This is a genomic window from Paenibacillus sp. FSL K6-1566, assembly GCF_038050475.1.
Classification (GTDB): Bacteria; Bacillota; Bacilli; order Paenibacillales; family Paenibacillaceae; genus Paenibacillus_AQ; species Paenibacillus_AQ lactis.
Genome location: NZ_JBBOSR010000001.1, coordinates 1,037,576 through 1,095,246, shown reverse-complemented (window position 1 = coordinate 1,095,246; position 57,671 = coordinate 1,037,576). Strand labels below are relative to the sequence as shown.

The following is a 57,671-nucleotide window of genomic DNA, read 5'->3' as shown; positions in this document are numbered from 1 at the left end:
TCGTTTACTGCTACTGATGGATTATCTAAAGAAGATAACCGATAAGTAAAATTGCAGATATTACGGGAACTTCTTCTATTTTCGTTTAAAACGATTGAGTTTTCTTTCCAAAGAGCATACTTTTCTATAAATAATTCCGGTTTGGCATCATTCCATTCATATATTGCCTGATCCGGATCTCCAATCATCAAAATGTGCTCAAGCCCGTGATTCAGGAGACAGTCGATGATTTTCATTTGAACATCCGATGTATCCTGTGCTTCGTCAATCATAAGTTCGGGGAATCTCTGCACAATTGATTTGGCCACTGCAGGATAACTCTCCAATATTTTAGTTGAAATGTAGTTGGCATCTGATTGTGTGGCAAATCCTTGTTTCCAGAAAGCATACTTCATGTGTTTCAGGTGCTTGACATGACCACTTTCGGAGCCATCTTTATTAAACCATTTGAAATGATATTGTGTCGGGCTCTTGGTACGTATCGCAATATCCTCAGCGTTGAAACTTACTGCATCAAAGTATCGGTTATAATCTCTCTCATATTTTCCACCCGTCCAAGTACCATGTGGTTCACCAACAAGGATGGGACGCCTACTGCACCCCATAATGAGATGACCATAAGGCAAAAAAATGAATTTATTAACGAAGCTGTCGATTGTGCCTAAAAAGTGAGGATATTGCACGGGTATTCTAATCTCAAACTTTTCATTAAGTTGTTTTTCAATCTCCTTCCATGCAACATTTGTAAAGGAAATAGCAGCAATACCTTGGCATTTTCGATCCCAATTACTTATTCTATAGGCTAATCTCGCGGCAAGCGAGTATGTTTTCCCGCTGCCGGGACATGCTCTGACGACAGATCTTCCGGTTTTTTCAAAAACAATCTCGCGTTGTCCTGAGGACAGAGAACTAAACATCGGCATCATCCTGAACAACCCATTTGATTGCTTGTGCGATGTACTCAGGGACTTTAAAGTTAATTTTTGTTGCCCCTTGATTTGCATCGTTTGGGTGTGCTTTATTAGCCAATTCCTTTTCGGATTGACGATAGTCAAACAGTTCGGCTTCAAGTTTCACTGCCAGCCGATAAGCCAGTTCCGACTTATCCTTGTTAGTCCCAAGCTTATTCATAAACTCGCGAGCATGCTGAATATCGGAACTACCTTTCTCAATAATAGTACGCTGATGCATCTCCTGATAGATATTCAGCAACAAATCCCTGTTCGCTTTGTCCTCTAGAAACAAATCATGTTCAAATGTGACTTTTGCTAACTGCACTTTTAAAAGCCCTTGCTGCATAGCCACAGCTTTTACAGCCCTCTCTGAAATTTCTCCAGTTGATTTAGGATCACTATCCGTTATAATAGCTGCTCTTGCATGCAGTCTCTTTTCTTCATCCGTAGAGTTAAACAACTTTCCAAAATGCTCAAAGGCCACGCCGTTCACATTCACAATTTCAATCCCGTTTTTATCCAGATCATACTTCCCGTCTTTATCCATTAATTTTGCAAAAACAGGCAAAAGCAATGCCTCGGAAATACCCTCGACAAAGATGACTCCATTAGCGAAAAATAATTGCGACTTTGTTACATCCAGAAACTTGGCTAAAAACGCTTTGTTCTCATCCTTTAAGTCAGAATTTTTAATTGACAACGCCGAAATATTGTTCTTTTGATTTTGCACAACGATAAGCGCATTTAAATCGGCTTTGGCAGTAATAGTCGGAGAATGCGATGTAACAAAAAGCTGGAATCCGATCTTGTCTAATTCATTCAGATATTTGAAGAATAAGTTTTGCAACTGTGGGTGCAGATGAGCTTCCGGTTCTTCGATTAACAGGGCAATATAGGTCTCAGGTTCGACTTGCTGTCTGTTCTTTAAATCGCCGAGAACAGTTGCAGTATATATCAGGTTATTATACCCTAGTCCATTCTGATAGAGTTCAAAATACTCTTGCTTTGAAGAATCGGTTTGCAGATTTTCTTGGTTGAAAACAGGAATTTGCATGCGAAGATTATCGACTATGCCTTTAAACTCGTAAGGAAGAAAGTCGATCTCTACTTCTTGTCCTTTTCCATGAAAGGTTGTTTGCTTTAAATGTTCGTTAACTTTTTCTTTTCCGGTGGTAATTAAATCTGTCCATTCTTGATTGTTTTTCAAAGCATCCGTTACTTTTCTGGCCAGTTCCTTACGCTTATCTTCATCAATTCGATTTTTATTGCTGTCCTCGTTCAGATTCATGTAGAGCTGTCCGATACGATTTCCTCTGGAGGGTCTCAAATACTGTTCGGCATCTCTTAATGCCCCGAGATATACAAACAACAGTAGATCCCATACATCGGGTTCAATTTGCTGGCCTTCATTATGCCCGCCCCAAACCCTGTACTTTATTTTTTCTATATATTTTTGTCGATCTATGTAATATCGAAAATGTATTTGCAACTCACTCTGACCATTATCGTTGAGTGCATGCAAATCGTTAAACCAGCCCGTCTCTTCATCTTTCTCTACTTCAAAATTCAAATGAAACTCGATGTCAGGAAGCAGGAGATCAGGGTTCGACCTATCGATGTAAAAGTCACTTCTCCGAACGTAAATGTCACGGGCTTGTTTTCCGTAACTTAAACATATTCTCAAAGCATCGATGATCGCGGATTTGCCGGCGTTATTCTCCCCGACAAGAATATTTAACCCCTTATTAAATTCAAGCTTTAGCTCTTTTATAGCTCTAAAGTTCTTGATATGGAGATATTTTAAATACATAGGACCATCTCCTCTGCGTTTATGTTAATACCAAAACTTAGAAGTCCGTAAGCCCAAAGTAATAAATACGACAATACCGGACAACATTCCTGCTTTATCATCTTTTGTTGATGTCGGTTGTAGCTGGGGAAGAAGAGCTTGTGACGGTTTCTAAAATCATCATCGTATCGTTCTGAGGAAGATTACCTCACCGGTTAATACCACTCGCCAGATACGGCCTGCCAAACAACACTTGTTTGTCCGAATCGAACAGATTGCGATACACCACCTGCCCCCGACTTGAGGAAGCGTCCACTACTTTGCCGTCTCCCGCATAAATCCCAACATGGGTAATATCCATAAATCTACCGTTCCGTTCGTAACTCCAAAACACGAGATCGCCCGGAACCAAATCCGCCGCGCTTACGGTCAGGCCATTCTCCACGCAAAATCTGGCCTGCTCCGCGGCGGTTCGCGGCAAGCTAATGCCTAACTGACGATACACCCATTGGACGAGATAGCTGCAATCCGTATAGTTGTCCTGACCGGCCTTCGGTTGGCTGTACGGATCGCCTAGACGAGTCAGCGCCAATTTGACGGCTTCACTGCCCAGTTCACCATCGGGCAAATGCTGTTGAACCAAATCAAGTTGCTCCGGCGTCAAACCAATATCCGCATCTTTTCCAAGTATTGCATACATGAGCGGGCGAAACTCCTCGGACAGCATTTCCTTCATTAATTCCATCTGTTCATTTGTAAAGCGGTATATATCTGCCTGTTGCTCCGCAGTTTGGCTAATGACCGTAATATGCAAAATGCGCTCATATCGGGTAACCGTCTCTTCGCTGGTGCTCCCGTCCTCCTGTTCGACCGTAACCGTTTCCTTATGTTCTATCGTTTCAACACGAGATTCCAGCGAATTCATATCCCAAAATACCGATCGAATGATACCGATTCTTGTTGCATCAAGCGTGGCCACATCCATTCCGTTTTCAGCATCCGTGACGGTCTTCACGGCAAAGACGGCGATAATGTCCATCCAGTTATCGATTCGTGTATTGTCCGCGCTGCCGGGATAATGATATTCCACCCGGTCTACATTGCCAGCGGATTGCTGTATATCTACCAGTCGGGCGGCAAATTCATCCTCTATTTCCTGAACGATTCGGGTAAGCGGCTTTACATCGGCATCCGTATTTTCACCAGACACAAAGATACCGAAAGGAGAGGAAATGACAGCGGCTATCGCCATGACAATGCACAACAATACAATCACCGAACCGCTGATCCCCAAAAGCCCCGTCAATCCCTTGACAAGCAGGGCGGTAGCTCTTACAACCATTTTAATGATAAGGCGATTCAATCTCGCGATAGCTCGCGCGGTTTGAATGGACCGGCGGGCAGACATCGCCATCTGCGCATCCCGTTGTGCTTCCTTGACGGCATTCATTTTCCCTTCAGTTTGAGCATCCGAATGATTGTTAGCGTGCTCTAGCCGATGCCCATTTTTTATAAATGGCGATAACGTCTTGAAATTTCGTACTTTCCGTTTGATCGTATGACCTGATTGTTTCATTATAGTAGACGGGACTCGGTTTAAAGGTTGCACGTATCCATTTGCTGAACGAGATACCGCGGCGGAGAATGTTTCCTTCTTCCCGACCGGTTTTGGATGTCCGATATCCCGTTTCTGCATCCGGTCAGGATAGCTGCCTGTTCGTGAACGATGCAGAAGCCGGGCATTGACACGGCTTCGTATAAAACGTTGTTTCCCTGAATGCGAGCCAGATGACAAAACGTATTTTCCATTAACCGGCTTACGGAGACGTATGCTACGGGCAAGTCGCGGTGTACGCGTAATCGAAGACTCCGTATTAACATCAATCGGGTTCTGACTTGTGACAGAATCACCATCTGGCAACGACCGCCTTTTTAGAATGTGCCGAATCAATCTCTTGTTGATACGCAGACTCATCCCCATTTGGGCACGTATCGTTTTTTTCGTAGCCGCTGCGGAATGGCGCTGCGCATATTCAACTGGAGACGAGGAAGTCGTCTTGTCATTCTCAACTTGCCGCTTGGCACGATCGCTTGAACGATTTACACGATCCAACACGTTTGGGAATCTGTCCAAACGTTTGATGTCTTTCACAACATTCCTCGTTTTAATTTCCTTCATCGTCCCATTCCACTCCCGTCGCTGGCAGCCATTCAGCGAATTTGTTCGGCCAGCCGTTTGATCGTTCTCTCGTGACTTCGGCAATAATCGGGATAACGAAGACGAATCGCTTCAAAAAAGTAGGGGGCATAGCTGCAATCGAATATTTCGTGGGGAGTGGAGTAACGTTCGCCTCCTGCTTCGGTCCAGCCGTTCCATAAATTAAAGGCGAGCCGACACACTCGAATGGTACTGCCGGTTTGCCAAGGGGCCGAAAGACCTTCGGGCTTAATGCCGCCATTAGACAAATCATACAAATCGCGGATATGACTCCTGGTTTCTCGGGAAATGCCCAATGTATAGAATAGCGCCCGGTGGTAGCCATCGCTGCATTTCCCTTCAACCAGCATCTGAACGTAAAACCTCTCGTGTTCCTCATCTCGAAATCGAATCGGATGCATCGTCACATACCCCTTTCATGGAGAATGCAGCGGCTGGTTGCAACCAGCCGCTGTCTGAACATGGTCCTCTATATAACCGTTCATTTTGGCAGGAAAATCGGACCCTCCAACGAAACGATTACATGTTTTTGAGCAAGTATTCCATTTGTTTCAAGCCTCTTTGGATAGATTTACGAACCGCCCGCTCATCGACATGCTCGGCTCTGGCAATAGCGACTTTGCCCATACCCAAGAAATAATGGGCGTAAATCCGTCTGGCGGATTTCACCGGCAACTGGCACATAGCTTCATAAAGTTGCTGCCGTGAAAGTTTGCGCTCGTAATACTCCTCCGGTGAAATCGAAAGAAATAAAACATGCTGCTCAATCCCATCGTTGCGATCGAGCGAATAATAGGCCCGATGGCGATACGTTCGCAGCCTGTAGGCGCTTTCTTCCAAGTCGAAGCGGCGGATTTCATGGACAACTTCTTCATCTACATCAACCCATACATCCGTCTTAAAAAAAGGATACATATCCCGCAAATTCATCTTTTTCATTCATGTCCCTCCATTTTGGTTTGTTGGCAAACCAAAACAGAGGGGGGGGGGAGAACGACAGCCAGCGCTACCTTTTATGCATACGTGCAATAGCTGAAAAAAACAAAAAAGACCTTGCCGCAGAGCATGCCAACTCTCCATTGCGGCAAAGTCCGAATGTGTTCGTATTAAAAGCCGTAGAACAAATTCATAAAATGATTGCGGCCTAACAATATAGGCAAATGGGGATACATAAATATCAGCTCCATCCTCACATGGCAACACCGCTGCGAGAAGAAAGCCAATCTGTTATTATGATGGTGCTGTCATACAAAAGTAATGAAGAATATTTATTAAGATGAAAAAGGGCCATCCCTTCGAAAGCGATGACCACATTCGTTGGAACAGTCTCATAAATGGATTGCTCTGCGACTTCAAAAGAAAGGGCAGACCCAACCGAGTAAAATCATGTTAGGTCTGCCCTTGATGTTTATTGATTTATTCTTGCTCCCGAACTTCCAGCATTCTGAGTAGCATGACTACCGCTTCCGACCGCGCATTTCGCCCAGTTCGGAATGTCTTCGTCATCGGCAAAGCCGGTTTGTGCATTCGCGTCAAAAGGCACCTTCAGCGCATTGGCAATCATCGACGCCATCTCCGCGCGGGTGATCTGCGCATCAGGCCGGAAGCTGCCGTCCTCGCACTCGCTGACGATCCCCGTTTGCACGGCGAGAGCAACCGCTCGTTTCGCCCAAGCCCCGATCTTGGCCTGATCCGTAAAATCAAGCGCCACGCCTGTGCCGTCCAGTTTAAGCGCCCCAACCAGCATAGCCGTAAATTCGGCACGTGTGACCGAGTTGTTTGGCCTGAACGTTCCATCCGGGTAGCCGCTCACCAACTTTTGCGTCGCTGCGCGAATGATTGAGCACTCGCCCCAATGACCGGCGATGCCGGTGAACGATGGAATTAGGTAACATATTCATATTCCGAACGTTTATTGATAAATGAACCCGATTCCAACTTAAATCAGACCAGATTTTTGTAATAGTCTCTGAATAATTGTTGCAACCTCAGCCCTGGTCATGTAATCCTTCGGGTCAAGCGCAGTACCGCTTCTTCCAGATACTATGCCAGCCTGAACACTGTCCGCAACGCTGCTTTGCGCCCATGCGGATACTTCAGCTGCATCACCAAACGTATGAAGTGTTACGTCTGCGGTTTGGACAGGAAGTCTGGCTTTCAAGTTCGTAATCGTCATCGCTTTGGAAAGGATGACCATCGCTTGTTCGCGAGTGATCATGTCATTCGGCCGGAAGGTGCCGTCTTCAAACCCGCCCACCAAATGATACGCATAAGCGGTGCGAACCGCACTGCTGTACCAATCCGATTCTTTCACGTCCGAGAAGAAGCTCGTTCCGCTCTGCAGCTTGAGTCCCAAAGCACGGACGATGATCGCTGCAAATTCCGCGCGGGTAATGTCCCGGCCGGGATCGAACAGGCCGTTTCCGATGCCTTCGATGACCATGCGCGATCCCATGTCGTTGACCGCATCTTTCGCCCAATGGTTTGCCACATCGTCAAATTCGAGCGGATGCCATACGACCGAGTACGTGCTATTCGTCAGGCTGTTGATTTTGGCGTAATATTTGCCGTCGATCTGAATCACCTTGGTCGGTACGTGCCGCGTCGAACCATCCGGTTCGATGACCACACCCGTAGTAATTCGCTGTGGATCGATACCTTCCGGAATCGCAATCGTGCGCTCAACATAGGCGCTGAATCTCGCCACTTCTTCCGTTTGATCGCCATAGACGGCGGTCACTTTGAAGTCCAGCGGCGGCACGACAAGCGCAAATCCTTCACGATTGGCCGCATTCTCGACGATGCGAACGATATCTGTGTCAGGCTGCGCAATTTCAATCTTCACCTTGATGTCTTGCAGAGCGAGATTTTGGCCGAATCGCTCGGCAATCGCATCGATATTGATTCGCTCCGCAGGCAATGTATAAGTCGCTTTCTCGGTGCGAAGCTCCACTACCGCTTGCAGGTTCTCCATATTTTTAATCATTCGGCCGTTTAATTCGCCCACGACAACATCGCTGTCCAACGTAACGGGAATCGTGACTACAGCTCCTGCTCCTTCGGCCGCAAGGCGTTGTTGCAGTTTTTCTTCATCGACTGCAACGGTTGTCACACGTTGGCCATTCACTTCAGCGGTCGCTAAAGTCCCCGTGTTCTCGGTCTTTCCGTTCACAAGTACATCTACTCCCACATTCGCAGGTTGCGGTACTGGCGATGCCGGTTGAGACGGCGATCCAGTCTCCTCATCGTCATCATGATGATTGTTCGATGGTGCTCGCGGTGTGACTGCGTTTGAAGGTGTCGATGGATCACTGGAGCCTGTTGCATTTTTGGCTTTCACCGTGAATGTGTACGTGGTGCCGTTGGTTAATCCGGTAATCGTAATCGAAGTTGCGTCCGCACTTCCTGTCGCGACTTTGTTTCCATTAGAATCGAACACTTCATATCCGGTGATCGCGCTTCCGCCGTTGTCATCTGGAGCGGTAAAGGTAACCGTTGCACTGCCGTTTCCCGCTGTAGCCACAACATTTGTAGGAGCCGCAGGTACGGTGGCCGGCGTTGCATGGACTTCGTTGGATTCCGCACTCAACCCTCCCGGGTTGCCTGCTTTTACCACAAAATAATACGTCATGCCATTCGTCAGATTTTGCACCTGGTAGGTCGCCCCGGTTACGGTCGCAAGCGCAGTTTCGCCGTATGCATTTGGTTTTTCAGACATATACACGTTATAGTAAGTTGCGCCCGTCACTGTATTCCAGTTCAAGTTAACCAAACGATTGCCCGCAGTCGCAGTCAGATTCTGCGGGTTGGCAGGCCGATCCTGCAGATTCACGTTCTGCGTCACGACGGCATCCGCATAACCGGTTGCCACGACCGTGACGGTGTGGAAACCCGCGCTGAGTACGCCCGCGTTAATGGTGATCTTGCCTGCTGTTATGCTATAGTCCGTTGTATTCAGAGTCTTGCTGCCGTCTTTCACTGCCGTGATCGCGCTTCGCCATGCCGCATCGTCGATGAAAGTGATCTCGATGGCAAACGTCGTGTAATTGTTGGTGCTGTCTGCTGTTAAGGTCGGTGGCGAAGCAGGATTTGCTTCCACCACCGCCGTCGTCTGGCCAAACTTCACGACCTTGCCGCTGCCGTCCACTTCCGCCACGGCAATCTTGTCGTCGTTCGCCGCCGCGATGATGCCGTCCGCAGGCAGATCGGTATAACCGCTCAAGGTGTCGCCGACGTTCGGTACGCTCACTGCCGCTCCTTCAAAGTTTTTATAGACGAATTTATGGCCTGTTCCCACCGTCTCCGCGACGCTGATTTTCGTCTCGCCGTCTGTTCCCTCTCCCGTCACGTCGCTGGACGTGACCGTCAGCCCACTGGCGGGCACCGGCTCGGCCACCACCACCGCCGTCGTCTGGCCAAACTTCACGACCTTGCCGCTGCCGTCCACTTCCGCCACGGCAATCTTGTCGTCGTTCGCCGCCGCGATGATGCCGTCCGCAGGCAGATCGGTATAACCGCTCAAGGTGTCGCCGACGTTCGGTACGCTCACTGCCGCTCCTTCAAAGTTTTTATAGACGAATTTATGGCCTGTTCCCACCGTCTCCGCGACGCTGATTTTCGTCTTGCCGTCCGTTCCGGCTCCCGTCACGTCGCTGGACGTGACCGTCAGCCCACTGGCGGGCACCGGCTCGGCCACCACCACCGCCGTCGTCTGGCCAAACTTCACGACCTTGCCGCTGCCGTCCACTTCCGCCACGGCAATCTTGTCGTCGTTCGCCGCCGCGATGATGCCGTCCGCAGGCAGATCGGTATAACCGCTCAAGGTGTCGCCGACGTTCGGTACGCTCACTGCCGCTCCTTCAAAGTTTTTATAGACGAATTTATGGCCTGTTCCCACCGTCTCCGCGACGCTGATTTTCGTCTCGCCGTCTGTTCCCTCTCCCGTCACGTCGCTGGCCGTGACCGTCAGTCCGCTGGCAGGCACCGGTTCGGCAGCGACTTTCCGAACCCGGTTGTTGTTGGTATCCGCGATATAGAGAATTCCGCCGCTGTCCACCGCCACTCCAAACGGGAAATTTAACTGAGCCAACGCCGCCGCTCCTCCGTCTCCGGAAGAGCCAGCCGTTCCGTTCCCCGCCACCGTGCTGATGTTCCCGGACGCATCCACTTTCCGAACCCGTTGGTTATAAGTATCCGCGATATAGAGATTTCCGCCGCTATCCACCGCCACTCCATACGGGAGATATAACTGAGCCAACGCCGCCGCTCCTCCGTCTCCGGAAGAGCCAGCCGTTCCGTTCCCTGCCACCGTGCTGATTTTCCCGGACGCATCCACTTTCCGAACCCGGCTGCTACCATCATCCGCGACATAAAAAAGATTCCCGCCGCTGTCCACCGCCACTCCATACGGATACTTTATATTAGCCGATGTTGCGAACTCGCCTTCTCCGGGATTGCCTGCCGTTCCGGTCCCTGCCACCGTGCTGATGTTCCCGGACGCATCCACTTTCCGAATCCGATGGTTAAAGGTATCCGCGATATAGAGGTTTCCGCCGCTGTCCACCGCCACTCCATACGGTTTATTTAGCTGAGCCGATGCCGCCGCTCCTCCGTCTCCGGAAGAGCCAGCCGTTCCGTTCCCCGCCACCGTGCTGATGTTCCCGGACGTATCCACTTTCCGAACCCGGTGGTTCAAAGTATCCGCGATATAGAGATTTCCGCCGCTGTCCACCGCCACTCCAAACGGTTTATTTAACTGAGCCGATGCCGCCGCTCCTCCGTCTCCGGAAGAGCCAGCCGTTCCGTTCCCCGCCACCGTGTTGATGTTCCCGGACGCATCCACTTTCCGAACCCGGTGGTTCAAAGTATCCGCGATATAGAGATTTCCGCCGCTGTCCACCGCCACTCCATACGGATAATTTAACTGAGCCATCCACGCCGCTCCTCCGTCTCCGGAAGAGCCAGCCGTTCCGTTCCCCGCCACCGTGCTGATCGTACCGCCGCTTGTTGCAATCACCTCACCAGGAACCAAAAGCGTCATCAAATACGCTATCATCATGAACAGGCAAAATCTCTTGCCAAAAATCTTATTCTCTTTCATATGTAACACCTCCCATTAATTTAAAAGTGGCTATATTCTCGCTGACCGTTACGTCCGTCATGGATAAATTGTCGCCCAGACTGAATATCCCGCCACCGCCGAAAGAAGCTGCCGTATTTCCGCTGATCGTCACATTTGCCAGGGTTAATCCGGACTGCTGACTCGCGATTCCGCCACCCATATAGAGAAAAGCGGTATTTTCTTTGATGATCACATTATCTAAATTCATGCTGCTTCCGGTGGCATTACAATCCCGCCGCCGGTAGCGGATCGATTCCCTTTAATCGTCACATGCGTCAGCATCGGGCTGCCGCCCTTGTTATAGATCCCGCCGCCGACAGAAAGATTATCTGTTGAGGAGTTATTTTGAACGACTACATCCGTCAGTATCGGACTTCCGCCTTCGTCGCCTTCGTTATAAATCCCACCCCCAAAGATTAATGCCGTATTTCCGCCGATCGTTACATGGGTCAGTGTCAGGCTGGCATTCTTGTTGTACATCCCGCCGCCGGAATCAGTATCATTGGGGATTGAACCATTCGCATTCCCGCCCGTGATCGTGACACCATCCAATACCGCGGTAGAGTCGAGCACCGAATGATAGAACACATGATACGCGTTGTCCGCATCCGAATCCGGGTCCCCCAAGTTTCCGCTAAGTATCGTCGCATTCTCTTCGTTGGTCAAATCGCGCTGCGCGAGGCTGTCCTCCGTCCCCGCAAAACCGCCGTACACGGCGATGCCGTTCCGCAAATGGAACGTCTTCGTTCGGGGGTCGCTTGGATTTTCTTCATAATCAATGTCTTCCGTAGAATAATACGTCCCTTTTGCGACCCATATTTGCGAATTATCCGGTACATTGTTGATCACAGGTTGCAGCATCGTACCCGGATACGCCGTTTCCCAGCTTAGCCCGTCCTGCGAGTAAACGCCGCCGGTTACCGACACATAGAAGACAACCGGATCTGACGAAGCCTGCACCCGCATCGTCTGCAGCACCGGGAACATTCCGCTGATCGCAATCAATGTCGCCAGGGATAGACGCACCCATGCCGACAATACTATTCGCTGTACAAAGTTTTTGCTCATTTCGTTTCGCACCTCCAAAATTCGACAGAGACTGTGTCATTTTGGATTATACGAAACGACACCTTAAAAAAACCTTAAAAACATCCGTTCACGCCGACTCCGCCGGAATCCGCACCGTCACTTTCGTTCCCCGGCCCGGCTCGCTTTCCATCTGCAGCCCCGTGCCGTATTCGTATTTCAACCGCTTGTTGATATTCAGCAGACCGACGCCCTGACGCCTGTCCGAACCGGAAACCGGCAGTTGACTGAGCAACCCGTTCTCGATGCCGACGCCGTTATCTTCAATCACAAACCGGTATTCGCCCTCCGCCTCATAAGCCGTTAATTTTACCGTTCCGCCTTCGATCCGATGGCCGATCCCGTGCCGAATCGCGTTTTCGACGAGCGGTTGAAGCAGCAGGGGAGGGAGGCTCACCCGGAACATCCCTTCCGCAATGTCATATTCGAATTGCAAGCGATCCTTAAAGCGCGCTTTTTCAATTTCGACGTAAGTCCGGATCAGGCTGAACTCTTCTTCGAAGGTGATCCGATGCTCCGCATTGCTGAAGCGGAAGCTGCCGCGTAAATAATCGGCCAGATCCGTCGTCAATTTTCGCGAACGTTCCGCATCCGTATAACTGGAAGCGACAATACTGTTCAAGACGTTGTACAAAAAATGCGGCTTGATCTGCGATTGCAGAAACGCCACCTCCAGATCGACCGCCTTGGCGAGCGACTCCTTCATCGCCAGCAAGCTGCCGATTCTCGCCTTCAGCTCTGCCAGATCGAACGGCTTCGGCAAGAAGTCGTTCGCACCCGCCTCGAACGCCGCCACCTTGTCCTGAGGCCCAATGGCCGCCGTCACCATCAGCACGGGAAGCTCCGGCAGCGTCCAGCTTTTGCGGATCTCCTGGCACACTTCGTACCCCGACAGGCCCGGCATCATCAGGTCGAGAACGACGAGATCGATCTTGTTCGGTTTGCCGATTTGCTCGAGCGCCTCGTAGCCGTTTTTGACGGCAATGACGTTATAGCCAAGGGGCTCCAGCGCATCCATCAATACTTTCAGATTCAGGAATTGGTCATCCACGATCAGAACCGTGTGCTTCCCTTTTTGATTCAAATAATAAGGCGTCGCGAGCGCGTACTCCGGCGCTTTGACCGGATGTCCGCTTGCCCGGGAAGCCGTTTCCGGTTTCCCGCCGCTGCCTGCGATCGGCAGGGTGAACGTGAACGTCGTGCCGGCGCCTTTCGTCGAAGATACCGATATCGTTCCGTGTTGCAGTTCAACCAGTTGTTTGACGATGGACAGCCCGAGCCCGAAGCCGCGGCGCTCCATCGGCGCGTCAAACGATTGGAACGCTTCGAACAGGTGCGGAATGTTCTGCGCTTCGATGCCTTCCCCTGTATCCTGGACCGAAACTTCAATCATGCCGCGATTCTCCGCCGCTGTGACGACGATGCTTCCGTTCTCCGTATGCTTGACCGCGTTGTCGAGCAGATTGCCGACGATCTGGCTGAACCGGCTTTCATCGGCAAGCGCATAGGGCAAATGTTCGGGGACGCGGTTCTCGAGCCGATTGTTGCGGTCCGCGCACAGAAACGAATAGATGCGCACCTGCATCTCGACGGCCGAACGGACATCGATCGGCGTCGGATCAACGGACAATTCGCCTTGCTTCAGCTTGGAAAAATCCAGAATATCGTACACCAGCTGCGAAAGCCTGCCGGCGATGCTCGCAATCAATTGCAGCTTCTCGCGCTGCTCCGCCGTCGGCGGATGACGGGAATCGTCGAGCATCGACCTGGAGATATGCATGACGCCGTGCAGCGGCGACTTGAACTCATGCGACGTTCTCGCCAGAAACTCGTCTTTCAGCTTGTCCGCTTTCAACAATTGAACGGACAGCTCTTCGATTTTCCGGAACGCGTTGGAGAACCGAAGCGACATGAGCAAAGCCAGCATCAGCAGGAACACGAACGGTTCGAACGGCGGCACCGAATCAACCGGTACGGCGAAATAAACGTTCAGATTTTGCACCAGCGCATAGACGTTCAGGGCGATCGCGGCGACGGCCAGGTACAGGCTTCCCTCCACTTTGCGGAAAGCCGCCAGGACGAATACATAAATCGCATACAGCAGCGGGAAAGTGGCGTAGATCGTGACCAGTCGCCGGAACAGATCCGTCGCGAACCGGGGAATGAAGCCGATCGCCCAGACCGCCAGAACCATCCCGACGACCACCCCGATCCGGATCAACCATCGGGAGCAAAACGGACGGAACGCCGTATACACGTACAGGAGAAATCCCATGCCTGCGCCAAGCGCCGAAACCATCTGAATGCGAAGATACAGCCAGAACGGAACGGAGCCGAACAGGCTGAACAACACTCTTTCGCCGCGCGTGCTGGTGAACAGGGCGAAAAACACGCACACCATCCCGAATACGATCAGGGAATAATCGTTTTTCCGTTGGGAGTACAAGCCGACAAAATACAATCCCATCATCAGAAAGGCTGTAAACGTAATCCAGTCGTGCGTGAGCGCCTTGTCGCGAAGCCCGGAAATTTGCGCGGCATATCCCAGATCGATCGATTCGTTGATGCCGCTGCTGGCGGGAAAATCATAGTTGGCCGCCTGCACGATGATTTCGTTCCATCCGGGCTTTAACGTAAAATAGCCGGCATAAGGCCGGTTCACCGCTTCATAGTTCCGCCTTTCCGCCGGATTCCCGCTTTGGCCCGCGACCTGGCCATTGACGATGATGCGGTTGGACATTTGGATCGACGATGTTTTCAGCCCGTAAACGGACGCAGAATCGCCGACTTTGACCTGCAAACGGTACGTCGCCACGCCGAGCGTCTGCATTCGATTCGACCACGATCCCGGCACTTCGATCCGCTCCGGCGAAAGGCCGCTTTCATTCGTTGGGGAGGATGCGAAATCTTTATGAGAGAGGAGCTTGTCCGGGTAAAACTCCCATTCGCCGTCCAATGGAACGACGCCATCGTCCGCGAACCGCCACGCGGTCAAATCGAGAAATCCGTTTTCCGCTCTTGGCGTCTGCTTCCCGCCCAGCGAGAAATAAACGAGAAACATGCCGTATGTTGCGGCCAATATGGCCAGCGTTACGATCGCCGCTGCAATCTTTTTTCTCATCGTCCGCTCACCCAGACCATCCCATTTGCCCATGCAACCTTACCGTCTCCTCTTCCAGCGCGACCCCGAGCTGATCGCGAATGACCTGCTCCAGCTGCCGATAGACGCGCAGCGCCTCATTCCGGTTTCCCGCTTCCAGATGCAGCCGGATGAGCTCACGTCCGTCCGCCTCGGCATCCGGCGCAATCGCAAGCACGCGCTGCAAACTGTCCGCCGCGAGCGCCGCGCGGCCCCGCTTGCGAAAAAGACGGTGCATGCAGCGCAGCGAACGGATATACTTCGCTTTGATTGCCTCCTGCCTGGATACAGCCCAGCTATAATCGCAGCCCTCCATATATTCGCCTTTGTACAACCCGTTGATCTTGTCGTACAACCGTTCATCCGGTTCCTCCGCCGACAAAATGTCGTCCAGCATCCCCTCGAAAGCCGTCACATCGGCAGCCGCCCCGTCCAGCCGGATGGCGAACCCGTTTCCGGCTTTTTCTACGCTTATGGGCACGTCATGCTCCTGCAAGCTTCTCCGCAAGTAGGACAGGCAAGTATACAAATAGGTTTTCGCCTTTTTCACATCGTACCCCGGCCAAATCGACTCAATGATGAGCGCGGTATCCGCGGGCGTCCCTTCGTGATGGATCAAAAAAGCGCAGACCTCTTTTTCCTTGTTCGTTTTCCAGGGGAGCAGCCGATTATCGGCATGAGGAAGCCCAATGGAAAAGCCCCCCATGCATCGGATCAAAGGACGGACGCTGGCGTCCGGGCGGGCCCGAAACGCGGATACAGCTTGCTTGATGCGCGACACCGCATGTTGCAGCCTGTTCATCGCAATCGGCTTCAGCAGATAGTCGGTCGATTGAATTTCAAACGCTTCCACCGCATACTCCGCGTACGCCGTCGTAAACACAATCGGCATTTGAGGCTGGATGTCCCTCATTTTCCTCGCCGCCTCCATGCCCGTCATGCCCGGCATCTGATTATCCAGGAAAACGGCGTCCACAGGCGTCGTGTCCAAAGCTTCGATCGCCCGAACCGGATTCACAAACCTTCCGACGACCTTGACATCCCCGATTTGTCCGAGCAAAATCTCCAACAGATTGAGCGCATCTTCTTCATCATCCACGAGCAACACACGAATCATTGGGCTTGCCTCCTTCGCACGCCTATTGAAAGACACCCGTAACATGCAGTAAAAAAATCGTCCATTCATTTGCAATTTTCGCCAATCATGGCCACACATTACGGACATATTCGACAGAAATGGTCCAATTCCTTGCCTTTCGTCGGATTCGCCTTCGTTCACTTCATTCATTACTCCCCGGGCTTCGTCGTCAGCCTGCGTTGCTAATCGGCTGAATCAAGAGGCTCTAGTCCTATCCAGGCACGTTGTTTTAGCAAGGGGAAATTTGGAAAGCATAAGAAGAGGTTCATTCGGAAAGTGGTGATGGATATCGCACCGGTCAATCATAAAATATCGTTGCTCCAGGGATACATGTTGATCCTGATGGCTATCGGCATTCTGAATCACGTGATTATTATCCCTCTTCTGCTGACTGCTTCCAAAAGAGATGCCTGGGTATCCGTGTTAACCGTTTTGGCAGCATCGCCAGTCTGGATCGTATGTTTATCCTATATTCTCAAAAACATGAACGGGACGCCGATTAAAATCTGGTTGTATCGTCATTTTGGAAAACTGCCGGCAAACGGTATGCTCGTTTTTTTCACTTTCTTTATGTTCGTTATGGGCACCATTTCGCTAAGAGACACTATAACATGGACGATTGCTTCCTATTTGCCGCAGACGCCGGCTTGGGCGTTGGTGCTTGCGGGAGTCGCTTGCAATCTTTTGGCAGCGTATGCCGGGTTGCGAGTAATTGCAATCGTCACCGGCATTTTGCTCCCGGTTGTAATCGTGCTCGGCGATTTTGTGATGACAGCCAACTACAAGTACAAGGATTACAGCCTGCTGTTTCCAGTCATCGAATTTGGGTGGGAGCCTGTATGGAAAGGCGTTATATATGCCGCGGGAGGGCTACTGGAGTTAATCTGCATTCTCTTTTATCAGGAGCATTTAACCAAACGACCTCGATTCGGCACTCTCATGTTCGTGAATGTGCTGCTGGCCGGTTTGATTCTGGGACCGCTGATGGGTTCCATCGCCGTGTTTGGACCTGCTGAGGCGGCAAATCAGCGTTACCCTGCTTATGAGCAATGGCGTTTGGTTCAACTCGGGCAATATATCTCGCACCTTGATTTCTTCTCCATCTACCAGTGGCTTTCCGGCACGTTTGTTCGCGTCTCGCTGGCCCTGTTTATTATGGTTGACATTTGGAAACCGGGCAAGCGATTGCCGTGGTTCATCCTATACGGCGCGCTGATGATCGTTGTCGTTGTGCTGCCCTTGAGTGATGCACTGTTCCTCGATTTTCTTGGAAGCGTGTTTTTCCCGGCGTCCGTTTACGCTGCTTTGGGCTTGATGGCATTGCTTGTAACGAAAATCTGGATTTCCAACAAAATGAGAAGGTGAGTTCCTATGTTAAAAAGGTGGTTGAAGAAGTTTATTTTTAGACCATCGTCCGGGTCGGTTGACAGCTCTTTTCAACCATACACTTCAACTTCCGAACGTCCATCCGTTGAACTGGCCGATGCTTCCGCTATTTTAAATTTGTTCAGCCGTTGCGCCGATGTCAAGCATCATACATACACCTTGAACGCACTGGAGGAACGTTCAAGCGTACTGTTCGTCTTCTGCGAAGGGATGAGCGACAGCCAGCATATGATTCATGAGGTGGTACTCCCTCGGTTGCAACGTTTTTATGAAACATACGGGTTTACGGACGCGGGCATGCTTCAAACGGCGAGTCAGCTTCAACTGGAACGTCTGCCGGATGATGATTGGCAACGGAAAGCGACGCAACATGTTTTTGAAGGCAAATTGCTTATGTATATTCCCGCGCTTCGGGTCATCTGTTCCGTTGATATTGCCAAGCTGCCGGCGAGAAAACCGGAAGAATCCAATGTCGAAGTCTCCGTCCGGGGAGCCAAGGATTGTTTTGTGGAAGAGTTGGCCACCAATGCCGCGCTCATCCGCAAACGACTTAAATCGCCTTCGTTAGCCTATGAGCAAATGGTGCTTGGCGAACGTACGCAAACCCGGATCGGATTGATGTATATGTACGATATAGCTGATCCAAAGGTCATACAGGAGGTGAAACAACGCCTTCAAAAAATAACCATTGACGGGGTATTCAGCGCTACGGAACTTGAAGAAATGATCGAACCGACATGGGCGCTATTTCCGCTTATGGCGTATACCGGAAGACCGGACTTTACCGTCAACTGTTTGATGAACGGGCGATTTGTTTTATTGGTGGACGGAACGCCGGCGGCATTAATTGGCCCCGCCAACTTACTGCTCCTGATCAAAACGCCGGAAGACATCCACTTTACAGCGTTGTCATCAACGTTCGGGCAAATGTTGCGGTTGTTAGGTTTATTCGTGTCGCTCATGCTTCCCGCATTTTGGCTCTGCCTGCTTTCTTATCATCAAGACCAGCTTCCATTTTACTTGCTGGCGACGCTGACCGTGAATCGTCTCGGGATCCCCTTATCCACCGGCCTGGAGATGTTTCTTGCGCTCATTTTTCTTGAAATGTTGCGCGAGGCCGGCGTTCACCTTCCTTCCTCTATCGGTTCGACACTTACCGTTGTAGGAGGCTTAATCTTGGGCGATGCAGCCATTCGAGCCGGAATTTTGTCGCCCGGAATCGTGATCATCGGCGCGATCACGCATGTATTCGGCGCAACACTTACCAATCAGGCGTTAGGAGGTGCGGTGAGCATACTGAGAATCATACTGTTTATATTTTCTTGCATATTCGGTTTATACGGTTTTTTTCTCGGCGTATTTTTGTTGCTGGTTTTGCTGGCGTCTCTTCAGTCTTTCGGGGTTCCGTATCTGGCCCCGATGTCTCCTCCGTTTTTTAAAGATTTACCGCATGCTTTGTTTCGGTTGCCATTAGCGTGGAAGAGAAAGCGTCCGGAGATGCTTCATACGATTGACGATACAAACCGGGGAGAACAATCAAAATGAAAGGCATGAAAATAACAGGAATCTTGATTGCTTTACTCGTCATCACGACCGGTTGCTGGAATATTAAGGAATTTCAAAATATTAGTTATGCAACCGCCATCGGGTTCGATTATCGTGACGGAAAGTACATTGTGTATTTGCAACTTATTGATTTTTCCAGCGTCGCCAAGTTGGAAGGACAACAAAAATCGAGGGAAGCGCCTGTATGGGTTGGTAAAGGCACAGGCGCATCGTTTACGGAAGCGGCAAACAATTTATATGAAACGTCGCAACAAAGGGTGTTTTGGGGGCATGTTTCCACGCTCGTGTTCAGCGAACACATTCTGAAACAGAATAAATTTCAAGATGTATTGGATTTGCTGAACCGTTACAGGGAAATCCGCTATTTGGTTTGGGTTTTCAGTACCAAAGAATCGATTGAAGATATTTTCAACTCGACTCCGTTCTTTAATGAGTCTCCGATGATGTCCATTTTGCACAATCCGGAGGACCAGTATCGGCAACGATCGATCATTTCACCGATCAGGTTGTATCAATTTGTCATGACGCTGAAAGAAGATTCGCGGATGAGTTACCTGCCTGCTCTACGGATTGAGAAAAATCAGTGGGAAGTAAGTAGAAAAACGCATCCGTTGTTAGAATATGCAGGTATAACCGTGTTTTGGAACAATCGGTACCATGGAGAATTGGATCCGGACGATTTGCAGGGATTGCCCTGGATGCATAAAAAGACGGTTCGCGTGCCGCTTTCTCTCGAACGTGGAAAATCGTTAGCGGCTGTATTGGTCATGGAGAAGCCAAAAGTGCGCATCAAGCCGTCGGCTCAAGATCTTCGCGTTTATTTTGACGTCGAGGTAACGGTAAAGGCAGGTATTAACGAATTGCATCAGGAAATGTCCGAGAAAGAATTGATCGATCTGACCGAACGAAAGATTGAAGAACAAATCCGTCATACTTACCGGAAAGGCTTTGAGCGGAAGGTCGATGTTTATAATCTGGGCGAGTCGTTGTTTCGACGCTATCCCTCGGTATGGCACCGGATTGAAGACGAAAATCATTTTGTGCTGCATGAGGATTCTTTACGAAACATACGAATCCGTGTTCAACTGACCAATACGGGGAGGTACAAGTTAAAGCCTAGCAAAACTTAAATGTTAAATGTAAAGGAATCCCGCGTGTGGTGTGGATTTCGCCCCAAAATACATGCGAGACCGGCTGAACGATTCCTGGTGAAAAGTGACCATTGGCTCCAACTAATTCTTTTTTTTCAAATCATGGATTCGCGGCGCGATTGATGCAACCAATCAATCGCGCTTCCACGTCGGCAGCAATGCCCGCCAGAACATCATCCTCCAGCATATTTATGAATGCGCTCGGTTTCGGCATGCCGATTTTGGTCTTTCCATCCACTTCATAAACCACAATTTTACATGGAAGGAAGTACCCGGCCAATACATTTTCACTATGACTCTGTTCGCTTCCGCAGGATTGCACACCTCCAAGACCATGTACTCCCGCTCAAAATCAAATCCTTTTTCCTTCAGTTTATCGCGAAGATTAAACCGCCACAGCACGCCAAACTGTTCTTCCTTTAAAAGTCCGGCGATAAAGTCCGCCTAAGCAGGTTTTTACCACGGTTTTGCCGAATTTATACTGTAACAAACAATCGAAAGAGTGATTGAACATGAAAGCTCGTAAGTTATCGGCCATCCAGCCTCAGATGTTCCAATTCGTGGATATGGATGAACTCGTGCCGAAAAAGCACATCCTGCGCCAACTGAACGAAGCGCTTGATTTTTCCATCGTTCATGATTGGGTGGCGCCGCTGTATACGGAACGTACCGGCCGCCCGGCGGCTGACCCGGAGCGGATGATTCGACTGATGCTGCTTTCGTATTTGTTCAATCACTCTGAACGGGAATTGTACCAGCTGCTGCCCATGCATGCAGGCTATTTATGGTTTTGCGGACTGGATTTCAAATCCGTCTTGCGCCCGGATCCATCGCGGCCGTCCCTGCCGGATCGAACGACCTTGGTGAAGACTCGGAAATTATGGCGAAAACACGGCATTTTCGAAACGCTGATGAAACATGTCGTCGATCAGTGCATCGCTGCCGGATTGGTCCAATCCGATGTGCATGCAGGCGTCGACGGCACCCAAGTACGCGCCAACGCGTCTATCCACAGCTTGAAAGAAATCGTCGTGGCCCCGGTGGAGTCGATCGAGGACTATTTGGCTCGCATGGCCCGGCAAGATGAACAGACCGATTGCGCCACCCATGATTCCGATGACGATAGCCCGCCGACGCCGCCGCCCGCGGAGCAAGAGCGGCGGCTGGAAGATGCAGCAACTCATGAAGATTTTCATGGCAAAACCTTCTCGAACAAGACCCACCGCAGCGTGACGGACCTGGATGCCCGTTTGTACAAAAAGAGCAACGGTCAGGAAGCGCATTTGCGGTATTTGGTGCACCATGTGACGGATGTCCAGTCCGGCGTCATTCTGTCTGCACAAGCGAGCATCGCGTCGGGATCGGCCGAGCGTGAGACGAGTTTGCGGCAGCTCTCCGCGATCCGTTTTGCCCATCCACAAATCCGGATTCGAACGCTTTCTGCTGACAAAGCCTACGGTACGAGTGATTATCTGCAAACCCTATTCATGCAAGGGATCGTCCCACTGGTTTCTCTGCGTAACCTGACACTTGAGGATGTACCGATTTACAAGCGTCAAACGAACGATCCGGAACGACAACGCAAGCGGCTGGCGAAAATCCAGGAAGTCCAAATCCGAAACAGAGCCAAACAGATTCACTCACTGGTTCTTACCGTCATCTGCAAAAGTTGCGAACCCGCTGTGAACATGTGTTTGCTGAAAGCAAAGTTGTGCATGGCATGGTTCGCGCACGGAGCCGCGGACTCGACTGCATGCAGGAACAGGCGCTATTGACGGCAACCGTTCAAAATTTGAAAAGGTTGTGCCGGTTTAGGAAAAAGCGCCCTCAAACCGGTATGTCGGCATGCCAAAAAACGAAATCCGTGATGACGGAGGCGGTGTCAGGCCTGCTCATTTCGGCGCTGGCTTGGTGGCTTTGCTCATTTTGCATTCCAGTTAGACGGCTGGAACTGACTTAAATCACCGGACATTTAGACGAACCGCCGTATACCGAACGGTACGTACGGTGGTGTAAGAGGGACGGAGGTTAGTCACCTCCCCCTATCTTCATTGAGGAAAATTTCAGCATACATATGAAAATCTACAACATCTACGGTGATATGTTAGAAAAAATCATTGCGGATCTCCATTAAAACAAAGCCCACTTGCCTTTTGGAGGCAATGGACTTTGGTAACCAGCGTAAAGCTATAGGGAACAAGGTACTGCGGGACAACAAACTACCGCTCTTATTCATCATTCCATCCCATTTCATCCCTCACCTTTTCATTTCCACCTTCTTACTTCAAGGCCCCCCTTGATTGAACTCCACTTCAAGTCCGCTCAGATTGTCCGTAAAGAGCCACTTTCCGAAGGGCTTTCTCAAGCTTGGGGACGATTTGAGCCCAATCATATTTCAACGCCAGGTTTCGGCCCCTCTCCCCCATTTGCCGCCGCGCGTCCTGATTCTGTAAAAGGTAAATGATATGCCCGGCGAATTGTTCCATATCGCCGGGTTCCGAAAGAAGGGCGTTTCCCCCGTGTTCCGCGTATACATTGATGCCGCCACAGTTCGTTGATACGACAGGAATCCCCGATGCCATAGCTTCCAGTGGAGGAAGGCCAAACCCTTCGTATTCGGAGCTGAAGAGCAAAAAGTCCGCCTGCCGATACCAAAGAGGAAGCTCCGTCTGCGGGGGATTCATGATAAATTTGATGGGAAACGAAAATCCATTTAGTTTCGGCGGTGACTGACAAACCCAGAGCACGTTAAAGCGCGCTCCCCTATTCCAGACAAGTTGCAAGGTCCGAAGAGCAAACACAAACCCCTTGAAACGTTCATTTGACGCACCGACCAGCAGAATCGTCCCGTTCCCCGGAGGCTCGCCGGGATGGAAGCGGTTTGTATCGATGCCGTTTGGAATCACATGGCTTGTTCTTGCAAAACGGGATTTCAAGGTGTCCGCCAATACCGGAGATACGGAGGCAATCGCAACAGGTTCGGCGTACAAAGCGCGAAGAGAGTTGCGAACAGTGGCAAAGTGTTCCGGTGCGATATCATTAAACAGCCAGGGATAACCCTGTTCCAAATAGAGAAGCGGAACGCGGCTGCTTTGGCTGCCCTCCAATTGACTTATCCATCCGAGAACCACGGCATCGCAATGTTCAAAATAAGGGAAAACGCTTTGGCCTTTTGGGATCAGGGTGGCTTCATCCGTTTCGACGTGGGACCATGCCGGCAAAACGGAATCTCCCGGTTCTCCGACAGAAAAAGCGTGTATGCGGTGACCGCGCCGTTTCAGGTGGTACATCTGCTCAAGCAAAATTTTCATTCCACCGGTCAGATGCGGATGCGGTAACAGGTAACCTAAAGTAAGCCGCTTGGCATGTCGAACGGAAGGCTTCTCCCAAATGAAATCGATTGTCGGTGTCGATGCGGCACATGGTGGTGTGAACGTGAAGATTTGGGCCCCGCCATCGCTGGTTTCGATCAAACGATAACTGCACTCCAAATGACGGAAGTCTAATAAATGCCACCGGCTTCGATGGGTTTCGTGGATGTTTCCCAAATACTCCCCCTGGTTGGACGGATAAAGGGGGGTGGACACGATGAGTACCTTTTCCGTGTGGCGTAAAAGATGATGAAGAAGAGCAATCCCCTCCTCTTTCGGAAAATGTTCCAAAACATCGATGAGTAAAATCACATCGTAGTTGGGGAGCCTCTCCAACAAATCGCGGACATTCCCATAATAAACTTGATTATACACATGTTCATGGATCGGATTCCGATATCCCTCGTAGACTTCAATACCATCCATGATTACATGCCATTGTTCCTTATGATACCGCCCGAAGGGAACCTCCAGTACTTCACGGCAAAGCAGTCCATATTTTCCGAAGCCGACCCCAACATCCAAAATGGAACGCGGCTGTTCCGCCATGATCTGTTCCAGCAACTGCGGGATCGCCTGATAATAACTGGTGGGCATGAATGAAAACCTCCTCTGTTATCGGTCAAAAACCAATCAAGCACAATGGCGGGGTGATTTGTAATGGAAGAACAAAGTTACCGTACCTGCGCTTTGCCATATCCACATAACTGGCCGCTAAACCCGCCAACGGTTCCAGACGACCGGCATCCAACCTGCGGGCAGCTTGAAACCATGTAACGGCTTTAGCGAAATCACCCACCGAATGCGCAATCACACCAGCCAGGATCGTTTCCTCGAAAGAAATCGTGTTTTGGCGTTCGATGCACAGTTCAACGAGGCTCTGTCGGCATTCTGGTGGTGCGGTCAGAAATGCGGTCATCATTCGGACGGGGAGCCAAGGAACCGCCAAACCGGGCCGCAGCTGACGCAGGAAATGAAGAAGCGCCCGCCATGCGCCGCTTCGCAATAGTGCCTGCTGGCATCTGCGGCAGGCGGATAACGGAAGGGTGTAAACAGGATCCCCCTTCAGCAAAGCCTCGACCGCCGAGAACGAAGGATCAGCAATGGAAAGCCGCTCGATCTGCTTCATTCCAGCCGACCAATCGTCTTCTTTCATCGAAAGTGCCCACAGATAAAGATGGCTTTCCGTACGGTATTCAGGGTGTTCCGCCAACTGTTGCAGGAACAAGCGGGCTTGTTCCTCCTCGTTGTTCTGAATGAGGGAACAGGCGTAGAGGATGGGGTTCACTGGCCAGGTACCCGGCTGCCCCAGTAATCTCGCGGAAGTTTCCCTTCTTCTGGCTTCAACGGCCGCTTCCAGCAAAACATTCCGGACGTGTTCTGGAATACGCCCCTCATGCTCGGTTAAGAAATCAAACATCTCCTCCTCTGTCCCAAGTCCAAAGGAGACCCATGCGAAGCGGTGCCAAGCGGGACTATAACCGGGGGAATACTCCAAAGCCTTTCGATAATGGCTGATCGCATCCTGCATGCGAAACAACCGCTCGCAGATCATTCCGGCCAAATAACGACTGCGATAGGTCCCCGAACCGGATGAGGTCGTATATTGCAAGGGGTTTTGCCCGGCTTGCAACGCTTGCATGACGGCTTCCAGCGACTGTTCCAGATACCCGCTTTCCATGTGAATCGTTGCTTTGAGCTCCCATAAATCCGTAAAATCGGGATAGAACAACAAGGCCTCGTCAGTCAGGTTCAACGCTTCTTGCACTTGTCCGGTTTCCCGCAGGCAATACACCGTTTTTAACACCAGGTCCGACGTGAATCCGGCGAATACCGGTGTTTGGGGGATTAGGGGCTGAAAAATGTGGAGTGCACGCGCATAATCGCCCGTCTGAAAATATTCCGTTCCGAGTGCGTACCGCATGCGTGGATCGTCAGGGCTTTGTTCCACTACTTTCTGCAGGATGGCCAGGTTGCGCTCATTCTTCTTTTTCCGTTCCAACACCTCGTCTAAATACCCGTAATGGCGAACCGTAAGGGAGGCATAAGCGATCTGGGAGCCGGGGATGGCGACGATCGACGGGACGATATCCTCATGAATCCGTCCGGTGTAAGCGATACGGGGATCGTTACGAAACAAACGGCACACCGAATCCGTCACATATTCATCTCCGGGCTGGGCGCCGATGAAGTTAATCATTTGAACATGGCAGCCGTACACATCCGGCTGTTCTATCAGGTGTTGGAGGGACTTGGCGTCCATCTCACCCAGCTCCTCATCCGCGTCTAAAACAAGAATCCATCGGCCGGTCGCATGCTTTAGCCCGGCATTGCGGGCTTCAGCAAAGTCCTCGTTCCACGGAAAGTCGATGATGGTGGCACCATGCCGGCGGGCGATGTCACGGGTTCCATCGGTTGATCCTGTATCCACAACAATCATTTCCCGCACCAACGATTTTACGGATTGAAGGCAGCGGTCGAGATGCCTCTCTTCGTCACGGACGATCATGCACAAAGTTAATTCTAACGTGTCCAAGATCCTCTCCCCTTATGAAAATCCGTCTTCAAACGGAGCCGCCAGTCGCGAAGCCCGGATCAACCCGGCCTGTTCGGGTGCTCCTTTCCAGTAATCCAGCCGAGTATCCGCAAGATGAATGGCCGTTCGAATCAAACGTTTGGCCTCCAGCGCGTTCCAAGGCTCCCGCACGTCCAGCAGCCGTTTCCAGGTTTCCAGGATGGGTAAAGGATTTTTACCTGCCGCCGATGCGATACGAACGGCAAACGGAAGCTCCTCCGAGGGGACGCGTTCCGGAAACGATTGCACCTCTTCTTTGCTGCGAAGCCAGTCTACCCAACCTTTCATTTGTTCCACGGTCCGTTTGTTTTGTGGCGTACTGCGCAGACGTCTCAGAAGCCGCTGTGCCCCTTTTACATCGCCTCCGAGCAACTTGCGGGTAATCGTAACCTGAGCAGGCAATTCTTCTGGCAGACGTGGTTTCCATTTCTGTATGAGCAGGGAGACGGTATGATAACAACCGGTTTCAAGCAGCAATGTGAGGATTTTTCTGATCGGTTCCGGCGAGCGGATGTTCAATCGATGCAAAATGATGGTGTAGAGCTCATGTTCAAGCCCTCTACATTTCATATACCGAAATAATCGGCAAAGCGGAGGATTCAAACTCGGCTTTGCCCGCAGTGCAGCCAAATACCAGTCTGCTGCGACGCTATAGTCGCATAACGTTTCATGTAACAATCCGAGCGTATAACAGGTTTGATACGTTCCGACACCTTCTTCCGTGTGAAAGCCTTCTGGCGCCGGGCCAAGCTGATACGCTTTGAAAAGCGATGCTTTCGCAGCTTCCATTCTCCCAAGCGCCATTTCGCAGCTTCCTTTTATATGCAGTAGATCCGTGTAGGCTGGATACTGTACCAAGCCTTCCGCGCAAAGCTCGATCGCCTCGTCAGTCCTTCCAAGCGCCTGTAAGCATCGTGCTTCGCATTTCACCAACAAATGGGCGTAGCTTACCTCCGGAGAAATTCCGGCACGTGCTTTGTGAAAAGCCTGAAGAGCCTGTTCGGTTTGCCCGATTCGCAGGTATTCGACGCCAAGATTATACAGAAGAAACGGGTCGTCCGGGGTCTCTTCCTGCGTTTTCAGCAAAAGCTGCAGATTCCGGTTCACCTTGTTCTTCTTCGTGATCACGCTGTCCCGGTATCCATCGTGATGAATTTTTACCTGGCTCATATGAAAAGCCGCGTCCGGTTTATGGCGGCAAATGCTCGCGGCGATTTGCTCGTGAATCCGCCCTTCAAACCGGTGCTCCTTCGCCCGGCGAAACATCCTGAGTACCGGGTTGATCGACGTTCCCTGGTTTCCATCGCCAACAACATTGTGGATATTCATAAAAAAACCATCGTATTCCGTATGCTGTGCACAAAGAAGAAGCTTTTCCTGATCCTCCTCATCAAGCGTTTCGTCGGCATCCAAAAACAAGATCCATTGGCCCGTTGCAGCATCCAATCCCACATTGCGGGCCATGGCAAAATCATTTTTCCAGGGGAAATCGATCACATGGGCACCAAACGCGCGAGCGATATCCGGTGTTTCGTCAGAGGAACCGGTATCGACCACAATCATTTCATCCACAACCGCCTTCACACTTTGAAGACAACGCTGCAGATGGTCCGCTTCGTCTTTAACGATCATGCACAGCGAAATCCGGGGGTGAGGCATGTTCGTTCCTCCTTTCCGCGGCATGCCAACTCGTATGCCATCCGGTCGCCTCAAGCAACCGGATGCTCGTATCCACCCGTTGCAAATCTTGATGAAAGACATGGTGATGTGGCGCCTTTTCCAGACTTTCCACGAGCAGATTTCTTGCCATCTGCAGGTAGCTTAACGAGACGCCAATTCGCGCGCTTGCGTGATCGGGGGCCTGGTTCAGCACTTCCTCGAAGAGCGCGATCGCATGATTGTAATGCCCTTTGTCGTAGACAATTTCCCCGAGGAAATACATGCCTTCCCCATCTAACGTTCCGTCTTTCATGAATGTGAGCAAATAGTCGGCTGCCGGGAGAACAAAACCATGGCGATATAGGGATTTTGCTAACAGAAGCGGAAAGGAAACATCCAACCGGGATAGTTTGTGGGCGATGCGTGTCAGTTTACGTTTAACGGCACGCTCCATTAACTCAGGTACCACCTCGCGGATGGAGGAGTCGCAGACAAACGTTTCCTTCATTTCCCCTTGTTGAACGTAGCGGTCGAGCCATTCAAAAATCCGCTGCTCATCGGGCGACAAATGCTTATAAAACCGGTAAGGCAAATCGAGCTCTTCGCTCCAGCGGCAGAGAGCGGAATCCAGCACCCGGGCCCTGGATCCTTCCGAATAACCCGATTCCGGTTCGTGCAAACGTTCGAACGCTTCGCAAAACTGGCCGGTTTGCATCAAACATTCGGCGAAGAGCCCCTTTTGCTCCTGGCTCGGGGATTCCATCGTCTTCAGCAGGCCTAAAGCTTCAGCGTAGGCGCCAACATGCGTCAGCAAACGGGCAAGCAGCGCCCGATTGTCTTCACAAGCCGATGCGGTGACCGCATGCAGCCGTTCCTGAATGGTTTCGTCCGATACGCCAAGTTCATGAAGGAGATCGGTCCACTCTGCCAATCCGGATTCGTATAAGGGCTGGTCGGTCACACATGCCTCGTACCATTCGCTTGCCTGCTGCAGCGAACCTAATTTTCGAGCGATCCGCGCTAAAGCATGGAGCGTACGAAACCCGCCAATGCCTGTTTCTGTAACATACTTTTGAGCCAGTTCCTTGCATTGTGTTGCCTTACGGTAGGCCTCATAGGCTTCCTGCAAACGCCCCGTATTGGCTAATACGTCTCCTAAGAGGTGATGCAGGTCCGGGTAATCGGGATATCTGCGGATTTCCGCCTGAAGCAGCTGAATCGTCTCTTCAAAGCGGCCAAGCTCGATCTCAATTTTTGCGCTATCGCGAATCAGCGTGGGTCGGTAGGCCGCCTCCAAAGGCGTATGTTCACGTGCTAATGCTAACATTTCGGAAGCTTTCTCCGGGTTTCGCATCTGGCAGTAGGTGATCCCGAGGTTGTAGAGGTGAAAGGGATCCTGCGGCTGCTGTGCCAGTATGCGGTTCAGAATATGAAAATTGCGTTCGATTTTTTGTTTCTCCTTCAACTTTTCGGGCAAATATCCGTCGTGGAGCAGCATCAAAGGAGAGGCTGCGATCTCCTTCCCCGGGATGCACTGTCCATCTGACGAGACGATCTGCTCATGGATGCGACCGACAAAATGGTAACCCTGATCTTCCCTCCGTCGAAACAAACGTACGGGATGGAAGGTCACGCACTCCCAAGGTTTCTTGCCCACACGATTGACCATTTCCACCGTCAAGGCATTCGCATCCGTTTGCATAAGATATTCCCGTAAACGGTCCGTGCCCTTAATGACCTCTTCGTCAGCATCGATCACGAGGACCCATTCAGCCATCGAGTGGGATAAGGCTACATTTCGTGCTTGGGCGAAATCGTCTTCCCAAACGGCCGAGAGCAGGGTTGCCCCGAAGGTGCGGGCAATGTCTACCGTACGATCCGAAGATCCTGTATCGACGACGATGAGTTCATCGGCGATGTGGCCTATGCTTTTCAGACAACGGGCGAGTTGATCTTCTTCATTTCGAACGATCAGGTGAACTCCTAATAGAGGATCGGACATGATGAACTCCTTTCTTTAAGAAAGGAGCACATGGAATCCCATGTACTCCCTCCGAATTTACGTTCCTTGCGCATTAAAGTACACATCAATGGTGGTCGATTGACCGGTTGTCGTGGATTTGTAGGAAAGTCGGGTATACTTCAGGAACCGCTTGGGTACCAGTACATCGACCGATCCGACACTGATCGGACTTGCGGTGCTCACATCCACAAACCAGTTCGTCCCGTTGGCGCTGATTTCAATTTGCGCATCCGCTGTGTTCGAACCGGGTCCGGCATTGTAAATAAAGAAAGAATAGGTGCCCAACACCGATGTGGTTACCGTCGCGAGCGGTGTGAAGGTATCCCCGGTCGCAACGCTGGTGTTGGGAATTTCCAGGAAGCTCTTCTGGGATATCGATGTCACACTGTCCAGCGTACCCGCTGTAATTGTCGCACTTTCTACCGCCGTTAACGTCCCGGCCGTAATCGTGGTGCCTAGCACAGCAGCGAGGGTACCCGTGGTGATCGTGGCGCCCAACAATGCGTCCAGCGTCCCGCCGGCAATCGTTGCGCTCTGCACAGCTGCAAGGGTCCCCGAAGTTATCGTGGTGCCCAGCACAGCAGCGAGTGTACCGGTGGTAATCGTGGCTCCCGATAAGGCATCCAGCGTACCGCCAGCGATCGTTGCGCTTTGCACCGCAGCGAGCGTTCCGGTCGTGATCGTGGTACCAAGAACGGCAGCGAGCGTTCCGGTGGTAATCGTGGCGCCCGATAACGCATCTAGCGTACCGCCGGCGATCGTTGCACTTTGTACCGCTGCGAGAGTACCGGTCGTGATGGTCGTCCCAAGAACGGCGGCGAGCGTTCCGGTGGTAATCGTCGCTCCCGATAAGGCATCTAGCGTCCCGCCAGCGATCGTGGCGCTTTGTACCGCAGCGAGGGTCCCTGTTGTAATCGTAGCTCCCCCGACCAATAATTGGGCATTGGAGTCGACTGCCAGCGCTCTGCTTGTACTTCCGTCCTTACCGAATATTAATGTGCGCAGATCGTCGGCATTCGTGTTAAAAGCTGAAAAGTTCGGCATGTATTCTCCCCTCCTTTGATTGAGGCCATAAAGGCCTCATTCAAAATATGACGAGGTGGAAAATGTTGTTTGTGTGAGTGTCTTCCCTACCAAAAAGAGGCGGTTGGCCGTTCGGAATGGATGCTATGCCGAGGACTGCGCCTGGTAATACACATCCACCCGAACCGTTTTGTCCTGATCCTGCGACAGCAAGGCGACTCGTGTAAACCGAAGAAAACGGGTCGGCACCATCACGATAGTTTGACCGGGGGGGACCGTTTCTTCGCGATCCGTTGTATAATGCTCGCGGTCAGGGCCAATTTCAACCCGTACGGAAACGGGTGTATCACTAAGGTTAATCACTGCATAGGAGTAAGTAATCTGTCTGGCAGTCTCTTGCGAAGGCAGAAACGTCCATTCAGGCTGGACCTCGATGTCGGTAAACTTTCGTTCCCGAAATATCCTGGACGGTATGGGCTGAATGAGACGTACCAGGATTCGCCCTTTTCGATCGACAAGAACAGGGTGAATGCATCTTTTCTTGTCGGAGCCATAAACAAGCACACTGTCGCGGCAGGCCTTTAACCGGCGGATCGATACAGACGTATGCTTATTTTTTTTGCATCCTCTTCGAGCCGGTCTCTGCTTGTTCCTGCATGTTAGTTTTTGATGCCGCAGGCACTGGCGATGTGCTCGATTTGCGCATTTTTTTCTAACGTCTGATTTAGGCATACGATTTCCTCCGGGTTTTGGTTCATATAAAATATGAACCTTCCGTACGATAGGGGAACGGCTAACGCCCGAAAATATAAATGATTTCTGGATAGCGCAGCATCAAAAATTCGGAAAATAAACTTGTAAATCTAGTATTAACTTTCCCGTACAAGTATCTTGTTCAGTAGCATCTGAACAACTTATTAACCTGAATTTAGAAAGTAACCTATCTTGAAAATCTAGATACACTGACAGTACCTTTTAAGGCAATCCTAAACTAGACCCTTGCTCATCCATTTGAAGGGCCTTGTGAGAACTTTTATTTGTCCAGCATCAAACTAGGCCGGTTGTTCGATGCTTACTTTGACTCCTAAAGACTCTAGGCGTTTGATCGATTGCTTGATTACAATGTCTTTTCGACGTTGGTCGTAAAAATCCGCTCCAAGTTCGACGTAATCCTGTTCTCGAACCAAAAGGTAATAAACAATGGTCAAAATGGTATGGCCAACAGCGACAGCGGCTCGATTCGCTCCCCTCCGGGCAGCAATCCGATGGTACTGTGCAGAAAGGTACGAATTTTTGGTTCTCGCAGCTGCTCGTGCTGCTTCGACTAAAGCATGACGAAGTTTCTTGTTGCCTTTTCGTGTTCGACCGGACTTTCGTTTTCCGGCACTTTCATTGTTACCTGGAGTCATCCCTGACCACGAACACAAATGAGCAGCAGATGGGAATTGATTCTTAACGTCGGTACCGATTTCCGCGAGAATTTGTTCAGCGTTTCGTCGGCCAACTCCGGGAATGGTATCCAATCTCTCCAAGTCTTTCTCAAAAGGGAGCATGCGAGCCCTTACTTCTTCGTCTATCTTGGTGATTTGTTCATCAAGGAAATCTATATGCTTTATTTGAGCCCCGAGCATCAGTTTTTGGTGGGACCCAATCATGCCATGTAACGCACGCTCAAGGTCGGCTTTTTTATTCTTTAAACGTTTTTTGGCTAAATCGGATAGGAACTTGGGATCCTCCACTCCTTGAATCATGGCTTCAATCATAGCCCGTCCTGATACGCCAAGTGTATCTGTCGCTACGGAGGACAACTTAATGTTTGCTCCTTCCAGCACTTTTTGAATCCGGCTCACTTCACGGGAGCGTTCATCAATTAGGCTTCGGCGGTAGCGAACCAATTCACGTAATTCGCGTTGTTCGCGATTGGGAATGAAGCTGCCTTGCAGCAGACCGTGCCGCAGCAAATTAGCGATCCATTCGGCATCTTTTACATCGGTTTTGCGTCCCGGCACCGCTTTGATATGTTGGGCGTTTATCACCATGACTTGAAGTTCCTCCAGCTCCAACAGGTTATAGATCGGTTTCCAGTAGACGCCGGTGCTTTCCATCGCGACGTGGGTACAACGATGACTTTTAATCCAGTCGGCCATCTGAATCAAGTCATCGGTCATCGTACCGAAAGTCCGAATCTCTTTGCCTTTCGGTGTTAGAATGCAGGCTGTTACGTTCTTCTGCCGTGAAAGTTTGCGCTCGTAATACTCCTCCGGTGAAATCGAAAGAAATAAAACATGCTGCTCAATCCCGTCGTTGCGATCAAGCGAATAATAGGCCCGATGGCGATACGTTCGCAGCCTGTAGGCGCTTTCTTCCAAGTCGAAGAGGCGGATTTCATGAGCAACTTCTTCATCTACATCAACCCATACATCCGTCTTAAAAAAAGGATACATATCCCGCAAATTCATCCTTTTCATTCAAGTCCCTCCATTTTGGTTTGATGGCAAGCCAAAACAGAGGGGGAGAACGACAGCCAGCGCTACCTTTTATGCATTTGTGTAATAGCTGAAAAAAACAAAAAAGACCTTGCCGCAGAGCATGCCAACACTCCATTGCGGCTAAGTCCGAATGTGTTCGTATTAAAAGCCGTAGAACAAATTCATAAAATGATTGCGGCCTAACATTATAGGCAAATGGGGATACATAAATATCAGCTCCATCCTCACATGGCAACACCGCTGCGAGAAGAAAGCCAATCTGTTATTATGGTGGTGCTGTCATACGAACGTCATGAAGAATATTTATAAAGATGAAAAAGGGCCATCCCTTCGAAAGCGATGACCACATTCGTTGGAACAGTCTCATGAATGTATTGCTTTGCGACTTCAAAAGAAAGGGCAGACCCAACTGAGTAAAATCATGTTAGGTCTGCCCTTGATGTTTATTGATCTATTCTTGCTTATTGATCTATTCTTGCTCCCGAACTTCCAGCATTCTGAGCAGCATGACGACCGCTTCCGCCCGCGTTGCCGTGTCGTTTGGAACGAATTTGTTGCCGCCGCGGCCGCTAACGATACCCAGTTTGCGAATGGCTTCTACCGCACCTTTCACCCACTTCGGAATGTCTTCGTCATCGGTAAAGCGGGTTGTTGTATTCGAATCAAGATGCACCTTCAGCGATTTGGCAATCATGGATGCCATCTCCGCGCGGGTGATCTGCGCGTCTGGTCGGAAGCTGCCGTCATCGTAACCGCTGACGATTCCCGCTTGTACAGCAAGAGCTACCGCCCGTTTGGCCCGGAAACCAATTTTGTCCTGATCCGTGAAGGTAAGCGCCGCGCCTGTGTCGTCCAGTTTCAGCGCCCCAACCAGCATGACCGTAAATTCGGCTCGGGTAACCGGGTTGTTCGGCTTGAACGTTCCATCCGGATAACCGCTCACAAGCTTTTGAGCCGCCGCTCGAATGATAGAGTTCTCGCCCCAATGACCGGCAATGTCGGTGAACGATGAGTCTGGTTGCTTAGGTGTTTCTTCTCCATCATTCTTTTTCATGTCAATTGCCAAAACGGCGTACTTGGTAAAGTGATCAACCTCAGCCGTGATCCATTCGCCGTTGACTATGCCGCCGACTTCAATCCACGTTTTCCTCTCTTCATCGTAGTAGAAGATGGCGACTTTCTGATTGTTGCCGACTTTGGTCGGATCGAATTTGATCGATATTCTAACCGGCTTCTTGAAGTTGCCGCTGAAGTTTTTCAAGACCTCAAATACTGGGCTGACGAGTGTTTCCTGATCCGTCAGGAGGTCAGATGTACCGTTCAACCCTTCGATCGTGATGCGCAGTTCCTGCTCTGCGACTCCATTCGGAACTTTGATGATAATTTCTCGGTCCAGACTGACTTCTCCGGCCCTATCGGCAGGAATGGTAATGGCGCCGTTGGTCGACGTAATGATTCCTGTTTCGCCTCCGCTGGAACCCCCGTCACCGCCCCCGCCGGAACCGCCATTACTGCTGGATGCTCGCGGAGTCGCTGTTGCTATATTGGAGAAATCGCTTGTGCTTCCCTCATGGATCGCCTTGACCGCGAACGCATATGTCGTTCCGTTCGTCAAGCCGGTCACCGTATACGTGGTCGCCGTGACATTCGCTTGCACGAGAACCCAATTGCTCGTATCTGTCGGTGCTGTTGTCCCTTCGTATTGGTACACTGCATAGCTAACCGTTCCTGTTACAGCGTCCCAGTTCAAGGTGACTTGGCGATCGCCCGTGGCGCTGGTCAGGTTCGACGGCGCTGGCGGTGCGGGCGGCAACGCTGCGGTCGGTTTCGCCGTCGTTATTGCGGAGTAATCGCTCGTTCCTCCCGCATTGCTGGCCGTCACTGCGAACGCATAAGTCGTTCCGTTCGTCAAGCCGGTCACCGTATACGTGGTCGCCGTGACATGCGTTTGCACGAGAACCCAACCGCTCGGATCTGCCGGTGCTGTTGCCCCTTCATATTTGTATACCGCATAGCTGACCGTTCCTGTTACAGCATTCCAGTTCAAGGTGACTTGACGATCGCCCGCTGTACTGGTCAGGTTCAACGGCGCTGGCGGGTTCGTCGTGAAAGTCAGTGTCGTGTCCGCTCCGGCTGGCGTTCCCGTCACTGCATTCGCCGCTACACGCACCTTCACGGTAACATTCCCCGGGAACGTCGGCGGGTTCGACGGATCGTAGGCGGTGTATGTGGTTCCGCCATCCGTCGAGTATTCCATCGTCGCATCGGCTCCGACGATCAGGTTCAAAACATCGTCCGCCGTGACGCTCGGCGCGGCGGGCGCTGACAGGGAAGCGACCGGTCCGGCAGGCGCGCTGGCCGCGCTTGTCCCTTGGGGCGTTCCTTGCGCTGCCGCGGGCGTCACCTCGAAGACTAAGTACTTGCCCGCAAGACCTTCTGTGAGCTCCAACGTCCGCTCCGTCGCTCCCGAGATTATCTTTCGATTAAGGCCCTGCTCGTTGTCCGCCATATACCAGCGGTACAGCGATTCGCCTTGCTCGTCGTCTTCGTCGTCCGTGAAATCGTATTCCCCCGTAACCGTTTGCCCTACCCGCAACGTCCCTTCGATTCTGACATTCGCGGCCTTCGGCGCCAGATTGAACGACCCGTACTTCATTGCGGAAAGCTTGGCGTCGGCAGAACGATCCTCATAGACGACGTAGGGTACGCCGCCATGGACAATCAGGGACGGAGCGAAGCCTTTGCCCGGCGTGAAACCTGCAGTCCCGACCGCAACCCATCCGCTGCCCGTGTATTTCATCATGGTGATGCGGTCGCTGCGTCCCGCGTCCTGATAGGCGGCGTACAACCCGCCGTTCGCGGCCGTCGCGGCTATCCCATAGGCTTGGCCGACAGAGAAACCTGCGCTGCCGACCGTTACCCACTCTCCTTTGGCGGAGTCGAACGTCATGGCGGAAGCTTTGCGGACGGAATTCCCATAGACGACATACAACCGGCTCCCATCCGATACGAGGGATGTATCGAACGCGTTGCCCGAAGTGAATCCGCGGGGGCCGACCAGCTCCCAACGCCCAGACACCGTATTGAACTTCATGACGGTGGCGCCGTAGCCCGCTTCGAACGTATAATCGGTGAAGCCGGCGTACAGCGCGCCGCCCATGACGGCCAGAGACGGGTCGTAGATGTCGCCCGCGGAGAAACCGGCATTGCCAATCGTTTCCCAGTTGCCGCTACCGTTCAGCTTCTTCACCGTCATTTTGCCGGTTACCGTTCCGTCGCGGTAAGCGATATGAACAGCGCCGTCGTGGGCGAGAAGAAACGGGGCGCTATCCTGATCCATTAACAGGTCCGGATTTATGATGCCGACCGCAATGGGGCTTCCCGCCTGCGTCCAGTCTCCCGCACCATCGAGCTCGTATTTCATCACATGGACGGAGGCTGAGTTGTTCTCGCCAACCACTCCAAAAGCGGCATATAGAACGTCGCCGTCGACGAGCAGCGACGGAACGCCGATCGCCCCGGACGAGAAACCCGCGCTACCGACCGGCGACCATTCCGCCTCGTTCGCGCCAAGCTTCATGACCGTCGCCCTGCCGCCATGCGCCTGGTCCCGGAACAACGCATACAACGTACCGTCCACGCCCGCCTGCAGCGCTGGCGAGCTCGCCTTGCCTCCGGTAAAACCCGCTTGTCCGGCGGGGACCCACTTGGCGGACGGATTCGCCGCCGTCATGAAGTTCCACGTCGTCGGCTTCGCGATGCCGCCGTAAACGTCGTTCACCGCATGCCGGAACGCGCCGGCATCGATCAGCACGTAATACCCCTCCAAGGGCAGCAGGTTAGCAGCAGGCTTGATCGTAACAACTTTACCCATGACCTGCACGTTGGGGGAGTTCGCCTCAATCTTTTCGACAACCGCGCCCCCTTCCGTCATCAGATAGATGAATTTGCCCGGCAAGGCTTCCACCGAATCGTTGAACGTCAGCACGAGCTTTTCGTCCACCGCAACTCCTGTCGCGTTGTCCGCCGGGGCGTACGAAACGATGGCCACATGAGGCTCCACCTCATTGTCAGCCTGGATCGTTCCGTTCGCCATCCGATTGTGTGCCTTGTCTGTGACGGCCGGATCGCCGTCCGTATAGGCGACCGTAACGGTTTGACCGTTCAACACCGGTTCCCCCAGCGTCAGCAGCAGCTCTTTTCCGTTCAGCTGCGTTCCGGCAATCAGTGCTTCGTCACCGTTCACAGAAACGTGAAACCGCGCAATCGCCGCTTCTTCCGCTTCGATTGTCTCGGGGAAATAAACGGAAACCTGATTCGGCGTATCATTCGATATCTTTGCGCCGCTCATGATCGGTGCCATGTTGTCGTCCCGCAGGAAGGTCGGCGATCCGATCCGGTCGTCCAGATGCCACAGCGTGTCAAAGTCCCACCCGGCGAAGGTCGTCTCCTTGGCCATGTCGGCAGAGGTCACCGGCGTTCCGGAGGCTTCCTCTCGATCGGATTGGCCGGTATTTTCCTTGTCGTAAAATGCGGAAGTCAGCGTAGCTCCGGCAAACTTATCGCCAATAAGTCCCCCGGTGGTCATGCTGCCCTCAGGGCCTTCCACTTCCCCTGAAGCATATACGTTCGTGGCGGTGGAATGCCCCGTCCAACTGACCCCGCCGATCAACCCGCCGATGCCCATAGCAAAACTGTCCGTTCCCGAGACGTCACCTGTCGCATAGCTGTCGTTGATCGCGCTGTTCTCGATCATCCCCACAAGTCCTCCGACGTCGTAGCTCCCGCTGACCGCGCCCGTCGAGCAAGACGCATTGATCTCGCTGTCCCTAATCATCCCCGCAAGCCCACCGGCGTAATAGTATCCTACGACCTCGCCCGTCGAGCAAGACGCGTTGATCGTGCCGCCGGTTAAAGAACCGACAAGCCCTCCAGCATTATTGCCGGAGCTACTCGCGTCACTTTCTACACGCACCTCGGTATTGCTCGTCTCTATGAAGGCCCCGGCGTAGGTCGACCCCACAAGTCCGCCTACGTTATTGATGCCTGCAACGGTCCCTCCAGATACCCGAATATGGCTCGCCGTGCCAGACAATTGGCCGGCTAAGGCACCCGTGTCGCCTAAGAAGCCCGACTTCGCAACATGAACGTCGGACAAGACCAGGTCTTGAACAACCCCGCCGCCTCCGATCACCGCGAACAAACCGACGTTGCCGAAACCGTTATCCGAGATCTTCAGTCCCGAAATCGTATGACCTTGCCCGTCAAAATGTCCGGTGAACGGCGATGCCAGACCGAAATCGCCCAAGCCGATCGGTCTCCAATTGGCAATCCCGGACAGATCGATGTCGCTCCCGAGCTCATAATACGCGTTCAAGTCGTTCCTGACCGCGTCCAGTTGTTCCGCATTCGTCACGATATACGGGTGATCTATCGTTCCGTCTTCCACGCTTAACGCACGCAGACCGTAGACGTTACCGGTCACCGACACATGGAAGGCCGGATCCGGCGCGGCCTGCACCCGCATCGTCTGCAGCACCGGGAACATCCCGCTGATGGCGATCAATGTCGCCAGGGATAGACGCACCCATGCCGACAATACTATTCGCTGTACAAAGTTTTTGCTCATTTCGTTTCGCACCTCCAAAATTCGACAGAGACTGTGTCATTTTGGATTATACGAAACGACACCTTAAAAAAACCTTAAAAACATCCGTTCACGCCGACTCCGCCGGAATCCGCACCGTCACTTTCGTTCCCCGGCCCGGCTCGCTTTCCATCTGCAGCCCCGTGCCGTATTCGTATTTCAACCGCTTGTTGATATTCAGCAGACCGACGCCCTGACGCCTGTCCGAACCGGAAACCGGCAGTTGACTGAGCAACCCGTTCTCGATGCCGACGCCGTTATCTTCAATCACAAACCGGTATTCGCCCTCCGCTTCAAAAGCTGACAATTTGACCGTTCCGCCTTCGATCCGATGGCCGATCCCGTGCCGAATCGCGTTTTCGACGAGCGGTTGAAGCAGCAGGGGAGGGAGGCTCACCCGGAACATCCCTTCCGCAATGTCATATTCGAATTGCAAGCGATCCTTAAAGCGCGCTTTTTCAATTTCGACGTAAGTCCGGATCAGGCTGAACTCTTCTTCGAAGGTGATCCGATGCTCCGCATTGCTGAAGCGGAAGCTGCCGCGTAAATAATCGGCCAGATCCGTCGTCAATTTTCGCGAACGTTCCGCATCCGTATAACTGGAAGCGACAATACTGTTCAAGACGTTGTACAAAAAATGCGGCTTGATCTGCGATTGCAGAAACGCCACCTCCAGATCGACCGCCTTGGCGAGCGACTCCTTCATCGCCAGCAAGCTGCCGATTCTCGCCTTCAGCTCTGCCAGATCGAACGGCTTCGGCAAGAAGTCGTTCGCACCCGCCTCGAACGCCGCCACCTTGTCCTGAGGCCCAATGGCCGCCGTCACCATCAGCACGGGAAGCTCCGGCAGCGTGAAGGTTTTGCGGATCTCCTGGCATACTTCGTACCCCGATATGCCCGGCATCATCAAGTCGAGTACGACGAGATCGATCTTGTTCGGTTTGCCGATTTGTTCCAGGGCCTCATAACCGTTTTTGACGGCAATGACGTTATAGCCAAGGGGCTCCAGCGCGTCCATCAATACTTTCAAATTCAAGAATTGATCATCCACAATCAGAACGGTATGCTTCCCTTTTTGATTCAGATAATAAGGCGTCGCGAGCGCGTACTCCGGCGCTTTGACCGGATGTCCGCTTGCCCGGGAAGCCGTTTCCGGTTTCCCGCCGCTGCCTGCGATCGGCAGGGTGAACATGAACGTCGTGCCGGCGCCTTTCGTCGAAGATACCGCTATTGTTCCATTTTGCAACTCGACCAACTGCTTGACGATGGACAGCCCGAGCCCGAAGCCCCGGCGTTCCGCTGTCTCGTCAAACGATTGGAACGCTTCGAACAGGTGTGGGATGTTCTGCGCTTCGATGCCTTCGCCCGTGTCCTGAACCGAGATTTCAATCATGCCGCGATTCTCCGCCGCTGTGACGACAATGCTCCCGTTCTCCGTATGCTTGACCGCGTTGTCGAGCAGATTGCCGACGATCTGGCCGAACCGGCTTTCATCGGCAAGCGCATAGGGCAAATGTTCGGGGACGCGGTTCTCCATCCGGATGTTGCGGTCCGCGCACAGAAACGAATAGATTCGCACCTGCATCTCGACAGCCGGGCGGACATCGACCGGCGTCGGGTCAACGGCCAATTCGCCTTGCTTCAGCTTGGAAAAATCCAGAATATCGTACACCAGCTGCGAAAGCCTGCCGGTGATGCTCGTGATTAATTCAAGCTTCTCGCGCTGCTCCGCCGTCGGCGGATGATTGGCGTTGTCAAGCATCGACCTGGAGATATGCATGACGCCATGCAGCGGCGACTTGAACTCGTGCGACGTTCTTGCCAGAAAGTCGTCTTTCAGTTTGTCCGCTTTCAGCAATTGAACGGAGAGCTCTTCGATTTTCCGGAACGCGTTGGAGAACCGAAGCGACATGAGCAAAGCCAGCATCAGCAGGAACACGAACGGTTCGAACGGCGGCACCGCATAAACCGGTACGGCGAAATACACGTTCAGATTTTGCACCAGTGCATAGATGTTCAGGGCAACGGCAGAGACGGCCAGGTACAGGCTTCCCTCCACTTTGCGGAATGCCGCCAGGACGAAGACATAAATCGCATACAGCAGCGGGAAAGTGGCGTAGATCGTGACCAGTTGCCGGAACAGATCCGTCGCGAACCGGGGAATGAAGCCGATCGCCCAGACCATCAGTAACATTCCGGCGACCAACCCGATCCGGATCAGCCATTTGGAGCAAAACGGACGGAACGCCGTATACACGTACAGGAGAAATCCCATGCCTGCGCCAAGCGCCGAAACCATCTGAATGCGAAGATACAGCCAGAACGGAACGGAGCCGAACAGGCTGAACAGCACTCGTTCACCGCGCGTGCTGGTGAACAGGGCGAAAAACACGCACACCAGCCCGAATACGATCAGAGAAGTATCGTCCTTGCGCTGCGAATACAGACCGATGAAATAGAGCCCCATCATCAGAAAGGCTGTGAACGTAATCCAATCATGGGCGAGGGCCTTGTCGCGCAGCCCGGAAATTTGCGCGGCATATCCCAGATAGATGGATTCGGTGATGCCGCTGCTGGCGGGAAACTCGAAGTTGGCCACCTGCACAATGATTTCGTTCCATCCTGGCTGCAGCGTAAAATAGCCGGCATACGGCCGGTTCACCGCTTCATAGTTCCGCCTTTCCGCCGGATTCCCGCTTTGGCCCGCGACCTGGCCATTGACGATGATGCGGTTGGACATTTGGATCGACGATGTTTTCAGTCCGTAAACGGACGCAGAATCGCCGACTTTGATCCGCAGACGGTACGTCGCCATGCCGAGCGTCTTCATTCGATTCGACCACGATCCCGGCACTTCGATCCGCTCCGGCGACAGGCCGCTTGCATGCGCGAAGGAGGATGCGAAATCTTCATGAGAGAGGAGCTTGTCCGGGTAAAACTCCCATTCGCCGTCCAATGGAACGACGCCATCGTCCGCGAACCGCCACGCGGTCAAATCGAGAAATCCGTTTTCCGCTCTTGGCGTCTGCTTCCCGCCCAGCGAGAAATAAACGAGAAACATGCCGTATGTTGCGGCCAATATGGTCAGCGTTACGATCGCCGCTGCAATCTTTTTTCTCATCGTCCGCTCACCCAGACCATCCCATTTGCCCATGCAACCTTACCGTCTCCTCTTCCAGCTCGACCCCGAGCTGATCGCGAATGACCTGCTCCAGCTGCCGATAGACGCGCAGCGCCTCATTCCGGTTTCCCGCTTCCAGATGCAGCCGGATGAGCTCACGTCCGTCCGCCTCGGCATCCGGCGCAATCGCAAGCACGCGCTGCAAACTGTCCGCCGCGAGCGCCGCGCGGCCCCGCTTGCGAAAAAGACGGTGCATGCAGCGCAGCGAACGGATATACTTCGCTTTGATTGCCTCCTGCCTGGATACAGCCCAGCTATAATCGCAGCCCTCCATATATTCGCCTTTGTACAACCCGTTGATCTTGTCGTACAACCGTTCATCCGGTTCCTCCGCCGACAAAATGTCGTCCAGCATCCCCTCGAAAGCCGTCACATCGGCAGCCGCCCCGTCCAGCCGGATGGCGAACCCGTTTCCGGCTTTTTCTACGCTTATGGGCACGTCATGCTCCTGCAAGCTTCTCCGCAAGTAGGACAGGCAAGTATACAAATAGGTTTTCGCCTTTTTCACATCGTACCCCGGCCAAATCGACTCAATGATGAGCGCGGTGTCCACAGGCTTGCCTTCGTGATGGATCAAAAAAGCGCAGACTTCTTTTTCCTTGTTCGTTTTCCAGGAGAGCAGCCGGTCGTCGGCGTGAGGAAGCCCGATGGAAAAGCCCCCCATGCATCGGATCAAAGGACGGATGCTGGCGTCCGGGCGGGCCCGAATCGCGGATACGGTTTGCTTGATGCGCGATACCGCATGTTGCAGCCTGTACATCGTAATCGGCTTCAGCAGATAGTCGGTCGATTGAATTTCAAACGCTTCCACCGCATACTCCGCGTACGCCGTTGTAAACACAATCGGCATTTGGGGCTGGATGTCCCTGATTTTCCTCGCCGCCTCCATGCCCGTCATGCCCGGCATCTGGTTATCCAGGAAAACGGCGTCCACAGGCATCGTGTTCAAAGCTTCGATCGCCCGAATCGGATTCACAAACCTTCCGACGACCTTGACATCCCCTATTTGCCCAAGCAAAATCTCTAACAGATTGAGCGCATCTTCTTCATCATCCACGAGCAATACACGAATCATTGGGCTTGCCTCCTTCGCACGCCTATAGAAAGATACCTGTTACATACAGCAAAAAATCGTCCATTCATTTGCAATCTTCGCCATTCATGGCCACATTATGGACATATTCGACAGAAATGGTTCAATTCCTTGCCATTAAACGGTTTCGCCTCCGTTCACTTCATTCATTACTCCCCGGGCTTCGTCGTCATCAGGCTGTACAGCTTCGTATGCCGCGGGAACTTGTCGGTAAACGGCACAAGGGAGCTGCCTACCTTCATCAATCCATTCCCGGCGTCAACATTGGTAATATAGGAGAGTTGCAGTTCTGAAATATTAAGAAGTTCGGCAAGCTCTACCCGGTCGGTAGCTGCTTGATTCAGCATGACGATAAATTCGCTGTTCGCGAGCATCGTCCGGGCCGTATGGCTTTGCAGTAAGTCGTCCACGTTTTGTGTAATTCCCGTACAAAAAGCGCCATACTTTCGGACACGCTTCCAAAGCGTGAACAGAAAGTTGGCGCTGTATTCGTGCTGAAACAGAAGATAGATTTCGTCGATAATGATAAATGTATTTTTGCCTTTGGCCCGATTTTGTGTAATCCGATTTAAGATGCTATCCAAAACGACCAACATGCCGATCGGGAGGAGTTGTTTGCCCAAGTCGAGAATATCGTAGCAAATGAGCCGGTTATGGACATTGACATTGGTGGGCTTGGCGAACGTGTTCAGACTGCCGGAAGTAAACAGTTCAATCGCCAGCGCGATGTCCTGCGCCTCCGGCTCCGCTTGCCTCATCAGTTCCGCGCGGAAATCCTGAAGCGTCGGCGGCTGCCCCTTATAGTTGCTCTGCAAATACTTCCTGTACACGCTGGCGGTGCAGCGGTCAATGAGCGACTTTTCCTTGGCTCCCAGTTGATATCCGCCAATCAGCTGCTCGCAAAGCGAGAGGACGAATTCCGACTTGAGAATGATCGGATTGGCACCGTCGCCATATTGACGATTCATATCCATCGCATTGATATGGTTCGGCGAAGTGGCGGATATATGAATCGTCTCGCCGCCCAATGCGTTCACCAGTGCGGAGTATTCCCGTTCCGGGTCGATCAGGATAATATCGTCGTCGCTGGCCAGCATCTGGTTGACGATTTCCCGTTTCGCGGTAAAGCTTTTGCCGGAACCGGATACGCCGAGAATAAAGCTGTTTCCGTTCAGCAATTGTTTGCGGTTGGCAATAATCATGTTTTTGCTGATCACATTTTGTCCGTAGTAAATGCCGCCCGGATGCATGATTTCCTGCGCCCGAAAAGGGATAAAGACAGCCGTGCTTTCCGTCGTTAACGTCCGCAAAGCGTGAACCTTCCGCAAGCCGTAGGGAAGCACCGTATTCAGACCGTCCATTTGCTGGTAGGTCAGCGTGGAAAACTGGCACAAATGCTTGCGGGCGGTTGTGAGCAGCGCCTCCGTATCGCTGTCGAGCTGCTCCTTGCTGTCCGCGATATGGACCATCGTCAGCAGGCCGAACATCATCCGCTGGTCGCGAGTGGTCAAGTCGTTCAGAAATTCTTTGCTCTCTTTGCGTTGCTGCTCCATATCGTAAGGGACCACGGCGGAAAAATTGTTGTTCCGGTTTTGTCGCCGCTGCCAGTTGGTGATGTTCGTCTCCACGCCGAGCAAACGGCTCTCCACCTCACGAACGGCCTCGTCGGTCGGAATCGGGATGATATCCAGCGACAGCAGCAAATTCCGGTTCAGGTCGCAAAGCTCGGACACCATGCTGTCCTTAATATAGCTGGCGTATTCCCGCAGAAAGATGACGCGGCCAAAAAAATTGCCCATTCGAAAATGATCTTTTTCAAACTCGAACGTATCCGGGCAAATGTAATCCTTGAAATCATGCCCCTTGCGCATTGTTTCGGACAGATGGAAACGAAAGTCCGCTTCCTCGCCGATCCGAAAGAAATCATGGAAAATGCGCAGACGGTCAGTTGCATCCAGCTCGATACATTTGGAACCGAGACGGGAAAAATGCGACATCAATTCGGTTCCGACCCTCGCGAAATATTGACGGGCTTCCTCTACATTTTTCTTGACCACAGAAATGGTAACGTACTTTTCCTGAATCGTTCCGTTCGCGCCGATGGCCTTTGCGAGCAACATCTCGTTGTACTCCTGCCGGTACACATCAAGATGGTCCTCCCGAAGCGGAATCAGAATCGAGCTTTCAAAATCGGCCCGATTCAAACGCCGGTTATGGATTGTAATTTTCGTGGTCGCTCCGCTGTCAAAGGAATTGAGCAGCTCGGAATAAGACAAAAACATCGCTTCCTTGTCTTCCCTGGACGCTACGGCGTAGTTGATATCCTCGAACCGATACGATTTGGAGAACTTGTTGCCGACAAAAAAAATCCCGTCCGGCCAGAGGGCGCGAATCGGGATGACTTGCTGAACGCCTTTCGGAATGACAAATCGTTCCTTGTCCTGCTTGATGATGCGTCTGAGCGATTTAATCATGGCGCTTCATCCTTTCCTGCTCATGACTATGCATGCTCTTTTTCAGCGCTTCAACATAGATATTGGTCGAATAGAAGACGAATCGCCTTGGCATCAAAAATTCCGATTTCACATACGTCCAAAGCAACTGCTCTGCCGTCATGCCGTGATAGTTGATGAAACCCAAGGCTGCGCAGGGCGCGGCCCCCAAAATGCACATCCAGCTGAGCGTTTCCAAACCAAAGCGGTCGCGCAGTCCAAAATAAAGGCCGATCGCCACGCCGACAGCCAGCACAGAAAAAAAGAACTGCCGCAAGGACAGTCCAAAGAATAAGCTTTCGGTATAATCCCGGATTTCCCGGTTGATTTTCACTTCCATTTGAAATCCTCCCATAAACGATGCTCACTATGGTCTACAACTCGCCCTCAGCTTCCGGTTGAACCGATGTTGGCTCTGTCTTTTTCGATCTTGCCAACAACTTATCGCCGGATAGAAGAGGATCGGCTAAAAGCGCAAATACAAGCTGAGCGCCGTCTCGCATGCCTTGCAAATATAACCATTCATTCATGATCGCCTGCTTAAATTGGTGCTTGTCCTCCCATTCCATAAACGCCGGCAACTGCGTCATATCCACGCCGGAAAACATTGCTTGAAAAGCCGATTTCTCTTCATCGCGACATCTACGCAACTCGGGATGGTGTTCGATCCGAGCCGAAACGTGGTCCAGCCGCCGCTGGATCGCATTTTGAAACCATAACGGAAACTCCATTGACATCCCCCCTCCTTGTGCGAATGCGATCTAGCGCAACTGATGCTCTCGTCCGGACTTCCTTTGAAGCCACTGGACAATCCATTCGTCCACCTTCCGGCTTTGAGCCTGAACCGCCTCATTCTCAAACAGAGGAATTCCCTGATCAAGAGATTTTTTCCCAAGTTCGTTCAACTTTCTTCTTTCCTCCTCCAATTGACCAAGCAAACGTGTCATCGGTCGGCCTCCCAGTGTCTTCATTAGATCGGCGTTCCTGGCTGTCTGAAAGATAGATTACCTCTCTATTTTATTGCGTAAATCGGTTTATTTCATTTTAATGCGATATTCGCATTAAAACAACGATGCACTCACGTACAATTTTGCTTGTAATGTGAGGTGCATATAAATGAAACATCGTAAAGAACCGCCAGGCGACAAAAATATAATCGGCGTGAGAGTCGTTGCCATCCGCAAGGCAAAGGGGATGAAACAGAAGGAGTTTCTCGCCAGACTGCAAACGGCTGGCCTTGACATCAGTCCTACCAGTCTTTCGCGTCTGGAAGGGCAGTATCGGCTTGTCCAAGACTACGAAGTCGTGGCGATTGCCAAAGCGCTGGATGTTTCCGTCCGTGAATTGCTGGGCGAAGAATCGGAATGAAGCTACAGCCCCATCATTTCCCTCACCACCCGGTCCGCCATTTTGACCGTCCCCACGAGTACCAGCATGTTGAAAAGTAGGGTAAGCGCCCAGCGCCTTGCCGCATTGCGGCGGCAGGTTTCCAAGCGCTCCCCTCCGAACCGGACGTACACCTCTCGATGTATCCGGCTCTCCAGAAATCAGTCTAAGTTTCCAGCGTGCAACTGTACGTGGCAGTGTTCGCAGAGAGCCATCGTTTTACGCCTTCGCGCAATCATGGTTTTCTCCCACTTTTTCCTGCCCTTTAGGTCTTTTAGCTTGCGGACATGGTGAATATCCATGTCCACATTTTCCGCTCCGCACCATTCGCACTTTTTTGCCTTTAATCTTGCAATCAGGCTGTTTGGACTGCTGTTGGCGTAAACCTTTGGTTCAACGTCAACATTTCCGGCATCAGCTTCGTCAATGCGACGGAAGCCCTCGTTGTATAGCAACATCACTTTTGAGCCGGATTTTGTTTCGTATTTCACGCCATAGTCCTTGCCCATTCTGTATTTGTCCTTGATTGCACCAACACGGGTCTTGTATTTCGCGGCAAATGTTTTGAACATGCTGTATTTCATGATATAACCAAAGTTACTCAGCACGGACACATTGTCCGCAATCTTGTAATAGTTATACAGTCCCCGTATTTCGGCGTTATACTGTTGCAAGATTTCAAGGTCGTCATTGTGGAATAGATGCGTCCGATGGAACGGTTCCCACACCTCACGATTGCCGTTTCTCGCGTCATAATGGATTTTTAACGCGCCGTAAGAAATCAGCTTGTTCACCCATTTTTCCTTTGGGACATACAGCTTGATCCGCTCGTTATACACACGGCGGGTCATGCCGTTTTTGTCTGTCTTGATGTCCTTGGAACGGTTGGAATAGATGTCAAAGCTGAGAAAGCGCGCTTTATCTTTTGCATTTGTTACCAGCGTCTTTTCTGCCGATAGATCCAGTTTCAGGCTGTCCTTGAGGAATGCTCCCACTTCGGTCTTGATGGTTTCTGCGTCCCGCTTACTTCCGATGACGCCAATCAGAAAATCGTCCGCGTAGCGGATATATACCACTCTACGGTAAGATTCATCCATTTGGTTTGTGCTGTCTACGCTCATCATCTTGGCTCGCGTTTCGCGGAGTTCCCTTTGTGCCTGCTTCTTTTGCTCATCCGTCAGGGCTTCCCATTTCTTCTTGCTGTATTTCCTGCCGCGCAGATAGTCAAGGTGTCCCCGATAATGGTTGTATTCGCAGCTTCTCACACGCTTTTTCCCGGAATTAAATCGTCCTGCGTATTGCTCCATGAATTGGTCCAATTCATTCAAGTAGATGTTCGCAAGAATGGGACTCGCTCCGGAGCCTTGGGGTGTGCCGGACAAGGTATTGTGATAAATCCAATTTTCCATATAGCCGGCTTTCAGGAACTTCCAAATCAATCCCAGAAAATGCTCGTCTTTGATTCTGCGGCGAAGCAGACTGACCAAAACGTGGTGGTCTATGTTGTCGAAACAGCCGCGTATATCTCCCTCAACAAACCATTTCACGCCTGTAAAGCGGGTTTTGACCTCCAATAACGCTGTATGGCAGCTTCTTTTTGGTCTGAATCCGTGGGAGTGTGGCGAAAAAGTACCCTCATAGATACTCTCCAGTATCATGCGGATAACCTCTTGCAACAATTTATCGTCGAAAGAGGGAATCCCCAGCGGGCGTTTCTTTGTCGGGTCGCTGTTTTTTGGGATATAGGTTCGTCTTGCAGGGTTCGGTTGGTAACTGTAATTTTTGAGTGACGCGATCAACTTGTCGATCCGTTTGAGACTCATTCCATCGATTGTCGACCCGTCCGTTCCCTTTGTCATGTTGCCAGCCGTGGCATAGATGTTCTGATAGGCTTGCAAATAGAACTCCGGGTTGTACAGGTTGCGATACAGCCTTTCATAGCGGTAATCGCTGATGCACGCTTTTGACCGTAGACTTTCCAATACTCGATTAGGACTCCTCATCATGCCTCACGCACCTTTCCTTATCTTGTATTGGATGATTTCCTGCCGCCCTTCGCCATGTAGACGCCATTAACGCCCTCGGACTACTACGGTGGCTCCGTTGCCATGCCGGATTTTCAGCGTCATCTCTCTTGGCTCCCGCCTTGAGATTTATCACCTTTTGGCATTACGCATAGCTGTAAACAGCGTTCCGGTTTAGGCAATCTCCGTTTAGGTTTACGGAAACACAGCTTGTTGTGATGTCGGATGGGATTTTCGCCCGTTACTCGCTTATTGCGATTGGTCGTCACGGATATATCGCGGTTGGAAAGCTCATCGTTCCTTCCGCCGTGACGCACGGCTTCTCAATCATCCTTACGCCGTCGGCTCGGCTATGCCCCCTTGGGCTATCCTTGAAGCAGTATAGCTTTCATCCTCGTTCACAACATTTCATCTCGCCGCTCAGTCGTGGATAGATGATTTCTCCAACTCGCGGCTTCACCAGTATGCTGCACTCCCCGTCAGGTTTCCCCTCCGGATAAACTGGTCGATGACAGCGCGGCGCGTAATGCGCCCGTTATATCTTTACGCTGCTGCCTTGCCAAGGGCAGGATTCCACATAAACCCGTGCACAGGCTTTGTGCCCATGCTTACGGACGCACTCAACTCTCCGATATAGGTCCACACCATCGTGACTGCACCCGCGCCTTCATCGACCGCCGGGGGAGCGGAGGCAAAGGCGGAGTAGATGATGCAGGCGAGTACGATAATCGCTCCCTCCAGACAAGCGGCAGCATATCCTTTGAGAAACGATTTGCCGATATTTTGGCTCGGTTCCCCAGCAAAGGCGGACAGCGGAACGGGAGCGATCGCTGTATATAAATAGATGCGAAAAAAACGCCCGTACACCGAGAGAATCATCACAAAAGACAACACCGTGATGAACAGACTGCCCAGAAGGGAGACGACCCACAGCGGAATGCTTTGCCAAAAGCCGACGTCTTCAATCGCTTTTACAATGGTGTTCGGCAAAGTCATGGCCTCCGTCTTTCCGAACCCGGAACGTCCCATCATCGTGGAGATGATTCCCTGAACAATGGTAAACAGCGCCATCATGAGCTCCAGCCCGTAGGTGACGACCGCTTTGGCCAAGACAAAACGGATAAACAGCTTGACAGCCATCTCCGGCTTTTTCATTTCGGCAAAACTGCCGGTCGTCTTCACCACGCCAATCACAAAAAACAAGACCAATAGCGCCAGTCCCGTCGCCTGCAACGCGCCATGAATGTCGGTAATGACGCGCCAAACGCCGCCGCCTTTGAAGTCGGCCGGCGACTCGGTAACGAGTTGCCAGATTTCGTTCATTTTCTCGTTCCATGTATCGAGCGCATGTTCGAGATTGTCAATAATCCAACTGTTCTTGGCCATATTCTCACCCCTTTCTGTAAACGGGGAACAGACAAACCGTCCGTTCCCCTCATTTGCGACTCCCGTTTATCCGGCAATCAGGGTAAGAATTTCCTTCGTGAAGGTAATGATAATCCCGCCGGCGAGCGTCAGGAACCCGTTCGCCCGCTGGGAAGGGTCGTGAGACTTGAGCGACAATCCGATCTGGACAATGCCGAAGCCGAGTATGATCATGCCGATGGCCCGGATTAAGCCGAATATGAAGGTGGACAAATTATTGACCGTCGTCATCGGATCGCCCTCGGCATAAGCGGTGGGGACGAATACGGTTCCCGTTAACATCAGCATGATGTACAGTGACAGCAGCCGTTTCCTTTTGAACTTCAATTTCATCATTCCCTTCGTAAAAATAGCGACTCCATGTCTTCTTCTGACAGAAGCTCGTACTCTCCGTTTTCATGAAGCAACACCTTTCGCCAATCCAAAGCGTGTTCCGTGCCGCCATGCTGGTAGGGGAGACCGCTGCCATCCGTCGTGAGCTCGACATGGGGATGCCTGAGCAAATCGTACTTGTCGTCCTGAACAGGACGCTCGCCGCGAATAAAGAGCAAGGCATGACGATTATCGAGGAACCGCACCTCATCGGGCGTCAGCAAGTCGCGGCCGGACAACTGATAGTTGATCGAATAACTGCCGCTGCGTCCCTTGCTTTGGCCGTATGTGTTCGTGTCGATCGTTTCCTTGCCCAGCAGTTCCGAGACGTATTTGTGGGTGGATTGTTCATTGCCGCCCAGGTACAAAAACACGTCGCAGTTCCCCACGATTGATTCCCACGACTCCTTATACAGCGCTTTGAGCTGCGCTAAATTTTGCAGGATGATGGAAACCGAAATCTCGCGGCTGCGCATGGTGGAGAGCAGCTTGTCGAATTCATCGGGCAAGGCGACGTTGGCAAATTCGTCCATCACGAAATGCACGTGCACGGGTAAGCGTCCGCCATGCCGGTAGTCGGCCTCATACATCAGGCATTGAAAAAGCTGGGTGTAGAGCATCCCGACGATGAAGTTGAAACTGCTGTCGTTGTCGGGAATGACGGCAAACAGCGCCGTCTTCTTTTCTCCCATGACAGCCAGATCCATTTCATCGACCAAGCTCATCCCGGCGATCGAATGCAAGTTGAACTTCTCCAGCCGAACGCCGAGGCCGATCAATATCGATTTGGCCGTTTTCCCCGCTGCCAGCTTGAAGATGTTGTACTGTTTGACCGCCAAATGCTCCGGGTCGCGCATGGCCAGCCGTTCAAACAACTCGTCCAGCGGACTTTGGTAGGTTTCGTCTTCTTCCCGCACCTCGGCGGCAGCGATCATCTCCATCACCATTGGAAAATTCTGTTCCTCCGGCGGCGCTTCATAGAGCAAATACAACACGAGCGCCTCCAGCAGAGCCGTTTCGGACCGTTCCCAGAACGGGTCGTTCGTGTTGCTGCCTTTCGGCGTCGTATTGCGAATCAGGTTGGTGACCAGTTTCAGCACATCCTTGTCGTCGTTCAAATAGGCGAAAGGGTTGTAGCCGTGGGAGCGGTGCGGATTGATCAGGTCGAGCACCTTGATGTCATACCCTTTGGCTTTGAGCAGATGGCCGGTATCGCGCAAGATTTCGCCTTTCGGGTCAAGAACGACGAACGACGTGTTCGCTTGCATGACGTTCGGTTTGGCGTAAAACCGCGTTTTGCCGGAGCCGGAACCGCCTACGACAAGTACATTCACATTCCGGCGATGCTTGCGGCCGTCGAGCCCGATGCAAACCTGCCTGGTTAAAATTTTGTTTTGTCCCGGCTGCTTGCTTCTATATTTGGCGCATATGCTTTTCGCCCGGCCCCAGCGGGCGCTGCCGTGCTCCTCCCGTCGTCGATAGTTTCGCGGGGAGGCCAAGTAAATACAGACGCCGAGTCCATAGGCCAGCGTAAAAATGAATAGGCAGCGCGGCGTATCGTCTACCCACTGAATGTCGAACGGGTGATTGATCACCGCGCTGAGATGCTCCACAATCGCCGGCAGCCCCCCGGAAAGTGCAGGGGCGGTGAGCAATGCCGCCCAAACGACGGGAATCAAAAAAATCGCAAAGAGTATCAAATGACTCCTTGCGGTTTCAACGCGCCTCATGATGGCTCCGTCGTTTATGTTTTTGATAGGGGGCTTCAATTGTTTTGAGCAACAGATCATCGACGGCATCGGTGGGGCGCTTCTCGCCGATCAAATCGTTTCGCAGCGCATTCAGCGCATGCACCACAATGCCATGCTCGTAATGATCCAAACATAAAATCCGTTCTTCTTCCTTCACAGGCGCTCCCTCCCTGAGCAAAATAGAACTTGACGGCGCTTACCTTGCCGGTTCCGTCCGTAGTTGTTGCCGCTGCTGCGCCAGCATCCGGTTCATCCTGCGGGCCATGTCATGCGCGGTATCCTTCATCACCGTCAGTTCGGTGCGAATGTGCTGCGGCTCGATGTTCTTCAGCTTCTCCGGCATACGATGGAAGCGAAAGGAAGACGTGTCTACGCCAAACTGTTTGCACAGCATGTAAGAGGCGCAATATGCATGGGACGTAAAATCGGAACGGCTGTATCGGCCATCGCCGCGATCCAGTTCCGCATGCGCCAGCTCCTGCGCGAGCGACCGGAAAATATCCCCGGCATCCAGGCCGCGGCGGATGACAATATTTCTCGTGTCCGGCTGGTATAGTGCATGCATTTCCGGCGGCATCGCATCGCCGATGACGATTGGAACAGGAGTGCGATCCATCAGCGCTTTGATACGCAACCGGTCGTCCGGATAAGTCGGTTGTTCCCGTTTTGGGTTGGCCGTCGTTTGCGCGATGTCGAACATCTTTTTGAGGTTATAGCTGATGCCGGTGCTGCCGTCTTCCCTCCGGTACTCCTCGCCCGGCTCCAAAATGTAAAAGCCGGTCTCCTTGCGGCGAATAAAGACGCCTTGTTCCTTCCACGAATCGAAATCGCCGATGCGGGTCGCCTCCGGCCGCTGCATGAGAATCAGAAGCGCATTGGAAACGCTGTAGCGGTCGAAACGGCTTTGTACATCCAGATACCGCTGAAATTCATTGCCGCTGTGCGAGATGGCAATCGTAGCTGCATCAATCGTCTCATAGGCCCATTGCCTGAGTTCCTGCTTTTTATGCGCCCACGCTTCCTTATCAAAAGGCTGCTCGGACGATTTCGCGGAAGTATGGCCGGATGCTTCCTGAAGGAATAAATCGTCCAAATTGCTCATTTGGCTTTCCCTCGCTTTCGGGTTCCGATTGGTTTGGTTTTGCCCGTCTTCGCTTTTTCAATATGTCGCTCATTTCGCTTGGTCAGCGACGGCTCCTTGATGATCTGACGTCGTTCTTTCTCCGCCTTCCGATTTTCTTCCCGGATCTCGCGCAGCAGTTCACGGATCGATGGCCGCCGCGGCGTTGTCCCGGCTTCCGGTTCAATCATACCCCTTGCGGATGCTTCGCTGCGCCCGGAGATAGGCTCGGACGGATGGGGCGGCTCCGTCGTCGCCGTCATGGGGTTTGGGTTGCCAGTTTCCGGGGAAGTGGGCTGCGTCGATTCGGGCTTCTGCATCAGTTCGTCCAAAAAATCGTCGGTGCTCTTCTCCACAGAAGTTCCCTTGACCGCCGCTCCTTGTACCTCCGTCTTCTGCCAGGTTTGGTCCGATGCTTGTTGTTGACGCTCCCCGAACGCTGGATGGTCCTGCTGTTTCCCGGCGCGGGAGTTTTCAATTTCGCTTTTAATACTGGCCGTATCCACGGTCGCTAGTTTGAAGCGCTCGACAATGCGGTTGATTTTGGATGCGTCCTCGGCCCGCACCATCACGTCGCATAACCCATCGACATTCTTTTTGTCCCGCAGGGCACAGTACAGAACGCCGTAACGTTTGGCCTCCTTGCAGAAGGTAGGCAAGTCTTCGTTTTTGACGGCAAATACTTTCAATTCCTTGCCGCTGCGGAGCAGGCTTTCCAAACGGATGCTGCCCTTCGTCCGCTTCTGCCCTTGCAGGGCGGCAAACAAATAGATGGCCAGATGCTTAGCGCCTTCACCGGAAATCTTGGCCATCACCTCGATGCCCCGCAGACTCATATTGACGACCTGATCGGCCGCCTCGGCTCCACTGCTCATGGATGGAATCCTCCCTTCGTAATGATTGATTTTGCCTGGTGCCACGAAGTACAGTCATCATTTCACCGGATCGGGCAAGGATACCCGCACACAGCTTCACCTCCTTTCGGAGCGTGGCAAGCCGCTTGGATAGTACGGCTATTTGCTCTTTGTAAGCAACGATCTGGCTTTCCTCCTTGCAGCGGCGAAGACGGTTGTACAGCGCTTTGCGCTCGCCGTAAAGCAAGCGCATCTCTTGCCGGGTGACAGATACATAGTCCAAAAGCTGATCCTTGCTGGAAATACGGTGCTGACAGAGCAGCTTGGTCTGCGCGGTAATAACCGCCAAATGCCGCAAGTCTTCACGCAATAAAAAATGCGTCCTTCTCACGGACGCACGAAAATGAGGCAGTATGCCCATCTCATATAAGTAGCGCAGGTACAATGCTTGTAAGCCGCTGAACTTCCTGCCGGATCGAAGCGTTCCTTTGCAAACGGCGCGCCTGCGTCGCGGCATGGGCAGAGGCTGTGATTTACGGGGAATGCGATTTCGTAAAATCCGCTGTTTCAGAGCATCTTCCGTATAGTCGTCTCCCAAGCTGCGCAAACGAACGAAACGTTCCTTGCCCGGTGGACGAACCGCCATATGCTTCACGGTCGTTTTCACTTCATAGCCTTGCTTCTGCAACGCGGCGATAAACTGGGTCCATGTCATCGATGCCGCAATCGCCTGATCTACATCGGTCCTAATCAATCCTCGCCAAGTCGGCTTTCCTTCCTGATCCGCTTTCCATTCTCCGTAGTGTTTGGCCTTGCCCGGCTCGGGCTGCTCAATTACTGACAATGCATGTTCCCGGCATAACCGGTCGGATGTTCTCCGCAGAAGGGCGTAGGAAGCTTTGTTGTCGTAGTACCTTTTACCGTCGATAAAGGAGACGGAGTTCAGCACAAAGTGATTGTGCAAATGCTCTTTGTCCAAATGGGTCGATACGACGACTTCAAAGCGATCTCCCCATAGCTCCTGTGCCAGCTTGACGCCGATGGTGTGCGCCATTTCCGGCGTCGTTTCGCCGGGTGCAAACGCTTGGTATCCGTGAAACGCGACGATGCCATCCATCTTTTGAAATTGACGCTTGGTGCGCTGCATTTGCTCGTAAGCGGTAAGCGGATCGCAATTGATTCCGCTCACATAAAGCTGTTCTTCCGTTTTGGCATCTGCTTTTGCATATCCCAGCACCTGCCGCAAGCCTTCATTCTTCACGGCGCGATCTTGCGCTGTTTTGTCGGGATTGGTGGCGTAATCAATCACGCGCTTCAATCGGTCGGTGACATCCCATATCGCCGTTGTCGCCATACGTGACGCCCCCTTTACGGCGGATGAACATTTGGGGTCGCTTGCTTGGTTCTTCGTTCCGGCGCAGTCACGGCCTGTTGAATCTGTTGGACGGCGAGGCGCAACCGATCTGCCTCCTGTTGAAAAGTGGCCCGATCCAGATGACCTGTCGAATGCGCTTTCGCCGCCAGTTGATTGAGATTGTTGCCGATGGCGTGAAGCTCGCGCATCATGGCGTAATAATCCGGCGGCGGCAGCGCCTTGGGCACATAACCATTGATAAGCGTGCGAATAAACGCCTCCTGAGAAAGTCCCGATTTTTTCACTTGGCTGGCAAGGTGCTGCCGCTCCTTTTCATTCAAGCGTACAAGAACGGAAATGGAACGCTTCCTCATCCGATCACCCCTTTCAAACACAAGCTTCCTAAAGCGATTTTCGTCGCCACGAATAACACGATCTTATCCCATTCAGTCATCAAAAAGATGGCGTCGAAACGGAGGGGGTCTTAGGGGCTTCGCCCCTAACAAGCGAATTTGGCTAGCCAAATTCAGTGCTTGCTGCAACACGAGACATTCGTCTCGCGTTGCCTTCAAAGCACCTGCCGGGAAAAAGAGGGAACCCCAAAAACACAAAAAAGACGCCGATCCGCTCGGGCGTCTTCCGCAGAACTTTTTTGTTATCGCACCAACCAGCGGTAATCCTGGCGGCAGTCTACAATGAAATCGACATACACGATTTCATCCTGAATCTGATACAACACCAGATACCATTTATCTACGAACATTTTGTGATACTTGTTTGACGGGATAAATTCCGCTTCGAGAAAAGGATAACGTTCCGGCATTTGCGCCAAGGAACGTATCGCATGCAGCAATTCGTTTTTCGTTTTTCGCGCGGCATCCGGATTTTTTTCCGCAAGGAATCGCACATGAACCGCCAGCATTTGGCGGGCGCGATCGGAAACGACGATCTTATATCGGGGCATCTTTTCCATGCTGAACCTCGTCAATAATGCCCTCCAGGTAAGCGTCCAGTTCATCCGGCGTCACACCAGCACGGCCCGCCAAACGATCCTCTTGCACAGCGAGCAGTTCTTCGCGCAGCTTTAACATCTTCTCGCGACGGGAAAACGTCTCAATGTCCATCACGACGAGATCGCCTTCACCGTTCTTGGTCAGATAAACCGGTTCCCCGGACGATTTGCATAGATCGGCGATTTCATTATAGTTTTGCCGGATACTGGCGGAAGGCTTGATAATCATCTTGGTCACTCCTTGCATAGCTGTATATTGATTTTATTATACCT

General features: G+C 52.0%; 41 protein-coding genes and 2 pseudogenes (1 of these 43 cut by a window edge). 5 read left to right on the top strand and 38 right to left on the bottom strand.

Features of this window, described 5'->3' with window-relative positions:
• From NST08_RS04755 to NST08_RS04705, 11 genes are all read right to left on the bottom strand, one after another.
• Positions 1-917 carry the 5' portion of an ATP-dependent helicase gene (locus NST08_RS04755; protein ID WP_251536451.1) on the bottom strand. 823 nt of this gene lie to the left of the window's left edge, so the window shows 917 of its 1,740 coding nt (coding positions 1-917); the start codon lies at positions 915-917; the stop codon falls past the left edge of the window.
• A complete protein-coding gene (locus NST08_RS04750; protein WP_251536450.1) occupies positions 910-2,763 on the bottom strand; it encodes an ATP-dependent nuclease in 1,854 nt (617 codons plus the stop codon). Before NST08_RS04750 ends, NST08_RS04755 begins: the two co-directional genes overlap by 8 nt.
• A gap of 187 nt (positions 2,764-2,950) precedes the next feature.
• The gene (locus NST08_RS04745; RefSeq protein WP_251536448.1) at positions 2,951-4,921 is read right to left on the bottom strand and encodes a C40 family peptidase; all 1,971 of its coding nucleotides are present in this window, start codon (positions 4,919-4,921) and stop codon (positions 2,951-2,953) included.
• Positions 4,922-4,953: 32 nt separating this feature from the next.
• A complete protein-coding gene (locus tag NST08_RS04740) occupies positions 4,954-5,361 on the bottom strand; it encodes a DUF6075 family protein (protein ID WP_251536446.1) in 408 nt (135 codons plus the stop codon).
• Between the two features lie 118 nt (positions 5,362-5,479).
• Positions 5,480-5,899 (bottom strand): sigma factor-like helix-turn-helix DNA-binding protein, encoded by a 420-nt coding sequence (locus NST08_RS04735; RefSeq protein WP_062410508.1) that lies wholly within the window; start codon positions 5,897-5,899, stop codon positions 5,480-5,482.
• Positions 5,900-6,368: 469 nt separating this feature from the next.
• Complete coding sequence (locus NST08_RS04730; RefSeq protein ID WP_256380607.1) at positions 6,369-6,827, bottom strand: S-layer homology domain-containing protein; 459 nt, start codon at positions 6,825-6,827, stop codon at positions 6,369-6,371.
• A gap of 72 nt (positions 6,828-6,899) precedes the next feature.
• A complete protein-coding gene (locus NST08_RS04725; RefSeq protein WP_340999505.1) occupies positions 6,900-11,060 on the bottom strand; it encodes an NHL domain-containing protein in 4,161 nt (1,386 codons plus the stop codon).
• Positions 11,047-11,289: a hypothetical protein gene (locus NST08_RS04720; RefSeq protein ID WP_251536442.1), complete on the bottom strand. Its 243-nt coding sequence runs from the start codon at positions 11,287-11,289 to the stop codon at positions 11,047-11,049. Before NST08_RS04720 ends, NST08_RS04725 begins: the two co-directional genes overlap by 14 nt.
• Positions 11,286-12,149, bottom strand: coding sequence for a hypothetical protein (locus tag NST08_RS04715; RefSeq protein ID WP_251536440.1), 864 nt, complete (start codon positions 12,147-12,149; stop codon positions 11,286-11,288). The genes NST08_RS04720 and NST08_RS04715 overlap by 4 nt, the downstream gene beginning before the upstream one ends.
• 88 nt (positions 12,150-12,237) lie before the next feature.
• A complete protein-coding gene (locus tag NST08_RS04710; protein ID WP_251536438.1) occupies positions 12,238-15,321 on the bottom strand; it encodes a hybrid sensor histidine kinase/response regulator in 3,084 nt (1,027 codons plus the stop codon).
• A complete protein-coding gene (locus tag NST08_RS04705; RefSeq protein ID WP_251536436.1) occupies positions 15,296-16,423 on the bottom strand; it encodes a response regulator in 1,128 nt (375 codons plus the stop codon). The genes NST08_RS04710 and NST08_RS04705 overlap by 26 nt, the downstream gene beginning before the upstream one ends.
• Positions 16,424-16,726: 303 nt before the next feature.
• Between NST08_RS04705 and NST08_RS04700 the strand changes: the two genes are divergently transcribed.
• From NST08_RS04700 to NST08_RS04690, 3 genes are read left to right on the top strand one after another with little or no spacing between them, the layout of a single operon-like run.
• Complete coding sequence (locus tag NST08_RS04700) at positions 16,727-17,809, top strand: GerAB/ArcD/ProY family transporter (RefSeq protein ID WP_251536731.1); 1,083 nt, start codon at positions 16,727-16,729, stop codon at positions 17,807-17,809.
• Positions 17,810-17,815: 6 nt separating this feature from the next.
• Entirely contained in the window at positions 17,816-19,375 is a 1,560-nt protein-coding gene (locus tag NST08_RS04695) for a spore germination protein (protein WP_251536434.1), read from the top strand.
• Positions 19,372-20,526: a Ger(x)C family spore germination protein gene (locus NST08_RS04690; protein WP_341341490.1), complete on the top strand. Its 1,155-nt coding sequence runs from the start codon at positions 19,372-19,374 to the stop codon at positions 20,524-20,526. The genes NST08_RS04695 and NST08_RS04690 overlap by 4 nt, the downstream gene beginning before the upstream one ends.
• Positions 20,527-20,647: 121 nt before the next feature.
• Here the strand turns inward: NST08_RS04690 and NST08_RS04685 are convergent.
• Positions 20,648-20,982 (bottom strand): annotated as a pseudogene (locus NST08_RS04685) (DUF302 domain-containing protein).
• Between the two features lie 77 nt (positions 20,983-21,059).
• Here NST08_RS04685 and NST08_RS04680 point away from each other — a divergent pair.
• Positions 21,060-22,507 (top strand): annotated as a pseudogene (locus tag NST08_RS04680) (transposase).
• A 352-nt stretch (positions 22,508-22,859) separates the two neighbouring features.
• Here the strand turns inward: NST08_RS04680 and NST08_RS04675 are convergent.
• The 14 genes from NST08_RS04675 to NST08_RS04610 form a co-directional block, all read right to left on the bottom strand.
• Positions 22,860-24,515 (bottom strand): glycosyltransferase, encoded by a 1,656-nt coding sequence (locus tag NST08_RS04675; protein WP_251536430.1) that lies wholly within the window; start codon positions 24,513-24,515, stop codon positions 22,860-22,862.
• Positions 24,516-24,540: 25 nt separating this feature from the next.
• Positions 24,541-26,454, bottom strand: coding sequence for a tetratricopeptide repeat-containing glycosyltransferase family 2 protein (locus NST08_RS04670; RefSeq protein ID WP_251536428.1), 1,914 nt, complete (start codon positions 26,452-26,454; stop codon positions 24,541-24,543).
• Between the two features lie 12 nt (positions 26,455-26,466).
• On the bottom strand, positions 26,467-28,152 hold the full coding sequence (locus NST08_RS04665; protein WP_251536426.1) for a glycosyltransferase: 1,686 nt from the start codon (positions 28,150-28,152) through the stop codon (positions 26,467-26,469).
• Positions 28,115-30,154, bottom strand: a complete 2,040-nt coding sequence (locus tag NST08_RS04660; RefSeq protein WP_251536424.1) for a TPR domain-containing glycosyltransferase — start codon at positions 30,152-30,154, stop codon at positions 28,115-28,117. Before NST08_RS04660 ends, NST08_RS04665 begins: the two co-directional genes overlap by 38 nt.
• Positions 30,155-30,211: 57 nt before the next feature.
• The gene (locus NST08_RS04655; protein ID WP_251536422.1) at positions 30,212-31,219 is read right to left on the bottom strand and encodes a DUF6385 domain-containing protein; all 1,008 of its coding nucleotides are present in this window, start codon (positions 31,217-31,219) and stop codon (positions 30,212-30,214) included.
• 123 nt (positions 31,220-31,342) lie between these two features.
• The gene (locus tag NST08_RS04650; protein WP_251536420.1) at positions 31,343-31,930 is read right to left on the bottom strand and encodes a DUF6385 domain-containing protein; all 588 of its coding nucleotides are present in this window, start codon (positions 31,928-31,930) and stop codon (positions 31,343-31,345) included.
• A gap of 320 nt (positions 31,931-32,250) precedes the next feature.
• A complete protein-coding gene (locus tag NST08_RS04645) occupies positions 32,251-33,666 on the bottom strand; it encodes an IS110 family transposase (protein WP_251536418.1) in 1,416 nt (471 codons plus the stop codon).
• A 490-nt stretch (positions 33,667-34,156) separates the two neighbouring features.
• Entirely contained in the window at positions 34,157-39,316 is a 5,160-nt protein-coding gene (locus NST08_RS04640) for a DUF4073 domain-containing protein (protein ID WP_251536416.1), read from the bottom strand.
• A gap of 88 nt (positions 39,317-39,404) precedes the next feature.
• Positions 39,405-42,488, bottom strand: a complete 3,084-nt coding sequence (locus NST08_RS04635; protein ID WP_251536414.1) for a hybrid sensor histidine kinase/response regulator — start codon at positions 42,486-42,488, stop codon at positions 39,405-39,407.
• Entirely contained in the window at positions 42,463-43,590 is a 1,128-nt protein-coding gene (locus NST08_RS04630) for a response regulator (protein WP_251536412.1), read from the bottom strand. The genes NST08_RS04635 and NST08_RS04630 overlap by 26 nt, the downstream gene beginning before the upstream one ends.
• 167 nt (positions 43,591-43,757) lie before the next feature.
• On the bottom strand, positions 43,758-46,082 hold the full coding sequence (locus NST08_RS04625; protein WP_251536410.1) for a VirB4-like conjugal transfer ATPase, CD1110 family: 2,325 nt from the start codon (positions 46,080-46,082) through the stop codon (positions 43,758-43,760).
• Complete coding sequence (locus NST08_RS04620; protein ID WP_251536408.1) at positions 46,075-46,440, bottom strand: PrgI family protein; 366 nt, start codon at positions 46,438-46,440, stop codon at positions 46,075-46,077. Before NST08_RS04620 ends, NST08_RS04625 begins: the two co-directional genes overlap by 8 nt.
• Positions 46,441-46,474: 34 nt before the next feature.
• Positions 46,475-46,831 carry a hypothetical protein gene (locus tag NST08_RS04615; RefSeq protein ID WP_251536406.1) on the bottom strand — a complete coding sequence of 119 codons (357 nt, stop codon included), beginning with the start codon at positions 46,829-46,831 and terminating at the stop codon, positions 46,475-46,477.
• 30 nt (positions 46,832-46,861) lie between these two features.
• A complete protein-coding gene (locus NST08_RS04610; protein ID WP_127486765.1) occupies positions 46,862-47,047 on the bottom strand; it encodes an aspartyl-phosphate phosphatase Spo0E family protein in 186 nt (61 codons plus the stop codon).
• Positions 47,048-47,216: 169 nt separating this feature from the next.
• Here NST08_RS04610 and NST08_RS04605 point away from each other — a divergent pair, with 169 nt between their 5' ends.
• Positions 47,217-47,468: a helix-turn-helix domain-containing protein gene (locus NST08_RS04605; protein ID WP_054819090.1), complete on the top strand. Its 252-nt coding sequence runs from the start codon at positions 47,217-47,219 to the stop codon at positions 47,466-47,468.
• A 2-nt stretch (positions 47,469-47,470) separates the two neighbouring features.
• Here the strand turns inward: NST08_RS04605 and NST08_RS04600 are convergent, their stop codons facing one another.
• The 12 genes from NST08_RS04600 to NST08_RS04545 form a co-directional block, all read right to left on the bottom strand.
• Entirely contained in the window at positions 47,471-47,620 is a 150-nt protein-coding gene (locus tag NST08_RS04600; RefSeq protein WP_251536404.1) for a hypothetical protein, read from the bottom strand.
• 27 nt (positions 47,621-47,647) lie between these two features.
• Positions 47,648-49,489, bottom strand: coding sequence for a reverse transcriptase/maturase family protein (locus tag NST08_RS04595; protein ID WP_251536729.1), 1,842 nt, complete (start codon positions 49,487-49,489; stop codon positions 47,648-47,650).
• A 564-nt stretch (positions 49,490-50,053) separates the two neighbouring features.
• Positions 50,054-50,896 carry a hypothetical protein gene (locus NST08_RS04590; RefSeq protein ID WP_251536402.1) on the bottom strand — a complete coding sequence of 281 codons (843 nt, stop codon included), beginning with the start codon at positions 50,894-50,896 and terminating at the stop codon, positions 50,054-50,056.
• Between the two features lie 66 nt (positions 50,897-50,962).
• On the bottom strand, positions 50,963-51,268 hold the full coding sequence (locus tag NST08_RS04585) for a glutamyl-tRNA amidotransferase (protein ID WP_432806745.1): 306 nt from the start codon (positions 51,266-51,268) through the stop codon (positions 50,963-50,965).
• Positions 51,268-53,037 (bottom strand): VirD4-like conjugal transfer protein, CD1115 family, encoded by a 1,770-nt coding sequence (locus NST08_RS04580; protein WP_251536397.1) that lies wholly within the window; start codon positions 53,035-53,037, stop codon positions 51,268-51,270. The genes NST08_RS04585 and NST08_RS04580 overlap by 1 nt, the downstream gene beginning before the upstream one ends.
• Entirely contained in the window at positions 53,024-53,215 is a 192-nt protein-coding gene (locus NST08_RS04575) for a hypothetical protein (RefSeq protein WP_080835107.1), read from the bottom strand. The genes NST08_RS04580 and NST08_RS04575 overlap by 14 nt, the downstream gene beginning before the upstream one ends.
• A gap of 39 nt (positions 53,216-53,254) precedes the next feature.
• Positions 53,255-54,160, bottom strand: coding sequence for an ArdC-like ssDNA-binding domain-containing protein (locus NST08_RS04570; protein ID WP_251536395.1), 906 nt, complete (start codon positions 54,158-54,160; stop codon positions 53,255-53,257).
• Entirely contained in the window at positions 54,157-55,053 is an 897-nt protein-coding gene (locus NST08_RS04565; protein WP_251536393.1) for a PcfB family protein, read from the bottom strand. Before NST08_RS04565 ends, NST08_RS04570 begins: the two co-directional genes overlap by 4 nt.
• Positions 54,971-56,386: a relaxase/mobilization nuclease domain-containing protein gene (locus NST08_RS04560; protein ID WP_251536390.1), complete on the bottom strand. Its 1,416-nt coding sequence runs from the start codon at positions 56,384-56,386 to the stop codon at positions 54,971-54,973. Before NST08_RS04560 ends, NST08_RS04565 begins: the two co-directional genes overlap by 83 nt.
• A gap of 14 nt (positions 56,387-56,400) precedes the next feature.
• A complete protein-coding gene (locus NST08_RS04555; RefSeq protein ID WP_251536388.1) occupies positions 56,401-56,760 on the bottom strand; it encodes a plasmid mobilization protein in 360 nt (119 codons plus the stop codon).
• 281 nt (positions 56,761-57,041) lie between these two features.
• A complete protein-coding gene (locus NST08_RS04550; RefSeq protein WP_080835118.1) occupies positions 57,042-57,359 on the bottom strand; it encodes a type II toxin-antitoxin system RelE/ParE family toxin in 318 nt (105 codons plus the stop codon).
• Positions 57,337-57,627 (bottom strand): type II toxin-antitoxin system Phd/YefM family antitoxin, encoded by a 291-nt coding sequence (locus NST08_RS04545; protein WP_041052551.1) that lies wholly within the window; start codon positions 57,625-57,627, stop codon positions 57,337-57,339. The genes NST08_RS04550 and NST08_RS04545 overlap by 23 nt, the downstream gene beginning before the upstream one ends.
• Between the last annotated feature and the right edge of the window lie 44 nt (positions 57,628-57,671).

Bases quoted from the DNA above. Each gene is read 5' to 3' on its own strand.
- NST08_RS04750 (WP_251536450.1), bottom strand. From the start codon at position 2,763: ATGTATTTAAAATATCTCCATATCAAGAACTTTAGAGCTATAAAAGAG.
- NST08_RS04745 (WP_251536448.1), bottom strand. From the start codon at position 4,921: ATGAAGGAAATTAAAACGAGGAATGTTGTGAAAGACATCAAACGTTTG.
- NST08_RS04740 (WP_251536446.1), bottom strand. From the start codon at position 5,361: ATGCATCCGATTCGATTTCGAGATGAGGAACACGAGAGGTTTTACGTT.
- NST08_RS04735 (WP_062410508.1), bottom strand. From the start codon at position 5,899: ATGAAAAAGATGAATTTGCGGGATATGTATCCTTTTTTTAAGACGGAT.
- NST08_RS04725 (WP_340999505.1), bottom strand. From the start codon at position 11,060: ATGAAAGAGAATAAGATTTTTGGCAAGAGATTTTGCCTGTTCATGATG.
- NST08_RS04720 (WP_251536442.1), bottom strand. From the start codon at position 11,289: ATGAATTTAGATAATGTGATCATCAAAGAAAATACCGCTTTTCTCTAT.
- NST08_RS04715 (WP_251536440.1), bottom strand. From the start codon at position 12,149: ATGAGCAAAAACTTTGTACAGCGAATAGTATTGTCGGCATGGGTGCGT.
- NST08_RS04710 (WP_251536438.1), bottom strand. From the start codon at position 15,321: ATGGGCAAATGGGATGGTCTGGGTGAGCGGACGATGAGAAAAAAGATT.
- NST08_RS04705 (WP_251536436.1), bottom strand. From the start codon at position 16,423: ATGATTCGTGTGTTGCTCGTGGATGATGAAGAAGATGCGCTCAATCTG.
- NST08_RS04700 (WP_251536731.1), top strand. From the start codon at position 16,727: ATGGATATCGCACCGGTCAATCATAAAATATCGTTGCTCCAGGGATAC.
- NST08_RS04695 (WP_251536434.1), top strand. From the start codon at position 17,816: ATGTTAAAAAGGTGGTTGAAGAAGTTTATTTTTAGACCATCGTCCGGG.
- NST08_RS04690 (WP_341341490.1), top strand. From the start codon at position 19,372: ATGAAAGGCATGAAAATAACAGGAATCTTGATTGCTTTACTCGTCATC.
- NST08_RS04675 (WP_251536430.1), bottom strand. From the start codon at position 24,515: ATGCCCACCAGTTATTATCAGGCGATCCCGCAGTTGCTGGAACAGATC.
- NST08_RS04665 (WP_251536426.1), bottom strand. From the start codon at position 28,152: ATGCCTCACCCCCGGATTTCGCTGTGCATGATCGTTAAAGACGAAGCG.
- NST08_RS04660 (WP_251536424.1), bottom strand. From the start codon at position 30,154: ATGTCCGATCCTCTATTAGGAGTTCACCTGATCGTTCGAAATGAAGAA.
- NST08_RS04655 (WP_251536422.1), bottom strand. From the start codon at position 31,219: ATGCCGAACTTTTCAGCTTTTAACACGAATGCCGACGATCTGCGCACA.
- NST08_RS04650 (WP_251536420.1), bottom strand. From the start codon at position 31,930: ATGCCTAAATCAGACGTTAGAAAAAAATGCGCAAATCGAGCACATCGC.
- NST08_RS04645 (WP_251536418.1), bottom strand. From the start codon at position 33,666: ATGAAAAGGATGAATTTGCGGGATATGTATCCTTTTTTTAAGACGGAT.
- NST08_RS04640 (WP_251536416.1), bottom strand. From the start codon at position 39,316: ATGAGCAAAAACTTTGTACAGCGAATAGTATTGTCGGCATGGGTGCGT.
- NST08_RS04635 (WP_251536414.1), bottom strand. From the start codon at position 42,488: ATGGGCAAATGGGATGGTCTGGGTGAGCGGACGATGAGAAAAAAGATT.
- NST08_RS04630 (WP_251536412.1), bottom strand. From the start codon at position 43,590: ATGATTCGTGTATTGCTCGTGGATGATGAAGAAGATGCGCTCAATCTG.
- NST08_RS04625 (WP_251536410.1), bottom strand. From the start codon at position 46,082: ATGATTAAATCGCTCAGACGCATCATCAAGCAGGACAAGGAACGATTT.
- NST08_RS04620 (WP_251536408.1), bottom strand. From the start codon at position 46,440: ATGGAAGTGAAAATCAACCGGGAAATCCGGGATTATACCGAAAGCTTA.
- NST08_RS04615 (WP_251536406.1), bottom strand. From the start codon at position 46,831: ATGGAGTTTCCGTTATGGTTTCAAAATGCGATCCAGCGGCGGCTGGAC.
- NST08_RS04610 (WP_127486765.1), bottom strand. From the start codon at position 47,047: ATGACACGTTTGCTTGGTCAATTGGAGGAGGAAAGAAGAAAGTTGAAC.
- NST08_RS04605 (WP_054819090.1), top strand. From the start codon at position 47,217: ATGAAACATCGTAAAGAACCGCCAGGCGACAAAAATATAATCGGCGTG.
- NST08_RS04595 (WP_251536729.1), bottom strand. From the start codon at position 49,489: ATGAGGAGTCCTAATCGAGTATTGGAAAGTCTACGGTCAAAAGCGTGC.
- NST08_RS04590 (WP_251536402.1), bottom strand. From the start codon at position 50,896: ATGGCCAAGAACAGTTGGATTATTGACAATCTCGAACATGCGCTCGAT.
- NST08_RS04585 (WP_432806745.1), bottom strand. From the start codon at position 51,268: ATGAAATTGAAGTTCAAAAGGAAACGGCTGCTGTCACTGTACATCATG.
- NST08_RS04580 (WP_251536397.1), bottom strand. From the start codon at position 53,037: ATGAGGCGCGTTGAAACCGCAAGGAGTCATTTGATACTCTTTGCGATT.
- NST08_RS04570 (WP_251536395.1), bottom strand. From the start codon at position 54,160: ATGAGCAATTTGGACGATTTATTCCTTCAGGAAGCATCCGGCCATACT.
- NST08_RS04565 (WP_251536393.1), bottom strand. From the start codon at position 55,053: ATGAGCAGTGGAGCCGAGGCGGCCGATCAGGTCGTCAATATGAGTCTG.
- NST08_RS04560 (WP_251536390.1), bottom strand. From the start codon at position 56,386: ATGGCGACAACGGCGATATGGGATGTCACCGACCGATTGAAGCGCGTG.
- NST08_RS04555 (WP_251536388.1), bottom strand. From the start codon at position 56,760: ATGAGGAAGCGTTCCATTTCCGTTCTTGTACGCTTGAATGAAAAGGAG.
- NST08_RS04550 (WP_080835118.1), bottom strand. From the start codon at position 57,359: ATGGAAAAGATGCCCCGATATAAGATCGTCGTTTCCGATCGCGCCCGC.
- NST08_RS04545 (WP_041052551.1), bottom strand. From the start codon at position 57,627: ATGATTATCAAGCCTTCCGCCAGTATCCGGCAAAACTATAATGAAATC.